The sequence below is a fragment of the Amycolatopsis bullii genome, assembly GCF_014654205.1.
GTDB lineage: Bacteria > Actinomycetota > Actinomycetes > Mycobacteriales > Pseudonocardiaceae > Amycolatopsis > Amycolatopsis plumensis.
Map to the genome: position 1 here is coordinate 1 of NZ_BNAW01000064.1, position 48,270 is coordinate 48,270.

The 48,270-nt window shown below is 71.8% G+C and carries 46 protein-coding genes and 1 pseudogene; 29 read left to right on the forward strand and 18 right to left on the reverse strand.

Annotated features, from left to right (window positions below):
• Positions 1-447: 447 nt before the first annotated feature.
• From IE317_RS39885 to IE317_RS39895, 3 genes are read left to right on the forward strand one after another with little or no spacing between them, the layout of a single operon-like run.
• Positions 448-1,029 carry a TetR/AcrR family transcriptional regulator gene (locus IE317_RS39885; RefSeq protein ID WP_191316558.1) on the forward strand — a complete coding sequence of 194 codons (582 nt, stop codon included), beginning with the start codon at positions 448-450 and terminating at the stop codon, positions 1,027-1,029.
• 20 nt (positions 1,030-1,049) lie between these two features.
• The gene (locus IE317_RS39890) at positions 1,050-2,246 is read left to right on the forward strand and encodes a Glu/Leu/Phe/Val dehydrogenase dimerization domain-containing protein (protein WP_191316559.1); all 1,197 of its coding nucleotides are present in this window, start codon (positions 1,050-1,052) and stop codon (positions 2,244-2,246) included.
• An 11-nt stretch (positions 2,247-2,257) separates the two neighbouring features.
• Entirely contained in the window at positions 2,258-3,286 is a 1,029-nt protein-coding gene (locus IE317_RS39895) for an LLM class flavin-dependent oxidoreductase (RefSeq protein ID WP_191316560.1), read from the forward strand.
• On the opposite strand, the gene kstD is transcribed toward IE317_RS39895, so the two are convergent.
• Both kstD and IE317_RS39905 read right to left on the reverse strand, forming a co-directional pair.
• Positions 3,283-5,007, reverse strand: coding sequence for a 3-oxosteroid 1-dehydrogenase (kstD, locus tag IE317_RS39900; RefSeq protein ID WP_191316561.1), 1,725 nt, complete (start codon positions 5,005-5,007; stop codon positions 3,283-3,285). The genes IE317_RS39895 and kstD overlap by 4 nt on opposite strands.
• Before the next feature lie 268 nt (positions 5,008-5,275).
• Positions 5,276-6,466, reverse strand: coding sequence for a cytochrome P450 family protein (locus IE317_RS39905; protein WP_191316562.1), 1,191 nt, complete (start codon positions 6,464-6,466; stop codon positions 5,276-5,278).
• 195 nt (positions 6,467-6,661) lie between these two features.
• On the opposite strand from IE317_RS39905, the gene IE317_RS39910 reads away from it, so the two are divergent.
• Positions 6,662-7,363, forward strand: a complete 702-nt coding sequence (locus IE317_RS39910) for an SDR family NAD(P)-dependent oxidoreductase (protein WP_229903174.1) — start codon at positions 6,662-6,664, stop codon at positions 7,361-7,363.
• Here IE317_RS39910 and IE317_RS39915 read toward each other — a convergent pair.
• Complete coding sequence (locus IE317_RS39915) at positions 7,360-8,640, reverse strand: 6-phospho-beta-glucosidase (protein ID WP_191316564.1); 1,281 nt, start codon at positions 8,638-8,640, stop codon at positions 7,360-7,362. The two genes, IE317_RS39910 and IE317_RS39915, sit on opposite strands and share 4 nt — an antisense overlap.
• Before the next feature lie 159 nt (positions 8,641-8,799).
• On the opposite strand from IE317_RS39915, the gene IE317_RS39920 reads away from it, so the two are divergent.
• The gene (locus IE317_RS39920) at positions 8,800-9,825 is read left to right on the forward strand and encodes a carbohydrate kinase family protein (RefSeq protein WP_191316565.1); all 1,026 of its coding nucleotides are present in this window, start codon (positions 8,800-8,802) and stop codon (positions 9,823-9,825) included.
• Between the two features lie 35 nt (positions 9,826-9,860).
• Here IE317_RS39920 and IE317_RS39925 read toward each other — a convergent pair whose 3' ends face one another.
• Together IE317_RS39925 and IE317_RS39930 are read right to left on the reverse strand one after the other, a co-directional pair.
• Positions 9,861-11,918 carry a PQQ-dependent sugar dehydrogenase gene (locus tag IE317_RS39925; protein ID WP_191316566.1) on the reverse strand — a complete coding sequence of 686 codons (2,058 nt, stop codon included), beginning with the start codon at positions 11,916-11,918 and terminating at the stop codon, positions 9,861-9,863.
• A gap of 122 nt (positions 11,919-12,040) precedes the next feature.
• Positions 12,041-12,895 (reverse strand): alpha/beta fold hydrolase, encoded by an 855-nt coding sequence (locus IE317_RS39930; RefSeq protein ID WP_191316601.1) that lies wholly within the window; start codon positions 12,893-12,895, stop codon positions 12,041-12,043.
• A gap of 97 nt (positions 12,896-12,992) precedes the next feature.
• Between IE317_RS39930 and IE317_RS39935 the strand changes: the two genes are divergently transcribed.
• A complete protein-coding gene (locus IE317_RS39935; RefSeq protein WP_191316567.1) occupies positions 12,993-13,547 on the forward strand; it encodes a CGNR zinc finger domain-containing protein in 555 nt (184 codons plus the stop codon).
• Positions 13,548-13,588: 41 nt separating this feature from the next.
• Here IE317_RS39935 and IE317_RS39940 read toward each other — a convergent pair whose 3' ends face one another.
• From IE317_RS39940 to IE317_RS39955, 4 genes are all read right to left on the reverse strand, one after another.
• Positions 13,589-14,344: an SDR family NAD(P)-dependent oxidoreductase gene (locus IE317_RS39940; protein ID WP_191316568.1), complete on the reverse strand. Its 756-nt coding sequence runs from the start codon at positions 14,342-14,344 to the stop codon at positions 13,589-13,591.
• Between the two features lie 62 nt (positions 14,345-14,406).
• Entirely contained in the window at positions 14,407-15,234 is an 828-nt protein-coding gene (locus IE317_RS39945; RefSeq protein ID WP_191316569.1) for an SCO6745 family protein, read from the reverse strand.
• A 72-nt stretch (positions 15,235-15,306) separates the two neighbouring features.
• Positions 15,307-16,506, reverse strand: a complete 1,200-nt coding sequence (locus IE317_RS39950; RefSeq protein ID WP_191316570.1) for a cytochrome P450 — start codon at positions 16,504-16,506, stop codon at positions 15,307-15,309.
• Positions 16,507-16,604: 98 nt separating this feature from the next.
• Positions 16,605-17,333: an SDR family oxidoreductase gene (locus IE317_RS39955; RefSeq protein WP_191316571.1), complete on the reverse strand. Its 729-nt coding sequence runs from the start codon at positions 17,331-17,333 to the stop codon at positions 16,605-16,607.
• Positions 17,334-17,503: 170 nt separating this feature from the next.
• Between IE317_RS39955 and IE317_RS39960 the strand changes: the two genes are divergently transcribed.
• Both IE317_RS39960 and IE317_RS39965 read left to right on the forward strand, forming a co-directional pair.
• Positions 17,504-19,075 (forward strand): discoidin domain-containing protein, encoded by a 1,572-nt coding sequence (locus IE317_RS39960; protein ID WP_191316572.1) that lies wholly within the window; start codon positions 17,504-17,506, stop codon positions 19,073-19,075.
• Between the two features lie 76 nt (positions 19,076-19,151).
• Positions 19,152-19,775: a class I SAM-dependent methyltransferase gene (locus tag IE317_RS39965; RefSeq protein WP_191316573.1), complete on the forward strand. Its 624-nt coding sequence runs from the start codon at positions 19,152-19,154 to the stop codon at positions 19,773-19,775.
• 102 nt (positions 19,776-19,877) lie between these two features.
• Here IE317_RS39965 and IE317_RS39970 read toward each other — a convergent pair whose 3' ends face one another.
• Both IE317_RS39970 and IE317_RS39975 read right to left on the reverse strand, forming a co-directional pair.
• Complete coding sequence (locus IE317_RS39970) at positions 19,878-20,894, reverse strand: S1 family peptidase (protein ID WP_191316574.1); 1,017 nt, start codon at positions 20,892-20,894, stop codon at positions 19,878-19,880.
• A 152-nt stretch (positions 20,895-21,046) separates the two neighbouring features.
• Positions 21,047-21,343: a GNAT family N-acetyltransferase gene (locus IE317_RS39975; protein WP_191316575.1), complete on the reverse strand. Its 297-nt coding sequence runs from the start codon at positions 21,341-21,343 to the stop codon at positions 21,047-21,049.
• 201 nt (positions 21,344-21,544) lie between these two features.
• Between IE317_RS39975 and IE317_RS39980 the strand changes: the two genes are divergently transcribed.
• From IE317_RS39980 to IE317_RS40010, 7 genes are read left to right on the forward strand one after another with little or no spacing between them, the layout of a single operon-like run.
• Positions 21,545-23,722, forward strand: a complete 2,178-nt coding sequence (locus IE317_RS39980) for a terpene synthase family protein (RefSeq protein WP_191316602.1) — start codon at positions 21,545-21,547, stop codon at positions 23,720-23,722.
• Between the two features lie 60 nt (positions 23,723-23,782).
• Positions 23,783-24,565 (forward strand): MBL fold metallo-hydrolase, encoded by a 783-nt coding sequence (locus IE317_RS39985; RefSeq protein WP_191316576.1) that lies wholly within the window; start codon positions 23,783-23,785, stop codon positions 24,563-24,565.
• Positions 24,562-25,143 (forward strand): DedA family protein, encoded by a 582-nt coding sequence (locus IE317_RS39990; RefSeq protein ID WP_191316577.1) that lies wholly within the window; start codon positions 24,562-24,564, stop codon positions 25,141-25,143. The genes IE317_RS39985 and IE317_RS39990 overlap by 4 nt, the downstream gene beginning before the upstream one ends.
• Positions 25,140-27,245, forward strand: a complete 2,106-nt coding sequence (locus IE317_RS39995; RefSeq protein ID WP_191316578.1) for a phage holin family protein — start codon at positions 25,140-25,142, stop codon at positions 27,243-27,245. Before IE317_RS39990 ends, IE317_RS39995 begins: the two co-directional genes overlap by 4 nt.
• Positions 27,242-27,472: a glutaredoxin domain-containing protein gene (locus IE317_RS40000; protein WP_191316579.1), complete on the forward strand. Its 231-nt coding sequence runs from the start codon at positions 27,242-27,244 to the stop codon at positions 27,470-27,472. The genes IE317_RS39995 and IE317_RS40000 overlap by 4 nt, the downstream gene beginning before the upstream one ends.
• Entirely contained in the window at positions 27,469-27,699 is a 231-nt protein-coding gene (locus IE317_RS40005) for a putative acetyltransferase (RefSeq protein ID WP_191316580.1), read from the forward strand. Before IE317_RS40000 ends, IE317_RS40005 begins: the two co-directional genes overlap by 4 nt.
• 10 nt (positions 27,700-27,709) lie before the next feature.
• The gene (locus IE317_RS40010; RefSeq protein ID WP_229903171.1) at positions 27,710-28,450 is read left to right on the forward strand and encodes a methyltransferase domain-containing protein; all 741 of its coding nucleotides are present in this window, start codon (positions 27,710-27,712) and stop codon (positions 28,448-28,450) included.
• Here the strand turns inward: IE317_RS40010 and IE317_RS40015 are convergent.
• Positions 28,428-29,222, reverse strand: a complete 795-nt coding sequence (locus IE317_RS40015) for a TetR/AcrR family transcriptional regulator (protein ID WP_191316582.1) — start codon at positions 29,220-29,222, stop codon at positions 28,428-28,430. The two genes, IE317_RS40010 and IE317_RS40015, sit on opposite strands and share 23 nt — an antisense overlap.
• Before the next feature lie 76 nt (positions 29,223-29,298).
• Between IE317_RS40015 and IE317_RS40020 the strand changes: the two genes are divergently transcribed.
• The 4 genes from IE317_RS40020 (at position 29,299) to IE317_RS40035 (ending at position 33,559) form a co-directional block, all read left to right on the forward strand.
• Positions 29,299-31,572: an ATP-binding cassette domain-containing protein gene (locus IE317_RS40020; RefSeq protein WP_191316583.1), complete on the forward strand. Its 2,274-nt coding sequence runs from the start codon at positions 29,299-29,301 to the stop codon at positions 31,570-31,572.
• The gene (locus IE317_RS40025) at positions 31,569-32,384 is read left to right on the forward strand and encodes a siderophore-interacting protein (RefSeq protein ID WP_191316584.1); all 816 of its coding nucleotides are present in this window, start codon (positions 31,569-31,571) and stop codon (positions 32,382-32,384) included. Before IE317_RS40020 ends, IE317_RS40025 begins: the two co-directional genes overlap by 4 nt.
• A complete protein-coding gene (locus IE317_RS40030) occupies positions 32,369-33,241 on the forward strand; it encodes an aminoglycoside phosphotransferase family protein (RefSeq protein ID WP_191316585.1) in 873 nt (290 codons plus the stop codon). The genes IE317_RS40025 and IE317_RS40030 overlap by 16 nt, the downstream gene beginning before the upstream one ends.
• A gap of 141 nt (positions 33,242-33,382) precedes the next feature.
• Positions 33,383-33,559, forward strand: coding sequence for a hypothetical protein (locus IE317_RS40035; RefSeq protein WP_229903172.1), 177 nt, complete (start codon positions 33,383-33,385; stop codon positions 33,557-33,559).
• On the opposite strand, the gene IE317_RS40040 is transcribed toward IE317_RS40035, so the two are convergent.
• Both IE317_RS40040 and IE317_RS40045 read right to left on the reverse strand, forming a co-directional pair.
• Complete coding sequence (locus tag IE317_RS40040; RefSeq protein WP_191316586.1) at positions 33,552-34,115, reverse strand: TetR/AcrR family transcriptional regulator; 564 nt, start codon at positions 34,113-34,115, stop codon at positions 33,552-33,554. The genes IE317_RS40035 and IE317_RS40040 overlap by 8 nt on opposite strands.
• A 121-nt stretch (positions 34,116-34,236) precedes the next feature.
• A complete protein-coding gene (locus IE317_RS40045) occupies positions 34,237-34,941 on the reverse strand; it encodes an SDR family oxidoreductase (protein WP_191316587.1) in 705 nt (234 codons plus the stop codon).
• A gap of 100 nt (positions 34,942-35,041) precedes the next feature.
• On the opposite strand from IE317_RS40045, the gene IE317_RS40050 reads away from it, so the two are divergent.
• Together IE317_RS40050 and IE317_RS40055 are read left to right on the forward strand one after the other, a co-directional pair.
• Positions 35,042-35,533 (forward strand): winged helix-turn-helix transcriptional regulator, encoded by a 492-nt coding sequence (locus IE317_RS40050; RefSeq protein ID WP_191316588.1) that lies wholly within the window; start codon positions 35,042-35,044, stop codon positions 35,531-35,533.
• A 156-nt stretch (positions 35,534-35,689) separates the two neighbouring features.
• The gene (locus IE317_RS40055) at positions 35,690-36,850 is read left to right on the forward strand and encodes an AAA family ATPase (RefSeq protein WP_191316589.1); all 1,161 of its coding nucleotides are present in this window, start codon (positions 35,690-35,692) and stop codon (positions 36,848-36,850) included.
• A 7-nt stretch (positions 36,851-36,857) separates the two neighbouring features.
• Here IE317_RS40055 and IE317_RS40060 read toward each other — a convergent pair whose 3' ends face one another.
• Positions 36,858-37,862, reverse strand: coding sequence for a LacI family DNA-binding transcriptional regulator (locus IE317_RS40060; protein WP_191316590.1), 1,005 nt, complete (start codon positions 37,860-37,862; stop codon positions 36,858-36,860).
• A 153-nt stretch (positions 37,863-38,015) separates the two neighbouring features.
• On the opposite strand from IE317_RS40060, the gene IE317_RS40065 reads away from it, so the two are divergent.
• Genes IE317_RS40065 through IE317_RS40085 form a run of 5 tightly spaced genes read left to right on the forward strand, consistent with a single transcriptional unit; the run spans position 38,016 to position 45,054 of the window.
• Positions 38,016-39,089: an ABC transporter substrate-binding protein gene (locus IE317_RS40065; RefSeq protein ID WP_191316591.1), complete on the forward strand. Its 1,074-nt coding sequence runs from the start codon at positions 38,016-38,018 to the stop codon at positions 39,087-39,089.
• Positions 39,086-40,663, forward strand: a complete 1,578-nt coding sequence (locus IE317_RS40070; protein WP_191316592.1) for a sugar ABC transporter ATP-binding protein — start codon at positions 39,086-39,088, stop codon at positions 40,661-40,663. Before IE317_RS40065 ends, IE317_RS40070 begins: the two co-directional genes overlap by 4 nt.
• A complete protein-coding gene (locus IE317_RS40075) occupies positions 40,644-41,594 on the forward strand; it encodes an ABC transporter permease (protein WP_191316593.1) in 951 nt (316 codons plus the stop codon). The genes IE317_RS40070 and IE317_RS40075 overlap by 20 nt, the downstream gene beginning before the upstream one ends.
• Complete coding sequence (locus IE317_RS40080) at positions 41,591-42,565, forward strand: ABC transporter permease (RefSeq protein WP_191316594.1); 975 nt, start codon at positions 41,591-41,593, stop codon at positions 42,563-42,565. Before IE317_RS40075 ends, IE317_RS40080 begins: the two co-directional genes overlap by 4 nt.
• 29 nt (positions 42,566-42,594) lie before the next feature.
• A complete protein-coding gene (locus IE317_RS40085) occupies positions 42,595-45,054 on the forward strand; it encodes a LamG-like jellyroll fold domain-containing protein (protein WP_191316595.1) in 2,460 nt (819 codons plus the stop codon).
• Positions 45,055-45,143: 89 nt separating this feature from the next.
• Here the strand turns inward: IE317_RS40085 and IE317_RS40090 are convergent, their stop codons facing one another.
• The 3 genes from IE317_RS40090 to IE317_RS40100 are packed head-to-tail and all read right to left on the reverse strand — an operon-like array spanning position 45,144 to position 47,627.
• The gene (locus tag IE317_RS40090; RefSeq protein ID WP_191316596.1) at positions 45,144-45,794 is read right to left on the reverse strand and encodes a TetR/AcrR family transcriptional regulator; all 651 of its coding nucleotides are present in this window, start codon (positions 45,792-45,794) and stop codon (positions 45,144-45,146) included.
• A gap of 10 nt (positions 45,795-45,804) precedes the next feature.
• Complete coding sequence (locus tag IE317_RS40095; protein ID WP_191316597.1) at positions 45,805-46,233, reverse strand: PGPGW domain-containing protein; 429 nt, start codon at positions 46,231-46,233, stop codon at positions 45,805-45,807.
• Positions 46,200-47,627 (reverse strand): serine hydrolase domain-containing protein, encoded by a 1,428-nt coding sequence (locus IE317_RS40100; protein WP_191316598.1) that lies wholly within the window; start codon positions 47,625-47,627, stop codon positions 46,200-46,202. Before IE317_RS40100 ends, IE317_RS40095 begins: the two co-directional genes overlap by 34 nt.
• On the opposite strand from IE317_RS40100, the gene IE317_RS40105 reads away from it, so the two are divergent.
• From IE317_RS40105 to IE317_RS40115, 3 genes and pseudogenes are all read left to right on the forward strand, one after another.
• Positions 47,626-47,772 (forward strand): hypothetical protein, encoded by a 147-nt coding sequence (locus tag IE317_RS40105; RefSeq protein WP_191316599.1) that lies wholly within the window; start codon positions 47,626-47,628, stop codon positions 47,770-47,772. The genes IE317_RS40100 and IE317_RS40105 overlap by 2 nt on opposite strands.
• An 8-nt stretch (positions 47,773-47,780) precedes the next feature.
• Positions 47,781-47,936, forward strand: a complete 156-nt coding sequence (locus IE317_RS40110; RefSeq protein WP_191316600.1) for a hypothetical protein — start codon at positions 47,781-47,783, stop codon at positions 47,934-47,936.
• A 50-nt stretch (positions 47,937-47,986) separates the two neighbouring features.
• Positions 47,987-48,270, forward strand: a pseudogene (locus IE317_RS40115) (HNH endonuclease); the annotation flags it as partial.

The window sequence follows — 48,270 nt, forward strand, 5'->3', positions numbered from 1 at the left end:
GGTCAAGGCACGCTTTCCCGCCTTGACCCGGTGCCACCGGCCGTAGTCACAATTCCGGCTTCGGGGTGGTGGGCCCCAACCTCGCCGGCCAAGGCGCCCTCGCTGGCTGCCCCTTCCCGCCTGGCCCATCCCCACATTCGGCAGCCCAGCCGAGTCATGAACCCCGCCCCAGACTCACCGGCCACCTACCCAAACCCGCCGCCCGACCCACACCGACCAAGCCACCCACCTGCCTCCCTCCGACCGAGGCCACGCCCTCCCGCCCCTACGACCCCAACCAACTCCGGCCAACCAAGCCGAGCAGCCCGCCATCCCCGCGCCCACCCCCCGACACCCCCGCCCCAGCAAAATCCTCACCGCGAAACCGGCACTCCTGACCGTCCGCACAGGCCGAGGCCCCACATTCGGCGCCTCCCGCCTATCCAGTCGCCTCGGTACGGTGGCCGCATGATGCGGAAGGCCGTGGCCGTGCGGCGGGAAGAAATCGTGCGCGCCGCGCTCGAGATCATCCGCTCGCGGGGCATCTGCGGGGTGCGGGCCGCCGATGTCGCTCACTCACTCGAGGTGAGCACCGCGCTGATCTTCTACCACTTCGGGACCCTCGAAACGCTCGTCATCGAAGCCTTCCGGCAGGCCGCCGAACACGAACTGGCCAAGCTGGACGACGAACTCCGCAAAGGCGGTTCCGCCGAGACGCGGCTGCGCGCCGTCCTCGCTCTGTACGGGCCTGCGAAACACGACAACTGGCCTCTGTGGATCGAAGCCGGGGCCGCCGCCATGCGGGATGGTGCGCTGCGGGCCGTGCTGCAGCGGCTCGATCTGCGGTGGCGGGATGCCGTGGTCGCGCTGATCGCGGAGGGTGTCGGGGCCGGGACCTTCCGGTGCCCCGATCCGCACGGCGCCGCGTGGCGGCTGACCGCCCTTCTCGACGGGCTCGCCGTCCAGGTCATCGCCCGGCAGGGGACCGTCACCGCCGGGGACTGCGACCGGTGGGTCGCACAGGCGATGGCTTACGAGCTCGGATGTTGACCGGGGGATCAGGAGGGGCGATGACCGAGTCAGCCTTGCTCGAAGTGGCGTGGACCGACCCCGTCACCGGGTGCCGCGGGTACCTGGTGATCGACCGGCTCGTGCGCGGGGTCGCCAGCGGCGGCCTGCGGATGCGCCGCGGGTGCTCGCTGTTCGAGGTCCGCGGCCTGGCCCGGGGCATGACGCTCAAGGAAGGCCTCAACTACGACCCCGACGGCCGCTACATCCCCCTCGGCGGCGCCAAGGGCGGCATCGACTTCGACCCCCACGACGAGCGCGCCCGGGACGTCGTCGCCCGGTACCTGCACGCCATGCGGCCGCTCATCGAGCAGTACTGGACCATGGGGGAGGACCTGGGCCTGCGGCAGGACGTCATCGACGGCGTCATCGCCGAAATCGGCCTGATCAGCCCCGTCCAGGCCGTCTACCCGCTGCTCGAAGACCGCGAAGAAGCCACGGCCCGGCTGGCGGACGCGCTGCGGATGGAGGTCGGCGGCCTGGGGCTCGACGAGCTGGTCGGCGGCCTCGGCGTCGCGCAGGCCACGCTCACCGGGCTCGAGATGCTCGGCCTCGAGAACGAAACCAACCGCGTCGTGCTGCAGGGGTTCGGCGCGATGGGCGGGGCCACCGCCCGCTTCCTCGCCGACGCCGGGCTGCGCGTGGTCGGCGTCTCGGACGTCCGCGGGGTCGTGGCCAACCCGGACGGGCTCGACGTCGAAAACCTGCTGCGCCACCGCGACCGCTTCGGCGGCATCGACCGCGACAACCTCAAGCCCGGCGACGAGCTCCTGCCGCCGGAAGCCTGGCTGGACGTGCCGGCCGAGGTGCTGGTGCCGGCCGCGATCTCCTACTGCGTCGACGCCGACAACCAGGCCAAGATCGGCGCGAAACTGATCGTCGAGGCCGCGAACCTGCCGGTCACCCCGGACGCCGAAGAGCTCCTGGACGCGCGCGGCATCCGCGTGGTGCCGGACTTCGTCGCCAACTCGGCGACCAGCTCGTGGTGGTGGTGGACGTTGTTCGGCGACGTCGGCGCGGACGCCGAGGAAGCCTTCGGCAAGGTCCGCACCCGGATGCGGGCCCTGGTGACCAGCATGTTCGAGGTCGCCACCCTGGACGGACTGAGCCTGCGCGCGGCCGCGCTGCAGCTGTCGGAGAAGAACCTCGAGGCCATCCAGGCCCGGTTCGGCAAGGGAACGAATCCGCCCCCAAAGTAGTTGAGCGTTGTATGAAACTCGGCATCTACAGCTTCGGCGACCGCGCGCCGGACCCGCACACCGGCGAGCAGCCCACCGTCGCGCAGACGCTGGCCAACACCCTCGAGCGGATCAAGCTCGCCGACGAGCTGGGCCTCGGCTTCTACGGCCTCGGCGAGCACCACCTCGACCAGTACGCGATCTCGAACCCGGGCACGGTTCTGGCCGCCGCCGCGAGCGTCACGAACCAGATCACCCTCAGCTCCGCCGTCACCGTGCTGAGCACCGAGGACCCGGTCCGCGTCTACCAGCAGTTCACCACGCTCGACCAGCTCAGCCACGGCCGCGCCGAGCTGCTCGCCGGGCGCGGGTCGTTCACCGAGTCGTTCCCGCTGTTCGGCAACGACCTCGGCGACTACGACGAGCTCTTCGAGGAGAAGCTCGCCCTGCTCCTGCGCATCGACCGCGAAGACCCGCTGACCTGGTCCGGCCGGTTCCGCCCGCCGCTGGAGAACGCGCGGATCCTGCCCCGGCCGTACGGCAGGCGCCTGCGCATCTCGGTCGGCACCGGCGGCAACCCGGAGTCGTCGATCCGCGCCGGCCTGCTCGGCCTGCCGGTGGTGTACGCGGTGATCGGCGGGCAGCCCGAGCGCTTCGCCCCGCTCGTCGACCTCTATCGCCAGGCCGGTGAAGCGGGTGACCAGGACCCCGCCGACCTGCACGTCACCATGGGCGCGATCGGCTTCGTCGCCGAGAAGTCGCAGGACGCCAAGGAAACCTTCTACCCGTACTGGCTCGAGACGATGAAGTACGGCGCCCGCGCCCGCGGCTGGGCGGTCCCGACCCGCGCGGAGTACGACGAGTACACGCGTGACGCGAACGCGCTGTTCGTCGGCAGCCCCCAGGAGATCGCCGAACGGCTCATCGCGGTCGGCAAGCTCACCGGCGCGGACCGGTACGCGATGCAGATGGACTGGTCCGGCGTCCCCCACGCCGAGGTCATGCGGGCCATCGAACTCCTCGGCACCGAGGTGCTTCCCCTGGTGGAAAAGGAGTTCTAGACGTCGTTCGCGGCGATGTAGCCGAACGTCATCGCGGGGCCGATCGTCGACCCCGCTCCGGCGTAGCTGTGGCCCATCACCGCCGCGCTCGCGTTGCCGGCCGCGTACAGGCCGCGGATCACCGAGCCGTCCGGGCGCAGCACCCGCGCCCGGGCGTCCGTGCGCATCCCGCCCTTCGTGCCGAGGTCGCCGGGGACCAGCCGCAGCGCGTAGTACGGCGCCGCCCACAGCGGTGCCAGGCAGGAGTTCGGCGTCACCGCCGGGTCCGTGTAGTAGTGGTCGTACGCGCTCGCGCCGCGGCGGAACTCGGTGTCCACCCCGGACCGCGCGAACCCGTTGAACCGATCCACAGTGGACTTCAAAGTGGCCGGCGGAACGCCGATCTGCGCGCCGAGGTCCTGGACGGTCGACGCCTTGAAGACCGCGCCGGCGGCGTACCAGGCGTCCGGGAACGGCAGCAGCGGCGCGATGTCGCGGAACAGGTACCGGTTGCGGTAGTTCTGGTCGACGATCAGCCACGCCGGGATGTCCGGCGACGCCGGGTTCTTGTCGTACATGGTGTGCACGACGTCGCTGTAGGGCGCGGCTTCGTTGACGAACCGCTGCCCGGCCTGGTTCACGATCAGGCCGCCCGGCAGGGTGCGTTCGGCGAGGCAGAAGTACGGGTCGCCGGGGGTCGGGATGGCCGGGCCCCACCAGGCGTCGTCCATCAGGTCGAGGGCGGCGCCGGCGCGCTGCCCGGCGCGGTGGCCGTCGCCGGTGTTCTCCTTCGCACCGACCGTCCAGTCGGTGCCGATCGGCTGCCGCTGGTACTGCGCGCGCATCGCCGCGTTGTGCTCGAACCCGCCGGAGCCGACGATCACGCCGTGCCGGGCCCGCACCAGCCCGTTCGGCGTCAGAACCCCGGTCACCCCGCCGTTTTCGACGTACAGGTCGACGAGCGGGGTGTTGAGCAGCACCGGGACGCCGGCCCGCTGGAGGCCCACGCGCAGCCCGGCGGCGAACGACTGCCCCATGGTGAGCGGCTTCTGCCCGGCGAGAGCGGCGGCCGTGCCGCGGGCGAGGCATTCGGCGGCGACCGCGGCGCCCTTGGCGTTCACCAGGGCGAGGTTCAGCCACTTGTAGTCCGCGCTGAAGACGACCAGCCCGGGCGGCGTGGCGAGGTAGGGCGGGTTGAGGTTCGCGAGCTCGGCGCCCAGCAGCTTCCCGTCGAACTGGTCCGGCTCGATCGACCGGCCGTTCGGCAGCCCGCCCGGCAGCTCCGGGTAGTAGTCGCTGTAGCCCTCCATGAAGCGGAACCGCAGCGGGCTGTTGGCCATGACGAACGAGATCATCGCCGGGCCGTTGCGCAGGAAGGCCTCCTGCCGCGCGGCGGGGACGTCCGGTCCGACGACGGCGGCGAGGTACTGCGCGGCTTTCGCGGGGCTGTCCGGCACCCCGGCGGCGAGCAGCACCGGGTTGTTGGGGATCCAGATCCCGGCCCCGGACCGGGCGGCGGACCCGCCGAACGTCGGCGCCTTCTCGAGCACGACGACGCTGAGGCCGCGTTTGGCGGCGGTCAGGGCCGCGGTCATGCCCGCCGCACCGGAGCCGACCACGACGACGTCGTACTCGCCCAGTGGCGCGGCCGCGGCGGGGGTGGCGAGCCCGGCGGTGACGGCGAGGCCCACCCCGGCGGCACCGCCGCGGAGGAGCTGACGGCGGGTCAGGTCGGCATCCATGGCGACTCCTCGCTCGCGGGAACGGCGAGGTCATGGTCTACGCAGCAACTCCCAAACTGGAACAGGTTCTACCCGAGTGGAGCAGTGCCGGCCCGCCCGGCTCGGCCGCCGGCGCCAATGGGAACCGGCATTCGGCGCAGGTGGCCACCGGGCGGCTGTCCGGATGCAGTGAATGACTCATTCCTGACGCCGGACGCCAGGAATGAGTCATTCACCGCGCTCGAGCCGTCGCCGCGGGAGCCTGACCGGACGCTGCCGACCCTCTGACTCAGGTCGTCCAGGTCACTGGCACCTCCTCGGGCCCGCGCACCGACAGCGGCGGCCGCCAGGTGATCGTCTCCCACGGGACCGCCAGCGCCAGCCCCGGCAGCCGGTCCACCAGGGCCCGCAGCGCGATCTCGCCCTCGAGCCGGGCCAGCGCCGCACCGAGGCAGAAGTGGATGCCGTGGCCGAAGCCGAGCTGCTGGGCGTCCTTCCGGCGGATGTCGAACTCCGTCGCCGACGGGAACGCGTTCTCGTCCCGGTTGGCCGCCCCGACGTGCGCCAGGACCGCCTCGCCGCGGCGCACCAGCACCCCGCCGAGCCACACGTCCTCCAGCGCCACGCGCAGCAGCGACGAGTCGACCGGCCCGTCGTAGCGCATGATCTCCTCGACCGCCCCGGGCGTCAGCGCGGGATCGGCGCGCAACGCCGCCAGCTGCTCCGGGTGCCGGCACAGCAGGACGATCCCGCAGCCGATGAGGCTGACCGTCGTCTCGTGGCCGGCCAGCAGCAGCTGCGTGGCCAGGTCGATCAGCTCCGGCTCGGTGAGCCGGTCGCCGTCCTCGTCGCGAGCGTGCACCAGAGCGCTCAGGAAGTCGTCCGCCGGCCTCGCCCGCTTCTCCGCCACCAGCGCGGCCATGTCCTCGGCGCCGTCACGCCGCGCCTGCTCGACGTCGGCGGGGGCGTGCTGCATCGGCGTCACGATCACCCGCGACCACTGCCGGAACCGCTCGCGGCCGGCGAACGGGACGCCGAGCAGCTCGCACATGACCAGGGTCGGCAGCGGGAACGCGAACTCCTCGACCAGGTTCGCCGTCGGGCCGTGCGCGATCATCGCGTCCAGCAGCTCGTCGGCGATCTGCTGGATCCGGGGCCGCAGCGCGGCGATCCGGCGGACGGTGAACGCCTGCGCCGACAGCCGCCGCAGGCGCGTGTGGTCGGGCGGGTCCATGTTGAGGATGCTGTGCTCGCCGGTCGAGAAGTCGCCCGGCTCGATCAGGCAGGGCGCGCCCGGGTACAGCAGGTTGCGACTGAACCGCGGATCGGAGAAGACCGTGCGGACGTCGTCGTAGCGCGTCACCAGCCAGCCTTCGTGCCCGCTGGGGAATGCGATCCGGGACACCGGCGGGTGCCCGGCGTAGATCGCCCCCATCGGGACGGCGGGATGGTCCTTCTCGGCGGGATAGGCAGCGGTCATGGCGTCGATGATGGGCGCCGCTCCCGGGTCACGGAAGGCGGGCGACCACACCGGAACCCGTCCGGACGCCGGAAACCGCCCGGACGGCCTCACCCGCACGCACGTCCTTTATGGACACAAAGGCAAGTTGACGTCACTCTCAACTTACCGCTAAGTTGAGGATATACTCAACTTGAGGAGGTTCCCTTGCCGAAAGTGCTCGCCGTCCTGGGCGTCGGTCCCGGGCTCGGCCTGTCCATCGCCCGCCGCTTCGGGCGCGAAGGCTTCACCACGGCGCTGGTTTCCCGCACCGACACCCGGCACGCGGCCTACCGCGCGTCGCTCCCCGGCGTCAACGCCCTCACCTACACGGCCGACGTCACCGACAAAGCCCAGCTCCACGACGTGCTCGTCCGCATCACGGCCGACGCCGGCGAGATCGACAAGGTGTACTTCGGGCCGGCCGACGCCACGGCCGGCCCCGGCATCACGCCGCTCACCGAAGCCGGCGCCGGCACGCTGCGCGGATCGTTCGACGCCATGGTGCTCCCGGCGGCGAACCTCGTCGAAGCCGCGCTGCCGGGCTTCCTCGCCCGTGGCTCGGGGTCGCTGCTGTTCGCCGGTGGCCTGAGCGGCAAGTACCCGATGCCGATGCTCGGCAGCCTCGCCCCGGCGTCGGCGGCGCTGCGGATGTACGTGCTCACGCTGCACGCGGCCCTGCGGGAAACGGGCGTGCACGCCGGCATCCTGACCATCGGCGGCCTCATCGAGCGCGGCGACATCCACCGCGTGTTCACCGCCCGGGACCACGGCTTCACGGTGGGAACGCTCGATCCGGACGACATCGCCGAGGAGGCGTGGAAGCTCTGCACCGAGCGGGAAGCCGAAGCGGAGTTCAACGCGATGGCGGCGGTCTAGGCGAGGTAGGCGAGTTCCGGGTGCGCGGCGGCGTAGGCGTCGAGCAGCCGCCGGGCGACCGGCACCGAGCCGACCAGCGGGTGCAGCGCGAACGCCCGCAGCGCCGCCGCGCGCGAACCCGTCGTCGCCGCCTCGATCACCGCCCGCTCGACGGCCTTGACCGTCGTCACCAGGCCCAGTGCGTGGCCGGGCAGGGGCCCGGTGGCGAGCGGGTGGGCGCCGCCGGCGTCGACCGCGCACGGGACCTCGACAACCGCGTCGCCCGGCACGCCGGGGAGCGCGGAACCGTTGCGGACGTTGAGGATCAGCGTCGTGCGCTCGCCGCGCGCGAGGGCGCGCATCAAAGCCAGCGCGACCTTCTCGTAGCCGCCGCCTTCGAGGTCGTCACGCTCACCCTCGCGCGTCTCGGCCATGTACGTGGCTTCGCGTTCCAAGCGCGTGCGTTCCCACGACGCCAGCGAGGGGTCCGCGTAGAACCCGCGTTGCTGCTCCAGCAGGAACTCACCGCGCGACGCCGAATCGGCGGTCTCGCGCGCGAAGTAGAAGTAGTGCAGGTATTCGTTGGGGATCGCGCCGAGCGTGCGCAGCCAATCCGCGCCGAAGAGCCTGCCCTCCTCGAACGACTCGCACGCGGCGGTGTCGGCGAGCAGCCGCGGCAGGACGTCCTCGCCGCCGATGCGGACCGAGCGCAGCCAGCCGAGGTGGTTGAGCCCCGCGTAGTCGAACTTCGCCGCCGCCGCGTCGATCCCGAGGGCCCGGGCGACGCGGCGGCACAACCCGACCGGGGAGTCGCAGATGCCGATCACCCGGCCGCCGAGGTGCGCGGCCATCGCTTCGGTGACCAGCCCGGCGGGGTTGGTGAAGTTGACCACCCACGCGCGCGGCGCCAGCTCGCCGATCAGCCGGGCGAGGGCGACCGCCACCGGGACCGTCCGCAGCCCGTAGGCGATCCCGCCCGCGCCGACGGTTTCCTGGCCCAGCACGCCTTCCGCGTGCGCGATCCGCTCGTCCAGCCGCCGTCCGCGCAGGCCGCCGACGCGGACGGCCGAGAACACGAAGTCCACATCGGACACCGCGGCGGCCAGGTCGGTGGTGGTGCACACCCGCGGCGCGTTCGCCGCACCGGCGGCCTGCTCGGCCAGGACCCGTTCGATCGCCGCCAGCCGCCCGGCGTCGACGTCGTGCAGGACGAGCTCGGCGATTTCGCCGCCGTCCAGCAGGGCCCCGTGCACCAGCGGCACGCGGAACCCGCCGCCGCCGAGGATCGCCAGCCTCATCGCGGGGCACTTCCCTCGACCGAGTGACACCCAAGCCGCATCCGCCGACCCTAGCAGCCGGGAGCGCGCAATCCGTGGCCGAAACGGTCCAGCTCTTGCGAATCTCGCGCCGCTGACGCAGGCTCGGGCCGACCGCTGCGTGATCCCCCGGAGGCGCCCGTGCCGGCTGAGCCCGCACCCGAAACCGATGTCTTCCTGTCCGGCCTGCTGTTCTTCGACCTGGTCTTCACCGGGCTCGAGCACCCACCGGCCCCGGGCACCGAGGTGTGGACGGGCGGCATGGGCTCGGGACCGGGCGGGATCGCGAACTTCGCGGTCGCGCTGAGCCGGCTCGGCCTGCGGACGTCGCTGGCGGCGGCGTTCGGCACCGACGTCTACGGGCGGTACTGCTGGGACGTGCTGGCCCGGCAGGAGCACATCGACCTGTCGCGGTCGCGGCGGTTCCCGGAGTGGCACTCGCCGGTGACGGTCTCGCTGGCCTACGCGGGCGACCGCGCGATGGTCACCCACGGCCACCCGCCGCCCGTGCCGGTCGCGGACCTCGCCGGTTCGCCGCCGCCGAGCCGCGCGACGGTGGCGCACATCGGGCTCGACACGGCCGAGTGGGTCCACGCCGCGCACCAGAACGGCAGCCTGGTGTTCGCCGACGTCGGCTGGGACCCGTCCGAGGCCTGGTCGCCCGCGCTGCTGGAGCAGCTGGCGTGCTGCCACGCGTTCCTGCCGAACGAGATCGAGGCGATGCGCTACACCCGCACGGACACGCCCGAAGCGGCGCTGTCGCGGCTCGCGGAGCTGGTCCCGATCGCGGTGATCACCCGCGGCGGCGAGGGCGTGCTGGCGGTCGACGGGACGACCGGCGAAACGGCGGCGATCCCGGCGCTCCCGGTGGACGTGCTCGACGCCACGGGCGCGGGCGACGTGTTCGGCGCCGGGTTCGTGGCCGCGACGCTGACCGGCTGGCCGCTGGTGGAGCGCCTCCGGTTCGCGTGCCTCACGGCGAGCCTGTCGGTCCAGCACTTCGGCGGCGCGCTCGCGGCCCCGGGCTGGCACGAGATCGCGCAGTGGCACGCGCGGACCCGCAGCCCGGAGTACGCGTTCCTGGACGAGGTGCTGCCGTCGGAAACCGTGGCCGGCATCCGCCGCGGCCCGGTGACCCTCGGGTTCGGCGACGACAGCTGGCGCTGACCGGGACCGGGCGGGTCCCGGTCAGCACCGCCGTCTCACCCCACCGACACCCGCAGGATCTGGTTGTGGCTGTTGTGCGGGATGCCGTCCTTGTCACCGTCCACGCTGGTCGCCAGCCACAGCTGGCTGCCCGGCGCGGGCTCGACCGTCCGCAACCGGCCGTAGGTGCCGGTGAAGAACGACTGGACGTTCGTCAGCGTGTCCCCGCTGATCACCGCCCGGTAGAGCCGCGTGCCGCGCTCGCACGCCACGTACAGCGCGCCGTTGACGACCGCGATTCCGCTGCACGAAGCCTGCGCCACCGGGTACGTCCGCTTCGGGGCGACGAAGCCGTCGCACGAACCCGACGTCCCTTCGCACGAAGGCCAGCCGTAGTTGCCGCCCTTCTCGATCAGGTTCGTCTCGTCCATGACGTTGTTGCCGAACTCCTGCTCCCACAGCCTGCCCTGGGCGTCGAACGCCAGGCCCTGGATGTTGCGGTGCCCGTAGCTCCACACCGCGTTGCGGAACGGGTTGTCCGCCGGGATCGAGCCGTCCGGGTTGATCCGCAGCACCTTCCCGTTGAGGCTGCTCGTGTTCGGCGCGGTGGCGCTGTTCTGCGCGTCGCCCGTGCCCGCGAACAGGTACCGGCCGTCCGGGCTGAACCGCAGGCGGCCGCCGTTGTGGTACTTGTTGCGCGCGATGCCGGTCAGCAGGACCTGCTCGGAGCCCAGGTCGAGCGAGTCCGCGGCCGGGTCGTACTTGACCCGCACGATCCGGTTGTCGCTCGCCGAGGTGTGGAAGAGGTAGAGCCAGTGGTCGGTGGCGAACGACACCGGGTTGATCTCCAGGCCCAGCAGGCCGCCCTCGCCGTCGGTGTCGTCCACCCCCGGCACGGTGCCGATCGTCGTCTTCGCCCCGGTCGCGGGGTTCAGGTGGACGATGTCGTGCACGTCGCGCTGGGTGTAGAGGACGGTGCCGTCCGGCAGGGTCGTCAGGCCCCACACGACGTCGTCGTCCGTGGTGACCTGCGTGGCACCGCAGACGCCCTGCGACGGCGAGCAGCTCGACCCGCCGGTGGTGGTGACGTCCAGGACCGGGGTGCTCGGCGCGCTGAGGTTGCCGTTGCGGTCCACGGCCCGCACCTGCAGGTGGTACGCCGTGGCCGGGGTCAGGCCGCCGAGCGTGGTGCTCGCGGTGTCCGACGTCCCGATCTGCGTGCCACCGTCGTAGATCCGGTACCCGGTGACGCCCACGTCGTCGGTGGACGCCGTCCACGCGAGGCCGATCGACGTGCTGTTCACCGCGGTGGTGTGCACGTTCGACGGCGCGGACGGCGGCGTGTGGTCGTCGGACGGCGGCGTCTTCACCACGAGCGTCCCGCTGGCCTGCGAGACGTTCCCGGCCGCGTCCCGCGCGTTGACGTAGAAGCCGTAGCTGCCGTTCGGGCCGAGGTTGCCGCAGGTCGCGGTGAGCGCGCCGGTCGTGCTCGCGCAGAGCTGGCCGTCGCGGTAGACGTCGTAGCCCGTGACCCCGACGTCGTCGGTGGCCGCGGTCCACTCGATCGTGGCGCTGGTGGACGTGACCCCGACGAGTGCCGGCGTGCCCGGCGGTGACGGCGGCTGGACGTCACCGGCCGAGCCGTAGACACCGAATTCCTGCAGCGAATAGCCCCTCGACGCGTCGGTGCGGCAGCGTTTCGTGCCGTAGACCCGGACGTACCGGCCGGTGCCGTCGAGGGAGGTCAGGTCCTCGACGCCGCCCTTGCCCGCGGTCGTCGCGTAGATCTTCGTCCACGTGACGTGGTCGGCCGAGGTGTCGATTTCGTAGGCGGTGGCGCAGGAAGCGTCCCACTGCAGCCGGACGCGGCTGACGTGCACGGCCGCGCCCAGGTCGACGTATATCCACTGTGGATCGACGCCGGACGCGCTCGCCCAGCGGGTCCTCGAGTTCCCGTCGACCGCGTTCGCCGCCGGGCAGCACCCGCCCGAGGACGACACCGTCACCGGCTTTCCCTGTGACAGCAAGGGGTCGGCGGCCTCCGCCGGCCCTGCTGTGATCGTCGCGGCGGCGAGCGCAAGAGCGATCGCCCCCGCCCGAATCCGTCTGCTCATTCCGTCCTCCATCTGGTGAATGACGGCGGAGCGCTCCCGGATCGCGCAAGGCGATCTCGTCAGCGACCCTACGAGTGAACGGCCCAGGTGGCAACCGTCATCCCGCTCGGCGGAAAGCGGATTCAGCCCCGCAGCACCCGCCCGAGGAAACCCCGGATGTACCCGGCAATGGCGTCCAAGTGCGTTTCCAGTGCGAAATGGCCGGAATCGAGCAGGTGGATTTCGGCGTCGGGCAGATCCCGGCCGTAGGCGCGGGCGCCGTCGGCGATGAAAATTTCATCGTTCCCGCCCCAGACGGCCAGCAGCGGCACCCGGCTGGTCCGGAAGTATTCGTGGAACTTCGGGTACAGGGCGATGTTGTGGTGGTAATCGGCGAGCAGCGCCTGCTGGATCGCCGCGGCGCCGGGCCGGTCCAGCAGCGCCTGGTCGTGGATCCAGACGTCCGGGCTGACCAGCGACGGATCGGGCACGCCGTCGAGGTACTGCGCCTTGGTGGCTTCGAGGGTGACCATGCCACGCAGGTCGTCTTCGGAGAGCGTGCCGGCGGCCAGCTTCTGCGGCAGCCCGGCGCCCAGGCCCTCGACGTAGGCGTTGCCGTTCTGCGTGACGATCGCGGTCACCCGGTCCGGGTTCGCGGCCGCGATGCGCAGGCCCACCGGCGCGCCGAAGTCCTGGATGTAAAGCGCGAAGCGGCCGAGGCCTAGCTCGTCGAGCAGGCCGAGGGTGAGTTCGGCGAGCGCGTCGAAGGTGTAGGCGAATTCGCCGGTGGGCGGCGCGTCGGACGCACCGGCGCCGAGGTAGTCCGGCGCGACGACGTGGTAGCGGTCGGCCAGCGCCGGGATGAGGTGCCGGAACATGTGCGAGCTCGTCGGGAAGCCGTGGAGCAGCACGATCGCGGGGGCGTCGGCGGGGCCGGCCTCCCGGTGGAACAGCCGGTGCCCGGCGACGGTGGCGTAGCGGTGGTGCACGGTGACCATGGCGCTTCCTCTCATGTTTATTACTTCATTTATCCATGAGACGGCGTAGGCTGTCAACGGTCGGGGACACTTCGGGGACGGACTTCGGGAGGCGGACATGGTCACGGCGGCACCCGGCGAGGACCGCTCGCCGGCATTGGCACTGGTCAACACCGCGCGCGTGACGGGAGACGACCTCGCCACGCCCGCACTCGCTGCTTCGTGGCTGACTTCGCACGAGCTGGCGGCGGCTGTCCCGGACGCGGCTTCGCTGAGCCGGTTGACGGAGTTGCGCGCGGCGGTCCGCGAGCTGCTGGCGGCCTCGGCGGAAGGCCGGGCGCCGGAAGCGGCGGCGGTGTCGGCGGTGAACGCGGCGGCCGGCGCGGACGGGGCCACCCTTGCGCTGACCTGGGGTGCAGGACCGGTCCGCGAGTGGGTCAGCACCCGCCCGGGCAGCCTCGACGCGGCGGTGGCGGCGTTGGCGCGGGACGCGATCGAGGTGGTGAGCGGAGAGCTGGGGCCGCTGGTGCGCCCGTGCGAGGCCCACGGCTGCATCAGGTACTACGTCCGCGAGCACGCCCGCCGCCGCTGGTGCTCGACCACCTGCGGCGACCGGGTCCGCGCGGCCCGCCACCAGCGGCTGCTGGTGGAACAGCGCGACCGGTCCCGGTGAGACGCGCTTGAGGCCCGGCCCGCGGTCGGCGGTCTCCTCCGCTAGTCGACCAAGGCGCCGCAGCTGATGTTCACCGTTGCCGCCGTCATCGAGGCCGCCCGGTCCGAGGCCACGAAGGCCGCCACCGCGCCCACGTCGGCCAGGGTGGCCGCGCGGCCGAGCATGGTCTTGCCCGCGATGTTCTCCGTCAGCTCCGCGCGGCCCGCGAAATCCTCCGGGAGCGTCTCCGGGATACCGCCCGTGCGGAGGGTCACCGTGCGGATTCCGTGCGGGCCCAGCTCGGCCGCGAGCTGGCGGCGCATCGCCTCCACCGCGTGGAACGCCACCTGCAGCCCGCCGACCGCGAACTCGCGGACCGGCTCGGCCGCGCCGCCGAAGAACAAGATCGCCCCGGACCGCCGGGCGATCATGTGGCGGGCCGCCGCGCGGGCGGTCAGGAACTGGGTGCGCACGGCCGTCACCACCGGGCGCTCGTAGTCCGCGAGCGCCATGTCGGCCAGCGGTGTTCCCTGGACGTCGCCGTGGGGGATGAGGTTGACCGAAACGTCGATCCCGCCCTCGGCGGCGACCGCGGCGGCGTGCTCGTCCACCGCTCGCTCGTCGAGGGCGTCGACCACCGCCGTCTCGGCCCGGCCGCCGTCCTCGCGGATCCGGGCGGCCACCTCCTCCAGCCGGGCGCGGGTCCGGCCGGCGAGGAACACCCGCGCCCCTTCCGCGGCGAACGCGGTGGCGACGGCCGTGCCGATCCGCCCCGCGGCGCCGTAGACGATCGCGTTCTTGCCGTCGAGCAACGTCATGGAGTCCTCCCGAGCGTCCGGTTCTGCCCCTGCGTCGAACGGGCGCACCCGGAATCGACGCATCAGGGCCGCGGCACGCCCATCGGGTTCGGCACCGGGACCACGCCGGTGTCGATCACCGCCCGGCTCAGCGGCACGGCCAGCTCCAGCAGCCGCTCGACGTCGGCGCCCAGCGCCTCGACCGGCGCGGCCGCCAGGCGGTCCGTGTCCTCCTCGATCCGGCGGCGCAGCGCCCGGCCGTCGTCGGTCAGGACGCCGTCCGCGTCGAGGACGCCGCGGGCCCGCAACCGGTCCACCGCCGCGTCCCACTGGGCGTCCGACCAGCCTCGATGGGGCTGGATGTCCGCGCGGCCCAGCACGCCGTCACCGATGTGGGTGAGCGTGGTCTCCAGGCCGCCCAGCCCGGCGTGCACCGCCGCCAGGACGTGCCCGTCGCCGCGGTGCTCGCGCAGGATCGTCGCCGCCAGCCACAGCCGGGACAGCGGGTCCGCCGGCTCCGGCACCGCCGCCCACGCCGCCGCGAGCGGGCGGCCGTCGAACTCGCACGCGTCCACCGCCCGCCACAGCAGCGCGCTCAGCTCCGAGACGTCGGTGGCGACCGGGCGCAACGCCGAGGCCACCGCCTCCATCCGGGAGCCGACGACGGCCTCGGGCGAGGCGAACGACCACGCGTCCGGCAACGCCCGGGCCACCATCGAGGGCGCGAAGCCGAACAGCACCGCCGTCGCCGGTCCGGGGCCGATCGGGCCCAGGGGCGCCAGCCGCCCGGCGAAGTAGCCCATCCAGTAGCCGCGCAGTCCGGCCGCCTTCGCCGCTTCGGCCGTCTCGGCCGCGAAGTAGACGACGGCGTGCAACGGTTCCACGGCCGCCCAGAGACGGCGAGCTGTCATGGCCACTCCTCACGGGATCGGACGTTCGCGCGGTCCAGCGTTCCAGACCGATCGCGCAGCCGCGCCCGGGAGTCAGCCCCAGGCGACCGGCAGCTCCCGGAGCCCGTACACGAGCGTGTTGTGCTTGTACTCCGGCTCCTCCCGCGGCACCGCCACCCGCAGATCGGGGATCCGCCGGAACAACCCCGTCAACGCCTCCTGCAGCTCCACCCGCGCCAGCTGCTGGCCGACGCACTGGTGCGCCCCGAACCCGAACGCCACGTGCGTCCGCGGCGACTCGCGATCGAAGTCCAGCTTGTCCGCGCCCGCGAACACCGACTCGTCGCGGTTGGCCGAGTTCAACGCGGCCACCAGCCACTCCCCCGCCCGCACCGGCCGGGACCCGACCTGGACGCCCTCGGTCGCGTACCGCAGCACTCCCCACTGCACCACCGACAGGTACCGCAGCAGCTCCTCCACCGCCCGCTCCGGCTCGGCGAGCACCGCCTCCCGCGCACCGGGGTGCTCCAGCAGGACCACCGTGCTCAGCGCGATCATGTTGGCCGTCGTCTCGTGGCCGGCCACCAGCAGGCTCAGCCCCAGCACGACCAGCTCTTCCATCGTCAGCGGGTCGTCGGCACCGGCGGACGAAAGCCTGCTGAACAGATCGTCCTGCGGATTCCGCTGCTTTTCGGTGAACAACCCGGCCAGGTAACCGGAAAGTTCGTGGTACGCCTGCTCGCCTTCTTCCCGCGTGGCGTCGGTGCTGACCATCGTCGCGCTCTGCCGCTGGAAGAGCGCGCGGTCGGCGTACGGGACGCCGAGCAGCTCGCAGATCACCAGCGACGGGATCGGCAACGCGAAGTGCTGCACCAGATCGGCCGGCGAGCCGTGCGCGAGCATCGCGTCGAGGTGGCTGTCGACCAGCTGCCGGACGTACCCGCGCAGCGCCGCCACGCGCCGCACGGTGAACTCCGCGATCACCTTCTTCCGCAGCCGCGCGTGCGCGGCGCCGTCGAGCTGGATGATCGAGCCCGGACTGATTTCCTCGTCCGGGTCGGCGTTCGGGTTCACGTGCACCGAAGACGCGCCGCGTGAGCTCATCGTGCGGTCGGCGAGCACCGCGCGGACGTCGGCGTAGCGCGTCACCAGGAGCGCTTCCATACCCGCCGGGCACCGCACCTTCGCCGTGGGCGCGGATTCCCGGCGGGTGGCGTACTCCGCGGGCGGGTCGAACGGGCACCCTGCGGGCCGGGTCGCCGGGAGGTCCGGGGTTGCGGGAGCGGCCGTCACGACGGATCACCTCTCTCTTGACGGTGGTATCGACACCTCCACCATGGAGAGGACGGCGGCCGCCGTGGGACGGCGGCCGCACTTGCGACCCGGATGGCCTAGCGGGCGCCGTAGGCGCCTCCGTTCACGTGCACGACCTGGCCGGTGAGGTGCGCGGCTTCCGGCGCGGCCAGGAACCGCACCGTGTCGGCGATTTCCTCCGGACGGCCCGCCCGCCGGTTGAACGCCAGGGAAATCCGCGCGTCCAGCCATTCTTCGGTCACCGTGCCGTGGAAGAACTCGGTGTCCAGGACCACGCCCGGCGCGACGACGTTGGCCGTTCCCCCGGCACCCAGCTGCCGGGCGAGGTCGGTGTTCCACGCCTCGATCGCCGCCTTCGCCGCGCCGTACGAGCCCGAGCCCTGCTTCGCCGCGATGGAGCCGAGCGTCACGACGCGGACGTTGTCGGCGAAGCGCGGCTTCAGTGCCGCAGTGACGAGCACGGCGGAAAGCACGTTGGCTTCGAAGTTGGCCTGCCACGCGTCGGCGAGGCCCTTCAGGTCGCCGGCGGCGGGCGCCTCCCGGACCCGGTCGGTGTTGCCGCCGGCGTTGTTGACCAGGACGTCCACCCGCGAAGGCAGATCCGCCAGCGCCGCCTGCACCGCCGCCGGGTCACTCGCGTCGAAGGACACCGCCCGCGCGCCGATCCGCTCCGCCGCCGCTTCGAGGACGTCCTTGCGCCGCCCGGTGACCGTCACCCGCTCCCCCGCCGCCGCGAACCGGGCGGCGATCGCCAGCCCGATGCCGGTGCCGCCCCCGGTGACCACGATTTCCCGCTGTTCGCTCATACCGCCATCTTCGCCGGGAAAACCCGGCGCCCACCGGATTTTCCCGGCGAGCGGGACACGAAACCCAGTTCGTTAGGAAACTTTACGAACAGGTCTTGACGGCGGCCCGCGACCCGGCGAACCTGGAACCACGCCGCAGTCATCGTCCGCCCAGCCCCCTCGGAGGCAGCATGACCCGGCGCGCGCTCGTGCTCGTCGTGACCCTGGTCCTCGCCCTGGCCACCGCGCTGACCGGCGCTCCCGCGGCGAGCGCGGCCACCACCCAGCCGACCTTCCTCACCTTCTACGGCTGGTGGGACAACACCCCGCCCGGCGGGGACATCTCCTACCCGCAGATCCACGACACCGCGGGCGGCAAGGGCAGCTACGCCGACCCGATCACCTTCGCCACCAGCCGCGACGAACTCAAGCCCGGCACCAGGGTCTGGGTCCCGCGGGTGAAGAAGTACTTCATCATGGAGGACGGCTGCGACGAGTGTTCCGACGACTGGAACAGCCAGGGCCCGAACGGCGGACCCGGCCTGCGCCACATCGACCTCTGGCTCGGCGGCCAGGGCGGCAGCGCCTTCGACGCGATCGACTGCGAAGACGCGCTCACGCACTACAACCCCGACAACACGCCGGTCATGGAACCGGTCGTCGTCGACCCGCCGTCGAACGAGCCCTACGACGCGACCCCCATCTTCAATACCGCCACCGGTGAGTGCTGGGGCGGCGCGCAGCCGAACACCACGGTCGGCCAGTACCGCAACGACTCCACCGGCACCTGCCTGGCCGCGCCGAGCAGCGGCACCACGCTGAAAGTGGCCGCCTGCACCGGAACCGCCGAGCAGCGGTTCACCTTCCACGGCGCCTTCCTGGTGATCAACGACCGGTGCGCGGGCATCTCCGGCAGCTCGATCGTGCTCCAGACCTGCACCGGCGGCCCGGCCCAGCAGTGGTCGGTCAACCCGGACGGCACCATCTCGGACATCCAGTCCAGCAGCAAGTGCTTCCGCGCTTCGGCCAGCACGCTCACCGCGGGCAGCTGCTCCGGCACCGCCGCCCGCTGGACGTTCACCGCGGCGAGTGCGTCCGGCCTCAGCGTGACGCCGTCGTCGGTGTCGGTCGCGCCGGGTGGGTCGGCGACGGCCACCGTGACCTCCGCCGACGCCGTCACGCTCTCCGCGAGCGGCGCACCGGCGGGCGTGACCGTCTCCTTCGCCCCCGCGTCGGTGCCGGCCGGCGGCACCTCGACGGTCACGGTCGCCGCCGCGGCCACCGCGTCCCCCGGCTCGGCGACGATCACCGTCACCGGCGGCACGAAGACGGCTTCGCTCGGCGTCACGGTGACCGGCGGCGGCCCGGAAACGCTGCTGTCGCAGGGCAAAACCGCGACGGCGTCCTCGACCGAATCGTCGTCGTACCCGGCGAGCGCGGCCTTCGACGGCAACCTGACGAGCACGCGGTGGGCGTCGAAGGAGGGCAGCAACGCGGAGTGGCTGCGCGTCGACCTCGGCGCCACGAAGTCCGTGTCGCACGTCAAGCTGACCTGGGAAGCCGCGTACGGGAAGGCGTACAGCATCCAGACCTCGGCCGACGGCACGACCTGGACGACGATCTACAGCACCACGACCGGCAACGGCGGCACGGACGACCTCACCGGCCTCTCGGGCACCGGGCGGTACGTGCGGATGAACGGCGTCACGCGGGGAACCTCGTACGGTTACTCGCTGTACGAACTGCAGGTGTACGGGAGTTAGTTGCCACTCCGGCAACGGAGTTTGCCTTCTCGGGGACGTCTTCCGCATGCTCGGAGGACGTCCTTGAGGAGGAACCATGCCCCACGAACACCCGATGACCGTCGACGCCATGCTGAAGCAGGACTTCTGGGAAGCGATGTACCAGCGTGACGAGCACCGGATCTGGAGCGGGAACGTCAACGCCAACCTGCGCACCGAGGTCGAAGGGCTGAAACCCGGGCACGCCCTCGACCTCGGCAGCGGCGAGGGCGGCGACGCGATCTGGCTCGCGAAGCAGGGCTGGACGGTCGACGGTGTCGACATCTCGACCACCGCGCTGGCCCGCGCGGCGGAAGCCGGCGCCGAGGCGGGTGTGACGGTGAACTGGCTGCACCGCAACATCCTCGAATGGCAGCCGGAAGCGCAGTACGACCTGGTTTCGGCGCAGTACATGCACCTGCCGCCCGACCTGCGCCGCAAGGTGTTCACCGCGGCCGCGGCGGCCATCCGGCCGGGCGGTTCGCTGCTGGTCGTCGGGCACTCGCCGAAGGCGATGCGGCAGTTCGACGGCCAGAAGCCGCCGGAGGAGCTGTACTTCGAGCCCGAGGAGATCACCGGCTACCTGGGTGACGCGTGGCAATGGCTGGTCGAGACGTGCGAGACGCGCGGCGAGGGCCACCACACCGACGCCGTCTACCGCGCCCGGCGGCTCGAAGCCTGAAGCCCGCTCACCTCCCCCGACGGAAGATGAGCGGGCGGCGGCGCAGTGAAGGACTCATTCCTGGCCTCCGACGCCAGGAATGGGTCATTCACTGCAACCGGGTCAGGCGAGCTCGAGGCCGTAGGCCTGCAGCTCAAGGGTGAGCGGGTAGAAGTAGCTGGTCACGGTGTCGCCGCCGGACAGCGTGCCGAGGCCCGTGGAACCGTCGTAGGCCGGGCCGCCGGAGTCGCCGTGGTCGGTGTGCGCGGTGGTGCCGAACTCGTGGTTGAGCACGCCGACGTCGAAGTTGACCGACTCGTCGACCGAGGTCACCTCACCGCTGCCGCCGCCGGTGGTCGAGCCCTGCTTCTCGATCTGCTCGCCCACGGTCGGCGTCGCCGCGCCGGTGATCGGCTGGCCGGTGTTGATCTCGCCGGGACCGGTGCCGTTCGGGCGGGTCAGCAGGCCGGAGTCGGCGCCGGGGCAGTCGCTTTCGACGACCTGCGCGCCGGAGACGTCGCCGCCGGACCAGGTGCCGCCGAGGTTGGTGCAGTGGCCCGCGGTGAGCAGGAACGGCGAGCCGCCGCGCGTCACGTTGAAGCCCAGCGAGCAGCGGCCCTGGCTGTTCTGGATCGCGTCGCCGTCGGCGATGTACAGCGACAGCTTGCCGGTGCGGTGCTCGACGCGGACGCTGTCGCCGTACTTCGCGGCGGCCGCGGCGACCTTGCCGGCGGTCTCCTGGCTGGCCGCGTCGTAGATCTTCACCACGACCTGGTTGGTCTTCGTGTCGATGCCCCACGCGGTCTGCGGCACATTCTTCACCGCGTCCAGCTGGTTCTTGACGCCGGTGAGCGCGGCGAAGGTGTGCTTGACCTTCTTCGCGGTGAAGCCGGCGGCCTGCACCTGCCGCAGCGCGGCGTCGTCGACGACGTTCACGACGGCCTTGCCGTTTTCCAGGTAGACGCCGCCGGAGGCGGCACCGAGCGCGTCGGCCACCTGGGTGGCGCCGGTGATCGCCCGAGCCTGCAGCTCGGCGAAGGCCAGGGGGGACGCGGTAGCCGCCGAAGCGCAAACGCCGCTGGTCAGCGCGGCGGCCGACAAGACGGCGAGGGTCTTGAGGGCGGTCTTCCGGGGAGTCATCAACTTCCTCCAGGGTGGGCGTTCGAAGCCGGTGCCGACACTTTCGTTGCCGGGCAACCAACGCACTACCGACGAAGGTTGGTTAATAACCAAGGGAACCGGACATACCTCTCAGACCGCCCCGAACGGCGTAACGCGCCTCCCCGTCCGGCCTACTCGCGCGGCCGGCGGACGTGGTCCTCGTACCCCGGGTTCTTCTTCAGGTACCCGGCGATGAACGGGCAGACCGGCACGATCGTCCGGCCCTGGGCGACGACGTCGTCGAGCGCGCCCGCCGCCAGGACCTTCCCCAGCCCCTGGCCGGAGAAGGCGTCGTCGATCTCGGTGTGGGTGAACACGGTGAGGTCGCCGCGGCGGTCGTACTGCGCGATCCCCGCCAGCTTCTCGCCCCGCCACAGCTCGTAGCGGTTTTCGTCCGGGTTGTCGACCACCCGGTTTTCGTCGGTCATCTGCTCTCCTCATTCGCCGGAACCCCCATGGTGCGACGGCCCGCCACGGCGCGCCGATCGGGCCGGGAAGGCCGCTGGGCCGGCCGGGGGAAGCGCCCGTCCCGTTCGGGTGCTTCGCGGCTGTTCCTCTTGGCGGACACCGCGACCGGCTGGTTGCCTCGCGGTGTGCCCGATCAGCCGTTCGTCCTCCCCGAGTTCTACATGCCCTACCCGGCGCGGCTGAACCCGCACCTCGACCGGGCGCGCGAGCACAGCAAGGCGTGGGCGCGCGAGCTGGACATGATCGACGTGCCGCAGCACGGCACGGTGATCTGGACCGAGCGCGACCTCGACGCCCACGACTACGCCCTGCTCTGCGCGTACACCCACCCCGACGCCGGCGCCGAAGAGCTCGACCTGATCACCGACTGGTACGTCTGGGTCTTCTACTTCGACGACCACTTCCTCGAGCTGTACAAGCGCACCGGCGACATCGACAGCGCCCGGAGCTACCTCGACCGCCTCGAACTGTTCATGCCCGCCGAGGGCGAGATCACCGCGACGCCGGAGAACCCGGTCGAGCGCGGCCTCACCGACCTGTGGAACCGGACGGTCCCGCACCGGTCGGCCGGCTGGCGGCGCCGGTTCGTCGCGAGCACGAAGGCGCTGCTGGACGAGTCGCTGTGGGAGCTGGCCAACATCAACGAAGGCCGGCTCGCCAACCCGATCGAGTACGTCGAGATGCGGCGGAAGGTCGGCGGCGCACCGTGGTCGGCGAACCTGGTCGAGCACTCGGTGCACGCGGAGGTGCCGGACGCGATCGCCGCGTCGCGGCCGATGGAGGTCCTGCGCGACTGCTTCGCCGACAGCGTCCACCTGCGCAACGACCTGTTCTCCTACCAGCGCGAGGTGCAGGACGAGGGCGAGCTGTCCAACGGCGTGCTCGTGTTCGAGAAGTTCCTCGGGCTGGGCACCCAGGAGGCGGCCGAAGCGGTCAACGACCTGATCACCTCCCGGCTGCACCAGTTCGAGCACACCGCGCTCACCGAGGTGCCCGCGCTGTTCGACGACCACTGCGTCGACCCGGCCGCGCGCGCGGCGACGTTCGCCTACGTCAAGGGCCTGCAGGACTGGCAGTCCGGCGGGCACGAATGGCACCTGCGGTCCAGCCGGTACATGAACGAAGGCGCCCTGGACGGCCGCGGCGGCCCCGACCTCGGCGGCGCAGGCGGCCTCGGCACCTCCGCGGCCCGCATCTTCGCGTCGGTGCTCGCCACCGCGCCGCAACGGCTGCGGGCACACACCTCGACGCCGTTCCGCGCGGTCGACGTACCGCGCCCCTCCGTCGAGGTGCCGTTCCCGCTGCGGCTCAGCCCGCACCTGGAGTCCTGCCGCCGCCGAAACGTCGACTGGGCACGCCAGACCGGCTTCCTCGACGGCGTGGTGTGGGACGAGCGGAAACTGCGGGCGGCGGACCTGCCGCTGTGCGCGGCGGGCATCCACCCGGACGCCACGGCCGACGCGCTCGACGTCACCAGCGACTGGCTGACCTGGGGCACCTACGCCGACGACTACTACCCGATCGTGTTCGGCCCGACCCGCGACCTCGGCGCGGCCAAGGCGGCCAACGCGCGGCTGTCGGCGTTCATGCCGCTGCACGACTCGCCGATGCCGGCCCCGGCGAACCCCCTGGAGGCCGGACTGGCCGACCTCTGGCCGCGGACCACGGCGGGCATGCCCGCGGAAAACCGCCAGTCGGTGCGCCGGGCGGTCGAGACGATGACGTCGAGCTGGCTCTGGGAGCTGGCGAACCAGGCCCAGAACCGCATCCCGGATCCGATCGACTACGTCGAGATGCGGCGCCGCACGTTCGGGTCGGACCTGACGATGAGCCTTTCGCGGTTCTCGCACGGGCGTTCGGTGCCGCCCGCGCTGTACCGCACGCGTCCGGTGCAGACGATCGAGCACTCGGCGACGGACGTCGCCTGCTTGATCAACGATCTGTACTCCTACCGCAAGGAGATCCAGTACGAAGGCGAGCTGCACAACGCGGTGCTGGTGGTGCAGAACTTCCTCGAGTGCTCCGAAGGCCGCGCCTTCGAGGTGGTCACCGACCTGGTGCACGCGCGCCTGGCCGAGTTCGAGCACGCGGCGGCGATCGAGCTGCCCGCCCTGTTCCGCGACCACGCCGTCGAGCCGGACGTGCAGGACATGCTGCTCGGGTACGTCCAGGAGTTCCGCGACTGGATGGCGGGCATCTTGAACTGGCACGAGAACGTGGCGCGGTACACGGAACCGGAGCTGGGCTACCGCCCGGCGGCGGTTCCGGTCTTCGGCGGTCCCACCGGCATCGGCACGTCGTCACTGCGCATCTCGTCCCTGCTGCCCGCGGGTCACTGAACGGCGTTGCCCTGGCCACTCCGCCGGGCGTTCGGCGGCGGCGGAGGTGATACTCGGGGCGTGAGCGGCTTCAGCCTGCGCTTCCTCGGCCATTCGACCGTGCGCCTGGCACTCGGCGACCGGGTCGTGCTGACCGATCCCGTGCTCACCGCGCGCGTCGGCGGGCTCGTCCGGGTCGTTCCCCCGCCGCCACCGGCGAGCTACGCGGATGTCGACCTCGTCCTGCTGTCCCACCTGCACGGCGACCACCTGCACCTGCCGTCGCTCAAGCTGCTCGGCCCCGGCACCCGGATCGTCGTCCCCCGCGGCGCCGCCGGCTGGCTCGGCAAGAAGGGCTTCCGGAACGTCGAGGAGATCGCGCCCGGCGAGACGCTCACCGACGGCGGCCTGACCGTCACCGCCACCGAAGCCGTCCACTCCGGACACCGGTGGGGCCCGCGCCTGACCCACGGCCCGCAAAGCCCCGCACTCGGCCACCTGATCGAAGGCGACGGCCGGAAGATCTACAACGCCGGCGACACCGACCTCTTCGACGGCATGCGCGACCTCGGCCCGGTCGACGTCGCCCTGCTGCCCGTCTGGGGCTGGGGACCGAACCTCGGCCCCGGCCACCTCGACCCCGCCCGCGCCGCGCAGGCCGCCGCGCTGGTCCAGGCCCGCGCGGCCGTTCCCGTGCACTGGGGCACGCTCGCCCTCCCCGGACTCAGGCGCACCGCCCGGATGCGACGCCTGCTCGCCGACCCGCCGCGCGTGTTCGCCGCCGAAGCCCAAGGCACCACCGAAGTGCTCTTCACGCAGCCGGGCGCCGACGTCGCCCTGCCCGCCCCGCGGGACCGCGCGTGAACTGGACCGACCCCGCCGCCCTCGGCTACCCCGCGGTGTTCGGCGGCGTGCTGCTCGGCTCGATCGTCCCCGTCGTGCCGACCGGCGCGGTGGTCGGCGCCGCGGCCGCCGTCGCGACGACCACCGGCCACCTGTCCCTGCCGCTCGTGATCGTCCTCGCCACCCTCGGTGCGTACGTCGGCGACGTCGTGACGTTCGGGATCCCGCGTCTGGGCAGCGAGGCCGCGTTCCGCTGGATCAGCCGCCGCCAGCCCGCCGAACGCCTTGACAAGGCCCGCGAGCAGTTCGCCCGCCGCGGCTGGCAGCTCGTGGTGATCGGCAGGCTCGTCCCGGCCGGCCGCATCCCGGTGCTGCTCGCGGCGGCCGCGCTGAGCTACCCGTGGCGGCGCCTGCTGCCCGCCGCACTCGGCGCGTGCGTGCTCTGGGCGACCGCGTACGCCCTGCTCGGCATCCTCAGCGGCGGCCTCTTCGACTCGCCCCTCGTCGCGACCCTGCTGGCCACGGTGCTCGTCCTGCTGGTCACCGTGCTGGCCAACCTGATCGCCCGGTGGCGGCGCAAGACCAAGGAGCCGGTGTGACGACGGCCGCCCCGAAGGGCAGGCTGTTGCGCGGTGGCCGGGCCGTCGCCCGCGCGGTGGGCGTCTGGATCGCGGTGACCGGCGCACTGCGCCTCCTCGACGTGCTCCTGCCCGGCTTCCGGATGACGCACTGGTGGCAGCCGACGGTCTGCGCGCTGCTGCTCGCCCTGCTCACCGCCGTCGTCTGGCCGCTGGTCATGCGGATCGCCTACCCGCTGGCGTTCGTCACCTTCGGCGGCTTCGGGTTCCTGCTGCTCGGCGCCGGCACCCTCGCCGTCTTCCGGACCGTGCCCGGCGTCGAGGTCGCGGGCTTCCGGACGGCGGTGCTCGTCACGCTCGGCATGGCCGCCGTCGGCGCGGTCATCTCCAGCCTGCTCGCCGTCGACGAGGACGAGATCTTCTTCCGCCGCGCCGCCCGGCGCCGCCGTCGCCACCACCACGAACCCGGCGCCGCCGAACAGCCGCCCGGCGTGCTGTTCCTGCAGATCGACGGCCTCGGGTACGACACCGTCCGCCGCGCGATCCGCGACGGCGACATGCCGACGTTCGCCGCGTGGCTCGCCGAGGACAGCCACACGCTGAACCGGTGGCACACCGACTGGAGCTCGCAGACCGGGGCGAGCGTCTGCGGGATCCTGCACGGCTCCAACCACGACATCCTCGGGTTCCGCTGGTACGAAAAGGACCGCGACCACGTGATGGCGTGCGCGCACCCGGCGGACGCGGCCGAGATCGAACGGCGTCACTCCGACGGCCGCGGCCTGCTGGCCGGCGACGGCGCGAGCCGCGGCAACCTGTTCTCCGGCGACGCCGCCCACGTCAGCCTCACGATGAGCTCGATCCCGGTGCTGGTGCCGAAGAAGCTGCTGCGCCACCACCGCGACCGCCTCGGCGCGGGCTACTACGCCTACTTCGCGAACCCGGTCAACGCGCTGCGCACGTTCGCCGTCGCGCTCGTCGACGTCTTCCGGGAAATCAGCGCGTCGGTGCGCCAGCGCCGGGCCGGCGTGGTGCCCCGGATCCCGCGCGGCGGCTGGTACCCCCTCGCCCGGCCGGGCACCACGGTGATCGCGCGGGACGTCGTCGTGTCGGCGATCCTCGGCGACATGCTGGCCGGGCGGCCGGTGGTGTACGCGGACTTCCTCGGCTACGACGAGGTCGCGCACCACTCCGGCATCGAGCGGTTCGACACGCTGTCGGTGCTGCGCTCGATCGACCAGCAGATCGCGCGGCTGCACCGGGCTTCGCGGCTCGCTCCACGCCGCTACCACGTCGTGGCGCTGTCGGACCACGGTCAAACCCAGGGCCAGGCGTTCTCACAGCGGTTCGGCGAGACGATCGAGGCGTACGTCGGCCGGCTGTGCGGTGGTTCGCCGTCGCCCTCGGCGGGCAAGCGGCGGCAGGCCGAGAGCTGGCAGATCAACGCGGCCCTGGCGGAGGCGACGAAGAGCGGCGGCCTGATCGCGCGCCGGCTGCGCGCCCGGGTGGAGGACGCGGAGTGCGCCGAGGACCGGCCGCGCACGACGTCCGGCTCGCCCGGCGCGGTCACCCGCGTGGCGCCCGGCGTGGTGGTCGTCGTGTCCGGGCACCTGGCGATGGTTTCGTTCACCGAGCACGCAGGCCGGGTCGAGCTGGAGACGATCGAGCGCGAGTTCCCGAACCTGCTGCCGGCCCTGGTGGACCACCCCGGCGTCGGGTTCCTGCTGGTCCGCAGCCGCGAATTCGGCCCGGTGGTGCTCGGCCGCGACGGCCTGCACCGGCTGGCCACCGGTGTCGTCATCGGTGAGGACCCGCTGACGCCGTACGGCCCGCACGCGGCGGACCTGATCCGGCGGGTCGACGGGTTCCCGCACTGCGCGGACGTGATGATCAACAGCCGGTACGACCCGGAGACGGACCAGGCGTCGCCGTTCGAGACGCACGTGGGCTCGCACGGCGGGCTGGGCGGGCCGCAGCAGCACGGCTTCGTGGTGCACCCGCGCGAGCTGCCGTTCCCGGACGAGGTCGTCGGGGCGGAGGCCTTGCACCGGGTGTTCCGCGGCTGGCTGGCAGAGTGGGGCCACGCCCCGGTGGAAATCGCTGCTACGGAGGTAGTTTCGTGAAACTGACGGTCTACGGCGCGAGCTGGTGCCCGGACGTGAAGCGCAGCCGCGCGCTGCTCGACCGCGAAGGCGTCGAATACTCCTATGTGGACGTCGAGGCGGACGCGGCCGCCGAGCAGCGGGTCCGCGAGCTGCAGGACGGCGCCCGCCGGATCCCGACGATCGTCTTCGAGGACGGGTCGTTCCTGGTCGAGCCGTCGGACGCGGAGCTGAGCGCCCGGCTGTGAAACTGCTGCGCGAACTGCCGCTCGGGACGAGGGTCGTGGTGCGCTACCGCATCGAAGGCGGCTTCACGGACGCGCTCGGGAACCTCGTCGCCCGGGACGAGGCGACGTGCACGGTCGAGACCCGGCGCGGGCCGGTCGTGGTGGCGTTCTCCTCGGTCACCCTCGCCAAGCCGGTGCCCCCGCCGCCGGTCCGGAAATCGGGTGGCGGCCCGCCGCCCGCTTTGTGACCATCGGAGTGTGTTCGAGGACTTGGTGGCCGAGGCCGAAACGGTGTCCGTCGAGGGCTGGGACTTCTCCTGGCTCGACGGCCGCGCCACCGAAGCCCGGCCGTCGTGGGGTTACCAGCGCCTCCTGGGTGCCCGCCTGGCTTCGGCGCGGGCGGCGCTCGACCTGGAAACCGGCGGCGGCGAAGTCCTGGACGGCTGCCCGTCGCTGCCGCCCCTGATGGTCGCGACCGAGTCGTGGCCGCCGAACATCGCCCGAGCGGCGGCCCGGCTCCGGCCGCGCGGGGTCGGCGTGGTGGCCACCGCGGGCTTCCCCTTCCGCGACGCCGTGTTCGACCTCGTCAGCAGCCGCCACCCGGTGACGACCGGCTGGCGCGAGATCGCCCGCGTCCTGCGACCCGGCGGAACGTACTTCTCCCAGCAGGTCGGCCCGGCGAGCATGTTCGAGCTGGTCGAGTTCTTCCTCGGTCCGCAACCCGAGGGAGCACGCGACAGCCGCCACCCCGACCGGGCCGTGCGGGCAGCCGAGGCGGCGGGCCTGGAGGTGATCGACCTGCGCTCGGAGTCGCTGCGCACGGAGTTCTTCGACATCGGCGCGGTGGTCTACTTCCTGCGCAAGGTGATCTGGATGGTGCCGGGCTTCACGGTCGGACAGTACCGGGACAAGCTGAGGGAACTGCACGAACGCATCGAGCGCGACGGCCCCTTCGTCGCCCACACGACGAGGTTCCTCATCGAGGCCCGGAAGCCTTGACGATCGCCGCCTCGACGCCGTCCAGCAGCAGCTCCAGCCCCGCCTCGAACGACAGCCGCGCCTCGCGCTCCAGATAAGGCTCGTCGGACGGCTCGAAAGCCCCCTCCTCGCCGAGGCGGGCCACGGTCGGGAAGCGGGTCGTCAGATCCGGTGCCAGCTCGCCCAGCAACGCCGACCGCGCGTCCCACCAGTCCTCTTCGGACTGTCCCGTCTCGCGGGCCGCCTGGCGCGACTCCGCCGCCGCCTGCACCGACCCCCGCACGATGTTGAACAGCGCCGCCACCACCCAGCGGACCCGGGACAGCGGCAGCCCGGTCGCGGCCAGCACGCCGAGCAGCGTCTCCTGCACGTGGAACTCCCCCGGCCCCAGCACCGGCCGCGCCGGCGAGACCTGCAGCAGCCACGGGTGCCGCAGGTGCAGGTCCCACAGCGCGCCGGCCAGGGCCAGCGCGGCCGGCCGCCACCCGGCCGACGAGGAGAACGACGACGGCAGCTCGCCCAGCGTCCGGTCGTACATGAGGTCGACCAGCTCGGTCTTGCCCGGCACGTACGTGTACAGCGCCATCGCCGTGCGGCCGAGGCGTTCCCCGACCGACCGCATCGACAGCGCCGCCATGCCCTCGGCGTCCGCGATTTCGATCGCCGTCGCGACGATCGCCTCGACGGACAGGCCCGGCTTCGGTCCCGGGCCGGTGCGGGGCGCCACCACCCGCGGCCCCCAGAGCAGTTCCATGGACCGCCGGGCGTCGCCCTGACCGGCGAAGACGACCACCTTGCCGACTCCTTACACCCTAAAGTAATGTACGCTGGAGAATCACTTTACAGCCTAAAGTATCAAGAAGGACGGTATGACTTCACCCAGGCGGGCCGCCGACACCCACGACGTGATCGAGGTCCGGGGGGCCCGGGAGAACAACCTGACCGGCATCGACCTGGACATCCCGAAGCGCCGGCTCACGGTGTTCACGGGCGTCTCCGGCTCCGGCAAGTCGTCCCTGGTCTTCGGCACCATCGCGGCCGAGTCGCAGCGGCTGATCAACGAGACCTACAGCGCCTTCCTCCAGTCGTTCATGCCGAGCCTCTCGCGCCCGGACGTCGACCTGCTGGAGAACCTCAGCGCGGCCATCGTCGTCGACCAGGAGCGGATGGGCGCCAACTCGCGCTCCACGGTCGGCACCGCGACCGACGCCTACGCCATGCTGCGGATCGCCTTCTCCCGGCTCGGCGAACCGTACGTCGGCACGTCCGGCGCGTTCAGCTTCAACCTGCCCGAGGGCATGTGCCCGGCCTGCGAGGGGCTCGGCCGGGTCTCCGACCTCGACGTCGGCGCCCTGCTCGACTTCGACCTCTCCCTCAACGAAGGCGCGATCCAGGTGCCGGGCTTCACGCCGGACACCTGGTACGTGCAGACCTACCTCTCCTCCGGCTTCTACGACGCGGATGCGAAGATCCGCGACTTCACGCCGGAGCAGCTCGACGCCCTGCTGCACAAGGATTCCTGCAAGGTGAAGGTCGGCAAGACCAACGTCACCTACGAAGGCCTCGCCGTGAAGGTCCGGCGGCTCTACCTGCACAAGGACGTCGAATCGCTGCAGCCGAAGCTGCGGGCGTTCATCGAGAAGGCGGCGACCTTCGCCACCTGCGGCGAGTGCGGCGGCGCCCGGCTCAACCAGGCCGCGCTGTCGGCGAAGATCGACGGCCGGAACATCGCCGACTGCGCCGCGATGCAGATCAGCGACCTCGCGGAGTTCGTCCGGAACCTCGACGCGCCGTCGATCCGGCCGCTGCTGGGCAACCTGCGCGACACCCTGGACTCGCTCGTCGAGATCGGCCTCGGCTACCTCTCCCTCGACCGCGAATCCGCGACGCTCTCGGGCGGTGAGGCTCAGCGCGTGAAGATGGTGCGGCACCTGGGCTCCAGCCTCACCGACGTCACGTACGTCTTCGACGAGCCGACCGTCGGGCTGCACCCGCACGACATCGAGCGGATGAACAACCTCCTGTTGTGCCTGCGGGACAAGGGGAACACGATCCTGGTCGTCGAGCACAAGCCGGAGACCATCCGGATCGCCGACCACGTCGTCGACCTCGGCCCCGGGGCGGGCACCGACGGCGGCCGGCTGTGCTACACCGGCAGCGTCGACGGCCTGCGCGCGTCCGGCACGCTCACCGGCAGGCACCTCGACCACCGCGTCACGCTGCGCGCGGGAGTCCGGAAACCCACCGGGCACGTCTCGATCACCGGGGCCAAGCTGCACAACCTGCGGGACGTCAGCGTCGACGTCCCGCTCGGCGTGCTGACCGTGGTCACCGGGGTGGCCGGGTCCGGGAAGTCGTCGCTGATCCACGGCTCGCTGGCCCAGCGCGACGACGTCGTCGTGGTCGACCAGTCGGCGATCCGCGGCTCCCGGCGGTCCAACCCGGCGACCTACACCGGCCTGCTCGACCCGATCCGCGCGGCCTTCGCCAAGGCCAACGGGGTCAAGGCGAGCCTGTTCAGCGCCAACTCCGAAGGCGCCTGCCCGAAGTGCAAGGGCCTCGGCGTGATCTACACGGACCTGGCGATGATGGCCGGGGTCGCGTCGGTCTGCGAGGAGTGCGAGGGACGGCGGTTCACGCCGAAGGTGCTCACCTACGAGCTGCGCGGCAAGAACATCAGCGAGGTGCTGGCCATGTCCGTCGCCGAGGCCCGCGAGTTCTTCGACGGCGGCACCGCGCGGACGGTCCTCGACCGCCTCGCCGACGTCGGCCTCGGCTACCTGACGCTCGGGCAGCCGCTGACCACGCTGTCCGGCGGCGAGCGGCAGCGGCTCAAGCTGGCGATCCGGATGGCCGAGAAGGGCTCGACCTACATCCTCGACGAGCCGACGACCGGGCTGCACCTCGCCGACGTCGACCAGCTGCTGGCGTTGCTCGACCGGATCGTCGACGCGGGCAACACGGTGATCGTCATCGAGCACCACCAGGCCGTGATGGCCCACGCCGACTGGCTGATCGACCTCGGCCCCGGCGCCGGCCACGACGGCGGCCGGGTTGTCTTCGAAGGCACGCCGGCTTCGCTCGTCGCGGACGCCTTGACGCTGACCGCCCGCCACCTGCGCGAATACCTGGAGAAGCCGTGAAGCCGACCGGTCTGCTCGAAGTGACGGCGGTCCGCCGGGTGACGCCGCGGGTCGTGCGCGTCACCTTCTCCGGCTCCGGCCTGGAGGACCTGGAGCCGTGGCCGGACCAGCAGCTCAAGCTCCTGTTCCCGCCACCGGGCCACCCGGTGCGGCTGCCGTCGGCCGACGACGACGTCATGCGCTGGTACCAGGCGTATCTGGCGATCCCGGCGGAGGAACGCCCGGTGATGCGCAGCTACACGGTGCGATCGCGGGACGGCGACACGATCGACGTCGACTTCGTGCTGCACTCCGGTTCGGCCGGACCGGCCACCGCCTGGGCCGCCCGGGCGGCGGTGGGGGACGTTCTCGGCCGGTACGGGCCGGATCCGGCCTACCGCCGTCCCCTGCCCACAACGGGCACCCTGCTGTGCGCGGGCGACGAGACGGCGATCCCCGCCGTCGCCTCCATCCTGTCCGAAGTGGACAACGCGGTGGTGTTCCTCGAGGTCGCGGACGCCGCGGAGGAGCAGGCGCTGCCCGGCGAGGTCCACTGGCTGCACCGCGACGGCGCCGAGCACGGCCGCCGTCTCCTGGAGGCGGTGCGTGCGGCGACACTGCCGGCGGGAGCGGCGGCGTGGCTGGCCGGGGAGGCTTCGACGGTCCGCGCGTTGCGGCGCCACCTCGTCGGCGAGCGCGGCTGGGACAAGAGCGCGATCGAGTTCACCGGCTACTGGCGGCGCAGCCTGACCCAGGACGACGCCCCGACCACCGAGGACCTGGCCGACGCGGCGGAAAAGCTGGGAGACTCGGCGGGGTGGAAGGGCAGCTGACGGCGGCGGGCATCGACCCGGCTTCGGTGGTGGCGGCCGAGGACCTCGGCGGCGGAACGTACAACCGGGCGGTGCGGTTGCGGCTGGCGGACGGCCGACGGCTGGTGCTCAAGATCGCGCCGTCGGCCTCGGGCCTGACCTACGAACACGACCTGCTGGCGACGGAGGCGGAGTACTACCGCCTGGCTTCCGGGCCGCTGCCGTCGGTGGTGGGCGCCGGGCCGGGGTTCCTGCTGATGACGGAGGTGCCGGGCGAGCCGTGGAACCGGACGCCCGGCACCGGCCCGCACCTGCGCGCCGAGCTGGGCGCGATCGTGGCGCGCCTGCACCGGACGACCGGCGAGGGGTTCGGCTACCTCCAGGACCCGCTGCACCCGACGTGGGCCTCGGCGTTCACCGCGATGGTCGACGCGATCCTCGCGGACGCCGTCCGCTACGGCGTCCGCCTGCCCCGCCCGGCGGCGGAGATCGCGCACCTGGTGCGCCGCCACGAGCCGCTGCTGGAGCTGGTCACGACGCCGGTACTGGTCCACTTCGACCTGTGGCAGGGCAACATCCTGGTCCAGGACGGCCACGTGTCGGGCATCGTCGACGCCGAGCGCGCGTTCTGGGGCGACCCGGTGGCGGAGTTCGTGTCCCTGACGTTGTTCCACGACTTGGACGAGCCACTGCTGGCGGGCTACGGCCGGGCCGGTCTCGACGCCCCGGCCGGCCGCCGGCTGACGTTGTACCGGGTGTACCTGGGCTTGATCATGCTGGCGGAGATGGTGCCGCGCAAGGACACGAACGCGGACCGGGAGCGGTTCGTGTCGGCCTGGCTGGCGGAGAACCTGGACGCGGCCCAGCGCGCGATCTGATGACGCCGCCAACGACCGGCTGAAATTCGGCTCCCCTACGCCGGGAAGCTCGCTACCGTGCAGCCGTGCGCTCCGAAATCGTGGTTCCGCTGGTCATCCGCGACCTCACCGAAGCCGACCTGCCCGAGTGCGGCTGGTCGGGTGGCCCACGCCGAGCTGGGTGTCGAAGTCGGCAACCCGCGTGCGCGGGCGTTGTACGAGCGGCTCGGCTATGCCGCCTACGGCAGTGAACCCGACGGCTGGGACGAATTGGCTCCCGACGGCTCGATCCGCCGTTACGAGACCACCTGCGTCCTCATGCGGAAGCCGCTCACTTGAACACCAGCGACACCAGCTCGTCCACGAACGGCTCCACCAGCTCCGCCCCGGTCCGGTGGAGCACGCTGTGGAACAACGCCACCCGCCCGTGCGCGCCCACGAACACCACCGCCGCCGCGCGGCCCGGGGTCACCCGCAGCGGGTGGCCCGCCTCGACGCAGCGCTCGAAGCCCGCCGCCAGCCGGTCGATCACGTTTAGCAGCGGGCCCTCCGCGCGGCCGTCCGGGTCCGGCCGGGAAGCCCCGTTCGCCAGCATCAACCGGTAATGGCCCGGGTTCTCCATCGCGAACGCGCAGTACGCGTGAATCTGCGCCCGGACGCGGCCGACGGGGTCGGATTCGCCGATTGCCGCCTCGGCCGCGCGCATCGAATCCCGCAGCCGGGCGTATTCGTGGTCGAGCAATCCGCGGACCAATTCCGCACGGTCGGAGAAATGCTGGTAGATGCTCGCCGGGGCGATGCCGACGGCGCGGGCGACGCCGCGGATCGTCAGCCCGTCCTCGCCGCCGAGCTCGGCGAGCAACCGGCCGGCCGCGGCCAGGATCTCGCCGCGCAACCGTTCGCCTTCCCCCCAGCGGTTTCTCGTCCGTCCCATTCCCGTTTCGACGCGTTCCGCCACCCGCCTATTCATACGCCCGCGGCGGGCACGCCCGTATTCCGGGGTCGGGAAAACGCCTTCAGGAAACCAGCGCGGGGTACAGCCCGGAGAGATCGCCGGCGAGCCCGGCGCGCACGTTCCGGCTGGCGTCGTCGGCGAGCACCTCGAACCGGCCTTCCTCGACGCCGTCCAAGGCCAGGCCCGCCACGACCGCCGGGTCGACCTTCGGGCCCTCGACGTGCTTGGCCATGTCGGTGTCCATGTACCCGACGTGCAGCGCCGTCACCTGCGTCTTCTGCGGCGCCAGTTCCAGGCGCAGCGCGTTGGTCAGCGACCAGGCCGCGGACTTCGCCGCGGAGTACGCCGCCACCTGCGGTGCGGTGAACCAGGAAAGCACCGACAGCACGTTGAGCACCGCGCCGCCGCCGTTGCGCTCGAGGACCGGCGCGAACTCGCGCGTCACGGCGAGGGTCCCGAAGTAGTGCGTGTCCATCTCCAGCCGGATGTCCTCGAGGGACCCGCCGAGCAGCGATGCCCCGGTCGACGATCCGGCGTTGTTCACCAGCAGCGTGACGTCGCTCGTCACCGCGGCGGCGTCCCGGATCGACGCCGGGTCGGTCACGTCGAGGCGCAGCGGGACCACCCCCGGCAGATCGATCGACTCGGGGTTCCGCGCGGCCGCGTACACCTTGGCGGCTCCCCGCTCCAGCAACGCCGCGGCGAACCGCCGGCCGAGTCCCCGGTTGGCTCCGGTCACCAGCGCCACCGCACCCGCGATCTCCATGACGAACTCCTCTCGCACCTGGCTTGCACGTTGCAAGCTAGCTGAGGACGACACTACGACGTAGACTTGCTTCAAGCAAGTCAGGTCGAAGGGATCACAGATGAGCCGTCGCATCACCTGGGCGGACGCCGCCTGCCCGATCGCCCGCGCCGCCGACGTCCTCGGCGAGCCGTGGACGTTGCTGATCCTGCGCAACGCCACCGCGGGCACCACCCGGTTCGAGGACTTCCGCGCCCAGCTCGGCATCGCCGACAACGTGCTGACCACCCGGCTGACCAAGCTCGTCGACCGCGGCCTGCTGACGAAGCTCCCCTACCGCGACGGCGGCCGCACCCGCCACGAGTACCGCCTCACCCAGGCCGGCTCGGACGCGCTGCCGGTGCTGCACGCCCTCGGCGCGTGGGGCGACGCCCACACTTCGGCCGCGGACGCCCCCGGGCCCATGACGCTGGTCCACACCCGCTGCGGACAGCTCACCCGGCCGGGCGCGAAGTGCGACGCCTGCGGAAAACCCCTGGCCAGGGGCGATCTGGCGTGGCGCGGATCGTGGCTCGGCGAGGGCGAAATCCCGCTGGCCGACCCGGTCGGCTGAGCCGCACGACCAGATCGGCGTGATGCCCCCTCGATCACGGGTGATGCCCCGCTGAGCACGCATGATGCCCCTCGGCGCACCGGCGGCAGGGCCGCGTCCTCGTCCGACCGGACCGGGCGGACACCGGGCGGATCCGGGGCGGGCTAGGTTCTGGGGATGCTGACCACGCTCGCCGTCGAGAACTACCGCTCGCTGCGTGACCTGGTGCTGCCGCTGTCCGGCCTGACCGTCGTCACCGGGCCGAACGGCAGCGGCAAGTCGAGCCTGTACCGGGCGCTGCGGCTGCTGGCGGACGCGTCGCGCAACGGCGCCGTGGCGGCGCTCGCCCGGGAGGGCGGGCTGCCGTCGACGCTGTGGGCCGGCCCGGAGAACGGCGTGCGGCGGGGAACCACGCGCGTCGAGGGCAAGGTGCACACGAAGGCCGTCGGGCTGCGGCTGGGCTTCGCGGGCGACGAGTTCGGCTACGCCCTGGACCTGGGATTGCCGGTGCCGGGCCGGAAGACGTTGTTCAACCTCGACCCGGAGTTCAAGAGGGAAGCGGTGTGGACGGGGCCGTACCTGCGGCCGGCCGCGTTGCTCGCCGACCGGGCGGGCCCGTCCGTGCGCACCCGCGTGGCTTCCGGGGCGTGGGGCGACGAACGGTTCAAGATCCGGTTGACCGACAGCATGCTGAGCGAGTTCGCCGACCCACGCGCCTGCCCGGAGCTGCTGGTGCTGCGCGAACGCATCCGGTCGTGGCGGTTCTACGACCACTTCCGCACCGACGCCGGCGCCCCGGCCCGCCAGTCCCGCAACGGCACCCGCACCCCGGTGCTGTCCCACGACGGCGCGGACCTCGCGGCCGCCCTGCAGACGATCATCGAGGTGGGCCGGGCCGCGGAGCTCGCGGAAGTGGTCGACGCGGCCTTCCCGGGCTCGACCGTCGAGGTGCGGCGCTCAGACGACGGCCTGCTGTCGGTCGAGTTCCGCCAGCACGGCCTGCTGCGGCCGCTGTCGGCGGCGGAGCTGTCGGACGGCACGCTGCGGTTCCTGCTCTGGGTGGCGGCCCTGCTGACCCCGCGGCCGCCGGAACTGCTGGTGCTGAACGAGCCGGAGACGAGCCTCCACCCGGACCTCCTCCCGGCCTTGGCGACCCTGATCGCGACGGCGGCGAAGGAGACCCAGCTGGTGGTGGTTTCCCACGCCCGGCCCCTGATCCGAGCGCTCGAGGAGATCGCGGACGTGGGCACGGTCGAGCTGGAGAAGGAGTACGGCGAGACGAAGGTGTCCGGCCAGGGCCGCCTGGACCGCCCCTCCTGGCACTGGCCCGCCCGCTGACGCAAGGTCAGCGGCCGCGGGTGCTTTCGCGGATCTCCAGGGCGAACGGGGTCTGGATGTCCTGCGGCGGAGACGTCTTGTCCCCGGTGATGCGCCGGTGCACGAGGTCCACCGCCGCCTCGGCCAAGGCCGTTTTGTCCGGCGCGATCGTCGTCAGCGACGGCAGGGAGAATGCGCTCTCTTCGTTGTTGTCGAAACCCGCGATCGCCACGTCCTCGGGCACCCGCAGGCCCAGTTCGGCCACCGCGCGCAGCGCGCCGACGGCCAGCAGGTCGTTGAAGCAGAACACCGCGTCCGGCGGGGAAGGCAGCGCCAGCAACGACTTCATCGCCGCCGCCCCCACCGATCGGTGCCACTTCTCGGCCGGGGCCACCAAAGCGTCCGAATAGGGCAAACCGGCCGCCGAGAGCGCCGCGCGGTAGCCGGCCAGCCGCTGCGACGACGTCCCGCGTTCCGGGTTGCGCCCGATCGCCGCGATCCGCGTTCGCCCCAGGGAAGCCAAATGGGACACCGCCGTGTGCGCGGCCAGGACGTTGTCGATCGCCACGTGGTCGATCGGCATGTCCACCGCGTGCTCGCCCAGCATGACCAGCGGGATGCCGCCCGGGTCGGCCGGGAAGTCCGCCGCCTGCAGGGCTTCCGGGTGCACCAGGGCCCCGTCGACCAGGTGCGGCCCGAGCGACGAGAGCGTTTCCCGCTCCCGCGACCGCGTCCCCTGCGTCTGTTCGATCAGGACGCTCCAGCCGCGCTTCTGCGCCGCCGTGATGACCAGGCCGGCCAGCTCGCCGAAGTACGGGATCGACAGCTCCGGCACCATCAGCGCCAGGAAGCCGGTGCGGCCGCGGCGGAGGTTGCGCGCCCCGACGTTCGGCCGGTACCCGGTCGCCGCCAGCGCCTCCTCGACGCGCCGCCGGTTCTCCGGCTTGACGAAGGCGTAGCCGTTCACGACGTTCGACACCGTCTTCACCGAAACTCCGGCGAGCGTGGCGACGTCCTTGAGCGTCACGGTCACGGGCGGTCCCTTCAGAGAGTGAGCACGAAGTGTAGCGAGCCGCTGCCGGTTTACAACGTTGTTCCAACGATGTAAAAAGTACCTCAAGGCTCCCGCGGTGACCCCGATCACCCCGGCGAGCGGGCCACCAACGACGCTGCCCGAGGAGTCGCCGTGCTCTTGTCCTCCCGTCCCCGACTGGTCCTGGTCACCGTGGCCGCCGCCGCGCTGACCCTCACCTCCTGCACCAGCAGGGAAGAAACCCCCGCGGCGCCGTCCAGCGGCGGCGGGCCGGCCGCGAGCGCCCAGTCCGCCGCGCCGTCCGCCGACGGCTGCACGCTGCAGAAGACCGGTTACCCCAAGATCGACCTGAAGACGGCGGTGGTCGGTTTCTCACAGTCCGAAAAGGAGGCCAACCCCTTCCGGATCACCGAGACGCAGTCCATCCGCGACGAAGCCGCGAAGCTGGGCATCGGCAACCTGCTGGTCACCAACGCCCAGAGCGACCTCAACCGGCAGATCAGCGACATCAAGTCGATGCTCGACCGGGGCGCCCAACTGCTGATCGTCGCGCCGCTGAACTCCGACGGCCTCCAGCCCGCCCTCGACGCGGCGAAGGCCAAGAAGGTCCCGGTCGTCACCATCGACCGCAAGGTGACGTCCCAGCCGTGCACCGACTACCTGACCTTCATCGGCTCCAACTTCGTCGAACAGGGCCAGCGCGCGGCGCAGGCGATGGTGAAGTCGACCGGCGGCACCGGCAAGGTCGCGATCCTGCTCGGCTCGTCCGGCAACAACGTCACCACCGACCGCACCAAGGGGTTCAAGGACGAGCTGGCGAAGACGCCCGGCCTGTCCGTGGTCGCCGAGCAGACCGGCGAGTTCGACCGGTCCAAGGGCCAGGCCGTGATGGAGCAGCTCATCCAGAGCCACCCGGACATCACCGCGGTCTACGCCGAAAACGACGAGATGGGCGTCGGCGCGGTGAACGCGCTCAAGACGGCGGGCAAGGCCCCGGGCAAGGACGTCAAGATCGTCTCCATCGACGGCACCCGCAACGCCGTGCAGCTCATCGTCGACGGCAGCTACAACGCCGTGATCGAGTCCAACCCGCGCTTCGGCCCGCTGGCCTTCCAGACGCTGCAGAAGTTCGAGAACGGCGAGCCGATCCCGGCGAGCATCGTCATCTCCGACGACCAGTACGACGAGACCAACGCCGCGCAGAAGGTCGGGAACTCCTACAAATGACGGCCGCCACCGAAGAGGACGTCGCCATGACGACCGCACCGGTGCTCGAGGTGACCGGGGTGACCAAGCGGTTCCCCGGCACCCTCGCGCTCGACGACGTCAGCTTCGCGCTGGCGCCGGGCGAGGTGCACGCCCTGGTCGGCGAGAACGGCGCCGGCAAGTCCACGCTGATCAAGGTGCTCACCGGTGTCTACCAGCCCGACGAGGGCGAGGTGCGCCACCTCGGCGAGCCGGTGACCTTCAAGCGGCCGATCGACGCGCAGCGCGCCGGGATCTCCACGATCTACCAGGAGGTCAACCTCGTCCCGCTGATGAGCATCGCCGGCAACGTCTTCCTCGGCCGCGAGCCGCGCACGAAGGCCGGTCTGGTCGACTGGTCGAAGATGTACGCCGACGCCCGCGAGCTGCTCAAGGGCTACGGCATCGACGACGACGTCAAGCGGCCGCTGCACACCCTCGGTGTCGGCGCGCAGCAGATGGTCGCCCTCGCCCGCGCGGTCTCGACCGACGCCAAGGTCGTCATCATGGACGAGCCGACGTCGTCGCTCGAACCGCGCGAGGTCGAGACGCTGTTCGAGGTGCTGAACCGGCTGCACGCGCAAGGCATCGCGATCGTCTACGTCAGCCACCGGATGGACGAGCTGTACCGGGTGTGCGACAGCGTCACCGTGCTGCGCGACGGCCGGGTCGTCCACAGTGGACCGCTCAAGCCGCTGCCGCGCATCGAGCTCGTGTCGAAGATGCTCGGCCGGGAGATCAAGCAGATCCGCGAAGAGGGCGTCACGGCGTTCGGCGAAGAGCACGACGTCGAGCGCGAGCCGCTGCTCAAGGCCGAGAACCTCGCCGGCATGCGGAAGCTGCACGACGTCTCGGTGAGCATCCGGCCCGGCGAGGTCGTCGGCCTGGCCGGGCTGCTCGGCTCCGGCCGCAGCGAGACCGCGCGGGCCATCGTCGGCGCGTTCCCCCTCGACGGCGGCAGCGTGCTGCTGGCCGGGAAACCGCTGAAGAAGGGCAAGATCGCCCAAGCCGTGCGGGCCGGGATCGCGCTGCTGGCCGAGGACCGCAAGACCGACGGCATCATCCCGAACCTCTCGGTCCGGGAGAACATCGTGCTCGCCGCCCTGCCGACGCTCTCGCCGTTCGGCCTGGTCAGCAAGGCCAAGCAGGACAAGATCGTCAAGATCTTCATGGAGCGCCTGCGGATCAAGGCGGCCGGGCCCGAGCAGAAGGTGTCGGAGCTGTCCGGCGGCAACCAGCAGAAGGTGCTGCTGGCCCGCTGGCTCGCCACCGGCCCGAAGATCCTGCTGCTGGACGAGCCGACCCGCGGCATCGACGTCGGCGCCAAGGCCGAGGTCCAGGCGCTGATCGACGAACTCGCGCAGGAAGGGCTCGGCGTGCTGCTCATCTCGTCCGAACTGGAGGAACTGATCGACGGGTCCGACCGGGTGGTCGTCCTGCGCGACGGCTCGGTCGCCGGCGAGCTGACCGGCGACCGCATCACCGAGGAGAACGTCCTGACGGCCATCGCGGCGGAAAGCACCGGGGGTGACAACGATGTCCACCGCCACCCTTGAGCGCGCGAAGATCACCGCGTGGCTGCAGAACTACGGCGTCTACCTGGCCGTCGTCGTGCTGGTGCTGTTCAACGTCGTGTTCACCGAGAACTTCCTGTCCGCGGCCAACTTCCGCACCCAGCTGGTGCAGGCGGCGCCGGTCTGCATCGTCGCGCTCGGCATGGCGCTGGTGATCGGCACCGAGGGCATCGACCTCTCGGTCGGCTCGGTGATGTCGATCGCCGCCGCGCTCATCCCGCTCTACCTGGGCGCGGGCCCGCTGACGGCGATCATCGTGGCCGTCATCGCCGGGATCGTCTCGGGCCTGTTCAGCGGCTACCTGGTGGCCTACCTGGGCATCCAGCCGATCATCGCGACCCTCGCCCTGCTGGTCGGCGGCCGCGGGCTCGCCCTGGTCATCGCCCACGGCCAGCTCGTCCAGCTGCACAACCGCGACTTCCTGGAGCTCGGCACCGGTGACGTCCTCGGCGTCCCGGTCATGGTCGTCGTCGCGGGCGTGCTCTCCGTGCTGGCGGGGCTGGTCGTGCAGCGCACCACGTTCGGGCGGCACCTGGTCGCCATCGGCGGCAACCGGGCCGCGAGCACCCTGGCCGGCCTGCCGGTGAAACGCGTGCTCGTCGGCGTCTACGTCATCTCCGGGGCACTGGCCGCGGTGGCCGGCGTGCTGGCGACGTCGAGGCTGGGTGCCAGCGACCCGAACGACCTGGGACTGCTGATGGAACTGTCCGCGATCACCGCGGTCGTCGTCGGCGGCACGCCGCTGACCGGCGGCCGGGTCCGCGTGCTCGGCACCGTGTTCGGCGCGCTGCTCATGCAGCTCGTGCACGCCACCCTGATCAAGCACAACCTGCCGGACTCGACCGCGCAGATGGTCCAGGCGGCCATCATCGTCGTCGCGGTCTACGTCGCCCGCGAGCGGAGCAGCCGATGACTGCCACCCCCACCGCCGAGCGCAACGCCGCGTTCGCCGGAGTCCTCCAACGCCAGGGCGCGGCCGTCGTGCTCGTGCTCGGCATCGCCGCCGCCTGGTTCGCCTTCCCCCGCTTCGGCTCCCCCGACAACCTGCGCGACCTCGCGCTGCAGAGCTCGTTCCTCGCGGTGATCGCGCTCGGCATGACGTTCGTGATCATCTCCGGCGGCATCGACCTGTCGGTCGGTTCGAACTACGCGCTGGGCGGTGTCCTCGCCGCGTACGGCGCCCAGTACGGGCTGGTCGTCGCGATCGTGCTGCCCCTGGCGGTGTGCTCGCTGATCGGGTTGGTCAACGGCCTGCTCATCGCCCGCACCGGGATGGCGCCGTTCATCGTGACGCTGGCGTCGCTGCTGTTCGCCAGGGGGCTCCTGCTGGCACTGACGTCCGAAGGTGCGACGACGTACAAAGTGGACGCCGGCTCGGCGTTCCTCTGGCTGGGCCAGGGCACGATCTTCGGCATCGGCGTCCCGGTCTACCTGACGCTGGTCCTGTTCGCCCTCGGCGGGCTCCTGTTGCGCCGGACGCGGTTCGGCCAGTCGGTGTTCGCCATCGGCGGCGCCGAGCAGTCGGCGTTGCTGATGGGCCTTCCGGTGGCCCGCACCAAGATCAGCCTCTACACGCTCAGCGGTGCGCTCGCCGGGGTCGCGGGCATCCTCACCGCCGCGTACCTGCAGTCCGGCGTCACGGTGATCGGCGTCGGCACCGAACTCGACGCGATCTCCGTCGTCGTCATCGGCGGCACGCTGCTCACCGGGGGCGCCGGGACGATCATCGGCACGCTCGTCGGCGTGCTGCTGCGCACGCTGATCCAGAACGTCATCAACCAGATCGGCACCCTCGATTCCAACTACCAGACGGTGGTGAGCGGGGCCTTCCTGCTCGTCGTCGTGGTGATCCAGCGCCTGCTCGCGCGCTCCCGTACCCGCTGAACCCTCGTCCCCTACCAGGAGGTTCACCGATGTTCCGCCCCGCCCGACTGGCCGCCGTGCTGGCGCTGGCCCTGACCGGATTCGCGGTCCCCGCCGCGCACGCCGCGTCTCCCCCGCAGTGGCAACGGCTCACCCCGCCGCTGTCCACGCCGTGGACCAACGACGTCTCCCCCACGAACGCATTGCCGGACTACCCGAGACCGCAGCTGACCCGCTCGAAGTGGCAGAACCTCAACGGCGTCTGGGAGTTCTCCTCGGCCAAGCCCGGGGAGGCCGCGCCGGTGGGCAAGACGCTGGGCGAGCGCATCCTCGTGCCGTACCCGGTCGAGTCCGCGCTGTCCGGGATCATGCGCCACGAGACGAACATGTGGTACCGGCGGACGTTCCAGCTGCCCCGCGACTGGCGGGGACAGCGGATCCTGCTGCACTTCCAGGCCGTCGACTACGACACGACGGTCATCGTCAACGGCAAGACCGTCTCGCGGCACACCGGCGGCTACGACGCTTTCTCGGTCGACGTCACCGACGCCCTGACCACCGCGCGCGACCAGGAGCTGATCGTCGGCGTCGCGGATCCGAACGACGCCGGCGGGCAGCCGCTGGGCAAGCAGCGCCAACCCGGTGACGGCATCTTCTACACGCCGTCCTCGGGCATCTGGCAGACCGTCTGGATGGAGCCGGTGGCGGCCGCGCGCATCGATCGCCTGGACATCACGCCCGACCTCGGTTCCGTGACGGTGAAGGCCGTCGTCGGCGGGCCGGTGAAGCAGCGCGTCGAGGCTGTCGCCTACGACCACGGCCGCCCGGTCGGACGCGTGTCCGGCGACGCGAACCAGCCGTTGAAGCTCAAGGTGGACCGGCCGCACCTGTGGTCGCCGGACGACCCGTTCCTCTACGACCTGCGGGTGAAGCTCGTCCCCTCGGGCGACGAGGTCGGCTCGTACTTCGGGCTGCGCACGGTCGGGCTCGGCAAGACCGCCGACGGCAAGCAGCGGATGCTGCTCAACGGCAAGTTCGTCATGCAGGTCGGCCCGCTCGACCAGGGCTTCTGGCCGGACGGCATCTACACCGCGCCGACCGACGCGGCGCTGAAGTTCGACCTGGAGCAGGAGAAGGCGCTCGGCTTCAACATGGTGCGCAAGCACATCAAGGTCGAGCCGGACCGCTGGTACTACTACGCCGACAAGCTCGGGCTCATGGTGTGGCAGGACATGCCGGCGATGAAGGACGACGTCGAGCCGTCCGCGGCTTCGCGCGTCACCTTCGAGTCCGAGATGAAGCGGATGATCGACCAGCACCGCAGCTTCCCGTCGATCGTCAGCTGGGTGCCGTTCAACGAAGGCTGGGGCGACTACGAGGTCGGCCGCATCGCCGACCTGGTCAAGTCCTGGGACCCCACGCGGCTGGTGAACGCCGAGTCCGGCGTCAACTGCTGCCGGTCCGAACCGGACAGCGGCCGCGGTGACATCTACGACGACCACAGCTACACCGGCCCGGGCACGCCGATGCAGACCGGCACGCGCGCGGCCGTCGACGGCGAGTACGGCGGCCTCGGGCTCAAGGTCGCCGGCCACGAGTTCGACGCGGCGGGCAGCTTCGCCTACGAGATGGAGCCCGACAGCGCGACGCTGACCCGGCGCTACGGCGAGCTCCAGCAGCGTCTGCTGCTGGTGGCCCAGCGGTGCGGGGTGTCGGCGGGGGTCTACACGCAGACCACCGACGTCGAGAAGGAGGTCAACGGCTTCTTCACCTACGACCGGCAGGTGAAGAAGATGGACTTCGCGGCGGTCCGCGCGGCGAACCTGGCGGTGATCAAGGGGGCCACCGGTGCCCCGGTGTCCGGCCCGTCCGTCCCCGCCGGAACGCCCGGGATCGACGGCATCGCCGCCTATCCGTTCGACGAGAACGTGGGCACGGTGGCCGAGGACGTCGTCGGCAGCCACGACGCCACGCTGGTCGGCGGCGCGTCCTGGACCGCGGGCAAGAGCGGTTCGGCGCTGGCGGTGAACGGGTCGGGCCAGTACGCCGACACGGGTGCCGCACTGGTGAACACCGAAGGCAGCTACAGCGCGGCGGCGTGGGTTCGCTTCAACGCGGTCGGCGACGGCTTCCAGACGATCGTGAGCCAGGACGGCGACAGCAACAGCGCGTTCTTCCTGCAGTACTCGGGTGCGGACCACCGGCTCGCGATGAGCTTCGTGGGCACGCGGGCCCTGGCGCCCACGGCTCCGGAAGCGAACCGCTGGTACCACGTGGTCGGCGTCCGCGACGCGGCTTCGGGCACGCTGAAGCTGTACGTCGACGGCCAGCTGGCGGCCACGAAGAGCGTCTGCCTCGGCGACGCGTCGACCGGCCACACGGTGATCGGCCGCGGCAAGTACGGCGGCGGCCCGGTCGACTTCCTCAACGGGGCGGTCGACCAGGTCCACGTCTACGACCGGGCGCTGTCCGACGCGGACGTGAGCACGCTGTACTCGAGCGGGAAATAGGCGCCTTTCCGGCACCGCTGGTGCGTATCGGGCCCGGGGATCGCGATCGCGGTCCCCGGGCCCTCGCATTCCAGGGGGACGGCGGCTCGTCACCGCCGCCGGGCGACCAGACCGGCCAGCAGGTTCGTGAGGCCCTCCGCCAGCCCGAACACCGGCGGCTCGCCCTGCTCGGCGGCCGCCACGGCCGCCGTCGGGTGGGCGGCGGGCCACGTACCCGACACGAGGACCACCACCCCGCGGGCGAAGTGCCGGGCCGCGTCCGGCGGCAGCTCCGGCACCCGGACCCGCACCAGCTCGCCCAGCCGCTCGGTGTTCGCGGCGGCCCGGCGCTTGAAGCTGCGGGCGAACTCCACCGGGATGTTGCGCTCCAGCACCGGCGCCATGGCACTCAGCAGTTCGCACAGCACCGGCCGCGCGGCGAGCGTCGCCGCGATCGTGCCGGCGATCCGCTCCTCACGGGCGAAGCCGGGTTCCGCCGGGCCCGGTGTCCCGAGGGCCTCCTCCAGGTCGTCGAGCCAAGCCGTCCACGCGCTGTCGAGGACCTCCAAGAAGATCGCTTCGCGGCTGTCGAAGTACCGGAGCACATTGGACTTCGCCAGCCCGACCCGGCAGCTGAGTTCGCGCAGGCTGATGTCGGCGACCGGACGCTCGGCGAGCAGCTCCCTCGCGACGGCGAGGATGACCCGCCGGCGCGCCTCGATCTGCTCGGGCCGGCGGGCGCGCTGGAATCCGGCGCTCATGGCGCCGAGGCTACCGGTCGGTCGAGGCCTTGGTCCCGGCCTGGCGGCGCGAGTTGACCCGGTGGTAGCTCCAGCCCAGCAGCGCGAACAGGATCACCGACGACAGGATCAGGCTCGACCCGGTGCTCCAGCCGCTGAACGGCAGCGACTTGACCGTTCCCCAGACGATCCCCGCCGCCAGCAGCGCCAGCCCGGCCAGCACCGAGCCGGCGATGCGCAGCGGCGACGACACGCTGTCCTCGGCCGCCTTCATCGCCCTGTCGCGCACCGGGTCGACGTACTTCTCCAGCGCCGGGAACTCCGACGCCAGCAGCAGCAACCCGGCGAGCACCAGGAGCAGCCCGGGGCCGGGCAGCACGAGCAGCAGCACCCCGACCACCAGCAGCACCGAACCCGCCACGATGATCAGGACCCGCTTCGCCTGTTTGCCGATGCCCACTGGGCGTCTCCCCTCGTCTCGTCCGATTCTTCCTGGTCGCGGCCTCGCGTGCCACTCACGAGGGCCCGTGCCCTGGCCACGGCCACGGTCAGGCCCGCCAGCGCGGCCACGCCGAGCGCGACCACCAGCCCCGGCCAGACGTAGAGCACCTGGGCGTAGGTACCCCGCCGTCCGGCGAATACCCATCCGAGCAGCTCCGGCAGGAACACCAGCGGGACGAGCGGCAACAGCGGCGGCACCAGCCGCCACCACCGGGGCTTCCGCCCGGCCCGCCGGACGCCGAGGACCGCGAGCGCCACCGCGGCCAGGGCCAGCGCGCCGAGCACCCGGTCCGCGACCACCCCGGCCGGCGTCGCGGGCTCCGGCGCCCCGCCCGCCAGCAGGCTCGCGAGGCCGTCGGCCAGCAGCTCCGCCTCGTTGTCCAGCGCCAGTCCGGTGCCGGCCACCACGGCAACGCCGTACCCACCGGGCAGCAGCACCTGCGCCGCGGTGTGGGTGAACCAGTCGCCGGTGTGCGACAGGCGGCCGTCCCGCGCCCGCCAGCCCAGCGCGTAGTCCCGTCCGGGTGCGGGCGTGTGCGCCAGCCGGACGGACGCCGGGGACAGCACGCCGCCGCCGTCCTGCTGCGCCCGCAGCCACTTGGCCAGGTCCTCGGCGGTGGCCAGCACGCCGTGGCTGCCGCCGGTGAACCAGTCCGGTTCGGACACGGCGACCTCGATCCCGAAGGCCCGGACGTGCCCCTCGGTCCCGGGCGGCGGCGTGTCCACGGAGGTGCTCGCGGTCATCCCGAGCGGAGCGAACAGCTTCGTCCTCAGGTACTCGGCGAACGGCTGCCCGGCGACGACCTCGACGATCCGGGCGGCGACCTCGTAGTTCGGGTTGTGGTAGTGGAACCGCGTGCCGGGCTCGTCGGCGAGTTCCGCGTCCCGCAGCCGGGTGACGGCCTCGGCGAGCGTGTGCGGCTGCGGCAGTGCGAGGTCGGGGAACGCCGAGTCGGCCATCCCGGACGTCTGGTCCAGCAGCATCCGGACGGTGATCTTCGCGCCGCGCGGATCGGCGAGCCGGAAGTCCGGCATGTACCGCGTCACCGGCTCGTCCAGTTTCAGCCGTCCCGCTTCGGCCAGCTGCAGGACGGCGAAGGCCGTCATGGACTTGCTCAGCGACGCGACCGGCAGCCGGCTCGACGCGGTGAGGGGGGCACCCGCGGCATCGTGACCGTAGCCGGCGACGCGGACGACGTCGTCGCCGTGGGTGACGGCGACCGCCGCGCCGGGCAGGCCGGTGTGGTCGAGGTAGGCGCGGACGTAGCCGTCGACGTCCTGGGGCGGGCTCGCGCCGGCCGGGGTCGCCGTCGCCAGCATCAGGGCGGCGAGGACGAGAAGAAGCCTTGTCATGGCGGTGAAGGTAGGCAGCGCGGGGTGGTGGTCGCTGCTGCCGGACGGCTGGGCCGACCCCCTACTTTCGGCAGCTCTTGACGAGCGGGGTCACTGGTACCAGGCCGGAGCGGTCGAGGTGCCAATGGTCGGCAGCAGTGCTTGAACTTGCGGTTGCTCGACGAGCTGAGGATCGACCTGGTGCCGGCGCTGCTCGGCGAAGGCGTGCGGCGCTTCGGTGACACGGCTGCGGATGCGGAACTGGAGCAGGTGGAAGTCGTTGCGGGGCAAGGGTTTACGCATTTGCGGTACCGGGTGCACTACCGTTGATCCACCTGATCGAGTGATGACTTGTGTTCGAATCTCGGTAATCTTGGGTTATGACCGACAACGCGACTGGTTCTTCTCCCGAAGCGGTGGCTCTTGCCGACCGCGTCGGCGAGTTTCTCGCGTGTATGCGGTCGGCTGAAGCGGGGCTCGGTGCGCTACTGGTGGAAATCGAACAGCGCGGAGTGATGGAGTTGTTCGGGTATCGCTCTGTCGCCCGGCTGCTGGAACATCTCGCCGATATTCCCAAGGCTGCTGCCGAACGGTTGGTGAAGCGCGCCCGCTTGCTCAACCCGGGCCGTAACCTCGATGGCAGCCCGATCCCCGCTTTGGCGCC

Excerpts from the sequence above, each read along its gene's own strand:
- IE317_RS40080 (WP_191316594.1), top strand. The coding sequence starts at position 41,591 with ATGACTGCCACCCCCACCGCCGAGCGCAACGCCGCGTTCGCCGGAGTC.
- IE317_RS40105 (WP_191316599.1), top strand. The coding sequence starts at position 47,626 with ATGGCGGTGAAGGTAGGCAGCGCGGGGTGGTGGTCGCTGCTGCCGGAC.
- IE317_RS39945 (WP_191316569.1), bottom strand. The coding sequence starts at position 15,234 with ATGACAGCTCGCCGTCTCTGGGCGGCCGTGGAACCGTTGCACGCCGTC.
- IE317_RS39975 (WP_191316575.1), bottom strand. The coding sequence starts at position 21,343 with ATGACCGACGAAAACCGGGTGGTCGACAACCCGGACGAAAACCGCTAC.
- IE317_RS40070 (WP_191316592.1), top strand. The coding sequence starts at position 39,086 with ATGACGGCCGCCACCGAAGAGGACGTCGCCATGACGACCGCACCGGTG.
- IE317_RS39915 (WP_191316564.1), bottom strand. The coding sequence starts at position 8,640 with ATGAGGCTGGCGATCCTCGGCGGCGGCGGGTTCCGCGTGCCGCTGGTG.
- IE317_RS39940 (WP_191316568.1), bottom strand. The coding sequence starts at position 14,344 with ATGACGTTGCTCGACGGCAAGAACGCGATCGTCTACGGCGCCGCGGGG.
- kstD (WP_191316561.1), bottom strand. The coding sequence starts at position 5,007 with ATGGATGCCGACCTGACCCGCCGTCAGCTCCTCCGCGGCGGTGCCGCC.
- IE317_RS39885 (WP_191316558.1), top strand. The coding sequence starts at position 448 with ATGATGCGGAAGGCCGTGGCCGTGCGGCGGGAAGAAATCGTGCGCGCC.
- IE317_RS39970 (WP_191316574.1), bottom strand. The coding sequence starts at position 20,894 with ATGACTCCCCGGAAGACCGCCCTCAAGACCCTCGCCGTCTTGTCGGCC.
- IE317_RS39955 (WP_191316571.1), bottom strand. The coding sequence starts at position 17,333 with ATGAGCGAACAGCGGGAAATCGTGGTCACCGGGGGCGGCACCGGCATC.
- IE317_RS40020 (WP_191316583.1), top strand. The coding sequence starts at position 29,299 with ATGACTTCACCCAGGCGGGCCGCCGACACCCACGACGTGATCGAGGTC.
- IE317_RS40090 (WP_191316596.1), bottom strand. The coding sequence starts at position 45,794 with ATGAGCGCCGGATTCCAGCGCGCCCGCCGGCCCGAGCAGATCGAGGCG.
- IE317_RS39895 (WP_191316560.1), top strand. The coding sequence starts at position 2,258 with ATGAAACTCGGCATCTACAGCTTCGGCGACCGCGCGCCGGACCCGCAC.
- IE317_RS39960 (WP_191316572.1), top strand. The coding sequence starts at position 17,504 with ATGACCCGGCGCGCGCTCGTGCTCGTCGTGACCCTGGTCCTCGCCCTG.
- IE317_RS39980 (WP_191316602.1), top strand. The coding sequence starts at position 21,545 with ATGCCCTACCCGGCGCGGCTGAACCCGCACCTCGACCGGGCGCGCGAG.
- IE317_RS39965 (WP_191316573.1), top strand. The coding sequence starts at position 19,152 with ATGCCCCACGAACACCCGATGACCGTCGACGCCATGCTGAAGCAGGAC.
- IE317_RS40045 (WP_191316587.1), bottom strand. The coding sequence starts at position 34,941 with ATGGAGATCGCGGGTGCGGTGGCGCTGGTGACCGGAGCCAACCGGGGA.
- IE317_RS40075 (WP_191316593.1), top strand. The coding sequence starts at position 40,644 with ATGTCCACCGCCACCCTTGAGCGCGCGAAGATCACCGCGTGGCTGCAG.
- IE317_RS39930 (WP_191316601.1), bottom strand. The coding sequence starts at position 12,895 with ATGGTCACCGTGCACCACCGCTACGCCACCGTCGCCGGGCACCGGCTG.
- IE317_RS39890 (WP_191316559.1), top strand. The coding sequence starts at position 1,050 with ATGACCGAGTCAGCCTTGCTCGAAGTGGCGTGGACCGACCCCGTCACC.
- IE317_RS39925 (WP_191316566.1), bottom strand. The coding sequence starts at position 11,918 with ATGAGCAGACGGATTCGGGCGGGGGCGATCGCTCTTGCGCTCGCCGCC.
- IE317_RS40055 (WP_191316589.1), top strand. The coding sequence starts at position 35,690 with ATGCTGACCACGCTCGCCGTCGAGAACTACCGCTCGCTGCGTGACCTG.
- IE317_RS40050 (WP_191316588.1), top strand. The coding sequence starts at position 35,042 with ATGAGCCGTCGCATCACCTGGGCGGACGCCGCCTGCCCGATCGCCCGC.
- IE317_RS40100 (WP_191316598.1), bottom strand. The coding sequence starts at position 47,627 with ATGACAAGGCTTCTTCTCGTCCTCGCCGCCCTGATGCTGGCGACGGCG.
- IE317_RS39935 (WP_191316567.1), top strand. The coding sequence starts at position 12,993 with ATGGTCACGGCGGCACCCGGCGAGGACCGCTCGCCGGCATTGGCACTG.
- IE317_RS40085 (WP_191316595.1), top strand. The coding sequence starts at position 42,595 with ATGTTCCGCCCCGCCCGACTGGCCGCCGTGCTGGCGCTGGCCCTGACC.
- IE317_RS39905 (WP_191316562.1), bottom strand. The coding sequence starts at position 6,466 with ATGACCGCTGCCTATCCCGCCGAGAAGGACCATCCCGCCGTCCCGATG.